We start from the raw sequence: 55510 nt of genomic DNA, 5'->3' as shown, positions 1-55510 counted from the left end.
GCAGGTCCTGGCAGGTCTCGATCACGATGGCGTCGGAACCGCCGGTGAGCAGGCCGCGGCCGCACTCGGCGTAGGCATCGCGCAGGCTGGCGAACGAGGCGTGGCCGAGTGTCGGCAGCTTGGTGCCCGGGCCGACGGACCCGAGGACGTACCGCGGGCGGTCGACCGTCGACATCTCGTCGGCGACCTCGCGGGCCAGCCGCGCGCCCTTCTCCGCGAGTTCGCGGATCCGGTGGGGGATGTCGTAGTCGGCGAGGTTGGGGAGGTTGGCCCCGAACGTGTTGGTCTCGACGGCATCGGCGCCCGCTTCGAAGTACGCGCGGTGGATGTTGCGGACGACGTCGGGCCGGGTGTCGTTGAGTACCTCGTTGCAGCCCTCGAGGCCGTCGAAGTCGTCGAGCGTGAGGTCGGCGGCCTGCAGCATGGTGCCCATCGCACCGTCGGCGATCACCACCCGCTCCGACAGCGTGTCCATCAATGTGGTGTCGAAGGCAGGTGGTGGCTGGGTGCGGGTGTCGGGCTGCACACTGACACGTTAGCCGCCCGGGGGAGGCGGCCATCGCGCTGCGGCCTGCCGCCGTAGGCTGGGCGGATGACCGATCGCGAGCCGGAAACCGGAGCGGAGAACGAACTGCCCCGCCTCGTCGACCCGGTGATGATCGCCGCGTTCGAGGGTTGGAACGACGCCGGGGAGGCTGCCAGCACCGCACTGGAGCACCTGGAACTGAGCTGGGACGCCGAGCCTCTGCTCTCGATCGATCCAGAGGAGTACTACGACTTCCAGGTCACGAGGCCGCACGTGCGGCACTCCGGGGGGGTCACCCGCAAGATCGAGTGGCAGACCACCCGGCTCTCCGTGGCCACCCTCCCGGGCACCGAGCGGCACGTCGTCCTCGTCAACGGGATCGAGCCCAACCTGCGCTGGCGGGCCTTCTGCGCCGAGCTCCTCGGCTACGTGGAGAAGCTCGGTGTGACGAAGGTCATCACTCTCGGCGCTCTGCTCACCGACACGCCGCACACCCGGCCCACCCCCGTCAGCGGGATCTCCTACGACGTGTCCTCCGCCGGTGAGCTCCAGGTGGAGCCGTCGAGCTACCAGGGACCCACCGGGATCGTGGGCGTGTTCCAGAACGCGTGCGTCGAGGCGGGCATCCCCGCGGTCTCGTTCTGGGCCGCTGTCCCGCACTACGTGTCGCAGGCTCGCGTGCCCAAGGCCGCCGTCGCGCTGCTGCACCGGGTCGAGGAGCTGCTCGACGTCGAGGTGCCCCTCGGCGGCCTCCCGGAGCAGGCCGAGGAGTGGGAGCGCACGGTGTCGGAGATGGCCGAGGCCGACGACGAGGTGCGCGAGTACGTCCGCCAGCTCGAGGAGCAGGCCGAGGCGGACGCCGACGTGCTTCCCGAGGCCGACGGTGACGCCATTGCCGCCGACTTCGAGCGCTACCTGCGCCGTCGCGGCACCGGGGGCTCGGGCAACTGACGAAGGCGCGCTCCCCCGGAGCGCCCACCCGCGAGGCCCTGGCCAGGGCCGGCCTCTACGCGGGAGCGCTCCTGGGCCCGTTCGGTGGCGGTATCACCGTCGCGATGTTGCCCGAGCTCGGCGCGTCGTTCGGCGTCTCGCCGGCCACCGCGTCGTTGTCGATCACCGCCTACACGGCGCCCTTCGCGGCCGTGATGCTCGTGTCGGGCACGTTCGGTGAGCGCTGGGGCCGGCGCCGCACCGTCATCGTCGCCTACGTGGCGTACCTGCTCGCCTCCGTGGCCTGCCTGCTCGCCACGACGCTGCCGCTGTTCCTCGCCGCCCGCGCGCTGCAAGGAGCCGCCAACGCGTTCACCACCCCCCTGCTGCTGGCCGCGCTCGCCGCCGCGGCGCCTCCGCAACGGCTCGGCCGGGTGCTCGGCTGGTTCGGCTCCATGCAGGCGGCGGGCCAGACCACGGCGCCCCTGGTCGGCGGGCTCGCGGCCGAGGTGGACTGGCGGTTCGCGTTCGCGGGTGTCGCGGCGGTGGCCGCGGTGCTGGCCGCCACCGGCATCCCCGCCGAGGGGGCCGCCGCGCCGGCGCGCGAGCGCCCCTCCCTGCGCACCGCCTGGCAGCCCGTGGTCCTGCGCGCCGGGCTGGTGGCGGCGGTCGGGTGGGGATGCCTCGCCGGGTTGAACTTCCTCGTCGCACTGCGGCTCGAGGAGGAGTTCGGCGTCAGCGCGGGGGCGCGGGGCCTGCTGCTCACCGGGCTCGGGGTGGCCGGGCTGCTCACCGCTCGGCTCGTCGGTGGCGGGGTCGACCGGATCGGCGCCCGGCGCAGCGTCCTGCTCGGAGCCGCCATCGGCGTGCTCGTCGTCCTCGGGGTCGGTCTGGTGCCGGTGCTGTGGCTGGTCGGTGCCATCTGGGCGCTCGGAGGCGTGGCCACCCAGCTCGTGCTCGTCGGCGTCAACGCGATGGTGCTCGGGTCGGTCGACCAGAACCCGGGAGGCGCCATGTCCGTGGTGCAGGCGGTGCGGTTCAGCGGCGCCGCACTGACCCCGGTGGCGATCACGCCCATCTACCACGCCGAGCCGGTGGCAGGGTTCATCCTGCCGGCCGTCCTGCTCGCGGTGGCGGTGCCGGCGATGCTCCCGCGCCCGCCACGCCCCTCCCCCTGACCACACCCGCCCGCGCCCGTGGGTGGGTGGGTGGGTGGGTGGGTGGGTCAGGTGCTCAGTGTCGCGAGGAGGGCCCGGGCGTAGGCGCGTTCGGCGTCCACGTCGAGGTGGCGCTCCTCGCCGCCGGCCCCCGTGATCACTACGGCGAACCCGTCGCCGATCGGTTCAAGACGACGGAAGCGGGGGCCGAGGGCGGCGCGCAGCTGGCCTTCCGACGGCAGCCACACCACGGCGTCCTGCTCGACGCTGTCCAGCGCCCATTCGGTGGTGCCGTTGAAGCGCAGCAGGCGTCCGGTGGGGGCGTCGTGCACGTCGATCGTGAGCTCGCTGACGACGAAGACGTCCGCATCCATGTCGCGGCCGGGGATCACGAACCGGTCGCGCGATGCCGGGGTCCATTCGAGTCCTGCGGCGCGCAGCCGCAGCGCCAGGTCGATCGTGATCATCTCAGCCGGCGGTGGCGGCGTGCCGGCGTAGGTCGGCGAGGTCGACCCAGTCGAGGGTGCGGACGTGGGTGGCCTCCAGCACCACCGGGGGTGCGACGCCCGCGGCGAGCGCCTCGGCCCAGCGGTCGGCGCAGAGACACCAGCGGTCGCCGGGCCGCAGCCCGGCGAAGCCGTACTCGGGGCGCGGTGTGGACAGGTCGTTGCCCTGCTCGGCGCTGAACCGGAGGAACTCCTCGGTGACCATGGCACAGACCGTGTGCACGCCCGCGTCGTCGGACGCGGCCTCGCAGCAGCCGGTGCGGGTGAAACCGGTCATCGGGTCGGTTCCGCACGTCTGCAGCTCGCCGCCCAGCACGTTGCCCGCCATGTGCCCCACTCAACCAGAACGGGTAGCCCGATGGCATGACGCAATCGCCCCAACCTGACCCGGAGCCTCCTCGTCCGCCGGGGGTGCCGGAGCGCGACCTCGACGTCCCGATCGACGCCGAGGACGCGCAGGTGCCGGACGACGATGACGTCCAGCCCGACGCGGGCGCCGTCGAGCCGCCGGACTGACCCGTGGCCCCCGCCGGTCCGGAGTGCCTACAGCGCGATTCCGAGCAGCGCGTCGAGCGCGGTGCGGACGAGAGCCGGGGCGTCCGGGTCGGTGCCCCGGCGTTCCAGCGCCTCCGCGGCCCACCCGTCGACGGCGGCGAGCGCCGCGGGGGTGTCCAGGTCGTCGGCGAGGTGGGTGCGCAGCCGCTGTACCAGGTCGTCCGCGGAGGGACCGGCGTCGAGCGCGACCGCCTCCCGCCAGCGCGCGAGCCGCTGCTGCGCCTGCGTGAGCAGCTCGTCGGTCCACGGCCGGTCCTCGCGGTAGTGGCCGGCGAGCAGCCCCAGCCGGATGGCGTTGGGGTCGACGCCCTGGGAGCGCAGCTTGGAGACGAACACCAGGTTGCCGCGCGACTTGGACATCTTCTCGCCGTCGAGCCCGATCATCCCGGTGTGCGTGTAGTGCCGGGCGAAGGGATGCTCGCCGGTGAACGCCTCGGCGTGGGCGGCCCCGAACTCGTGGTGGGGGAAGATCAGGTCGGAGCCGCCACCGTTGAGGTCGATCTGCGTGCCGAGCCGGTTGAGCGCGATCGCGGCGCACTCGACGTGCCAGCCGGGGCGCCCGGCGCCGAGGTCGGACGGCCAGGACGGCTCGTCAGGACGGGCCATCCGCCACAGGAGGGCGTCGGTGGGGTGGCGCTTGCCGGGCCGGTCGGGGTCGCCGCCACGCTCGCGGGACAGCTCGATCATCTTCTGCTCGTCGTAGTGGGACTCGTAGCCGAAGTGGCCGGTGACGGAGCTGTCGAAGTAGACGTCGGGGTACTCGGGGTCGTCGATGCGGTAGGCCGCCCCGGAGGCGAGCAGCTTGCCGACGAGCTCGGCGATCTCCCCCATCGCCTCGACCGCGCCGATGTAGTGCTGCGGCGCCAGCACCCGCAGCGCCTCCATGTCCTCACGGAACAGCGCCGTCTCGCGCATTCCCAGCACGACCCAGTCGTCGTGGTCGCGGGCGGCCCGCTCCAGCAGCGGGTCGTCGATGTCGGTGACGTTCTGGACGTAGTTGACGTCGTGCCCGAGATCGCGCCAGAGGCGGTTGACCAGGTCGAACGCCAGGTAGGTCGCGGCGTGGCCGAGGTGGGTGGCGTCGTAAGGCGTGATCCCGCAGACGTACATCGTGGCCGTGGGTCCGGGCGCGGTCGGCCGTACGCGACCGGTGGCGGTGTCGTACAGGCGAAGCGGCGGACCACCGCCGGGGAGCTGCGGGACATCGACGGTCGCCCAGGTTTGCATGCCGAACAACTTACGCGTTCAAGACGGGCAGATCGCCAGATTCGTCGTGGGCCTCACTGCCACGGGTCCCGCAGCCTGGCCTCGATGTCGCGCAGGTGGCGCCGGGCGCAGCCCGGGCAGAGCCAGCGCACCCGCCCGTCCAGGTCGCGCTCGTGGACCCACGTCAGTGCGGAGGCGTCGGCGCCGTCACGGACGGCGCCGCAGTGGCGGCAGGTGGGCACGTGCACAGCATGCCCGCTTGCTCCTGACGACGTCCTCTGTCAACCTGAGCCAAGTTGTCTAGACCAAACATCTAGTCGGGTAGGGATGCAGTTGCGGACCGTCATCGGTATCGACATCGGTGGCTCCAAGACCCACGGCCTCCGGTCGGTGGACGGGGTTCCGGACGCCGAGGCCGTCGCCGGGAGCGCCAACATCGCCGCGGTCGGCGTCGCCGAGGCGGGCCGCCAGCTCGAGGCGCTGCTCACCCGGCTCGGCGCCACCGGCGTGGACGCCGTCTGCGTGGGTGCGGCCGGGGCCGACGGGCCGGCGTCGGTGGGCACTCTGGAACGGCTGCTCGCCCAGCACGCGCCCGGGGCCAGGGTGTTCGTCGTGCACGACGCGCGGCTCCTCCTGGCCGCCGCCGGTCTCGACACCGGGGTCGCCCTGATCTCCGGGACCGGCTCGGTGGCGTGGGGCACGCGTGCCGACGGCACCGAGGCGCGCGCCGGCGGGTGGGGCCACCTCCTCGGTGACGAGGGCAGCGGCTACCGCATCGCCCTCGACGCGGTGCGCCACACGCTGGACCGGATGGACGCCGGCGAACCGCCCGACCCGCTCAGCCGGGCGTTGCTCGCCGGTTGCGGCCTCGCCGACCGCGAGCAGCTGATCGACCACGTCTACACCACGCAGGACCGCCGGTACTGGGCCGAGCGCGCCGGCGTCGTCGTCGAGCTGGCCGGAGACGGTGACGTCGCGGCCACCGCCGTCCTCGACGCGGCCGCCGACGCGCTGGCCGCACTGGCCACGCGGGTGCTCGGTCGCCTCGGCGGCCACGAGCCGGTGGTGCTCGGGGGCGGTCTCGCGGTGCACCAGCCGCTACTGCAGCAGGCGGTGCGCCACCGGCTGCCAGGGGTCGAGGTCCACGTGCTCACCGAGGCACCTGTCGCCGGTGCCGTCCGGCTGGCCGAGGCGTTCCTCGACCAGCCCGTCGCAACGAGTGTCTCCGAGCAGCAGGCGTGACCGCCGTGGCGTCACACCAGCCCGGCCGCCTGATGGCGGCGGAGATCGCCGAGCAGCCCGCGGTCTGGCGGCGGTTGCTCGCCGACGGGCCCGCCGCCGGTCTGGACGCCGCGGCCGCCCAGATCCGCCGGCGGGCGCCGCGCACCGTCCTCTTCGTGGCCCGCGGCACCAGCGACCACGCCGCGCTGTACGCGAAGTACCTGGCGGAGATCCGGCTGGGCCTGCCCGCCGGCCTGGTCTCCCCCTCCACGATGACGGCCTACGGGGCCCGGCCCGATCTGCGCGACGTGCTGATGATCGGCATCAGCCAGTCGGGCGGCTCGCCCGACCTCGTCCGGTCGCTGGAGGTGGCGCGAGCCCAGGGCGCGCTGACGGTGGCGGTCACCAACAACGCCGACTCCGTGCTCGCCCGCGCCGCCCACGCCCACGTCGACGTACTCGCAGGCGCGGAACGCTCCGTGGCCGCCACCAAGTCCTACACCGCCCAGCTGCTCGCGCTGTACCTGCTGCTCGACCGCGTGCTCGACGGCAACGGCGCGGGCACCGCCGCCGCCGAGGCCCTGCCCGACCTCGGCGACGCCCTGCTGGCCCGCGACGCGGAGATCGCCGCGATCGCGCAGCGCTACCGGTTCGCCCAGCGGATGATCACCACCGGCCGCGGCTACTCCTACCCCACCGCGCGGGAGGCCGCGCTGAAGCTGATGGAGACCGCCTACGTCTCGGCCCAGGCGTTCTCCGGTGCCGACCTGCTGCACGGCCCGCTCGCCCTCGTCGACCCGCAGGTGCCGGTGCTCGCCGTGGTGAACGACGGCGTCGGCGGCACGGCGATGGAGGACGTGCTGCCCCGGCTGGCCGAGCGCAGGGCCGATGTGTGCTGCGTGGGACACCCGGCCGCCGTGGCGCGGGCGGCAGTCGGGTTCTCGCTCCCGACCGGCGTGCCCGAGGCGCTCTCCCCGCTGCTGGAGATCATCCCGTTCCAGCTGCTCGCCCGCCACGTGGCCGTCGACCGCGGCGAGGACCCGGACGCTCCCCGCGGCCTCAGCAAGATCACGGAGACGTTGTGACCCCAGGTACCGCGACGACGGGTACCGCCACCCTGCTCCTGACGGCCGACACGGTGGTCACCCCCGCCGCGGTCGGACCGGGATGGGTCGAGGTGGCAGGCGACCGCATCGCCGGCGCCGGCGCCGGCGCACCACCGCGTCCGGCCGACGTCGATCTCGGCGACTCCGTGCTCGTGCCCGGGTTCGTCGACATGCACGTCCACGGCGGAGCGGGAGCGGCGTTCCCCGACGGGGACCCCGACCAGGCGGTGCACGCGGTGCGCTTCCACCGGGCACACGGGACCACGACGATGATGGCGAGCCTGGTCGCGGCCGCACCCGCCGACCTGCTCCGGGCCGTCGACGCCCTCTCCGGCCTCGTCGCCGACGGCGAGCTCGCCGGGGTGCACCTGGAGGGCCCGTGGCTGGCCGGGGCCCGGTGCGGTGCCCACGACCCGCTGCAGCTGCGTGACCCCGACCCGGCCGAGCTGGAGCGGCTGCTGCGGGCCGGTCACGGGGCCGTGCGCATGGTGACGCTGGCCCCGGAGCGGGCAGGCGGCCTGGACGCCGTCCGCCGGATCGTCGACGCCGGGGCGATCGCCGCACTCGGCCACACCGACGCGACCTACGCCCTCACACGCTCGGCGGTGGCCGCGGGCGCGCGCGTCGGAACGCACCTGTTCAACGCGATGGCGCCGGTGCACCACCGCGAGCCGGGACCGGCGGTGGCCCTGCTGGAGGACTCCCGGGTGACCGTCGAGCTGGTGACCGACGGGCTGCACGTCCACCCGGCCCTCTGGGAGCACGTGCTGCGCAGCACCGGTGGCGGGCGCGTGGCGGCCGTGACGGACGCGATGGCGGCCGCCGGGATGCCGGACGGCCAGTACCACCTCGGCGCGTTGCGGGTGACCGTGACCGACCGGGTGGCGCGGGTGGCCGACACCGGCACGATCGCCGGCAGTACCGCCACCACCGACGCGCTGTTCGCCAACGTCGTGCGGCACGCGGCGCTGCCGCGCGAGGAGGCGCTGGCGCGGGCGGTGGCGATGACGGCGGGCACACCGGCGCAGGCGCTGGGGCTGGCCGACGTCGGGGCGATCGAGGCCGGGCGCCGGGCCGACCTCGTGGTGCTCGACCCGGACCTGCGCGTGCGCGAGGTCTACCGGGCCGGGGTGCGCCTCACACCCGTCCCGCTCGCGGGCTGACCGGGGGCAGGACGCCACCCCCTCCCCGTTGCAGCAAAGCCACGTTGCTGCAACGAGGTGGCGGCAACGTGGCTTTGCTGCAATCCGGGGGACGGGTCAGCGGCGGGTGCGCAGGTAGTCCGCCACCACCTCGGCGCCGAGGCCGTCCAGCGTGGGGGCCACGACGCGGCCTCCGCACCGGCGGGCCACGTCGTCGATGAACGCGGCGAGCCGCGGGTCGTCGCCGAGCATGAAGAACGTGAACGACGCCCGCAGGCCGGTGATCCGGTCGAGCTCGGCCACCGTGGCCCGCAGCGTCTCCCGGCTGGGTGGGTAGTCGAAGACGGCGTTGCCGTCCGGTTCGAGGTGGGCGGTGGGCTCGCCGTCGGTGACGACGAGGACCACGGGCTGCGCGTCCGGATTGCGGCGCAGGTGCTGCCCGGCCAGCAGCAGCGCGTGATGCAGGTTGGTGCCCTGCTCCCACGCCCCCTCCAGCCCGACGAGCTCCCCCAGCTCCACCGACCGCGCATGCCGGCCGAAGGTGATCAGCTTCAGGTCGTCGCCGCGGAACCGCGTGGAGATCAGCTGGTGCAGCGCCAGCGCCGTGCGCTTCATCGGCACCCAGCGCCCGTCCTGCACCATCGACCACGATGTGTCGACGCACAGCGCCACCGCGGCGCGGGAGCGCTGCTCGGTCTCGACGATCTCCACGTCGGTGACGTCGAGCTTCCTCGTGTCCCCGGCCGCCTGCCGCAGCTGCGCGTTGAGCAGGGTCTTCGGCACGTTCCACGCCTCGGTGTCGCCGAACGCCCACGGCCGGGTGGCGCCGGTGGCCTCGGCCGACGCGCCGGACCGGTGCGTCTCCCGCTCTCCGCGCCGGGCGCCGATCTTGTCGACGACGTCGCGCAGGGCCGACTCCCCCAGCCGCCGCAGCGCCTTGGGAGACAGCTGGAGCGACCCGTCGGGCGCCCGCTCGAACAGTCCCTGGCGCTGCAGCTCACGCTCCAGCTCGGCCAGGGCGCGGGCGTCGACCCGCGCCTCGTCGCCCAGGTGCTGGCCGAGTGCGTCGAGGTCGATGTCCTCCATCCGCGCGCCCGGGTAGCTCTGCGACAGCTGCTCGGCGAGCGCGTCGAGCTGGCCGAGCTGCTCCATCGCGCGCGTGGCCTCGCCCATGCCCATCGGGTTGTCCCCGCGGAACCGGCCCTGCCCGTCCCAGTCCTCACCCGGCCGCAGACCCTGCAGCTGAGCGTCGAGCTGGGCCAGCGACTGCGCCAGCCGGGGGTCACCGAAGGCCTGCTGGGACAGCTCCATCAGCTCGGCCCGCTGCTCGGGCGTCATCGAGTTGAGCATCCGCTGGGCAGCCGCCGCCCGCTGGGCCAGCAGGTCGACGAGCTCCTCGGTGCTCGTGGGGTTCTCCGGGAAGAACTCGCCGTGCTGCTGCATGAACTGCTGGAACTGCTCGGTGGTGTCCTGCCCGGCGGCGTGGTTCGCGAGCAGGTTGTTGAGGTCGTCGAGCATCTCCCGGATGCGCTCGACGTCCTCGGGCGTGGCGTTCTCCATCGCCTGCTTCATGCCCTCGAAGCGCTGGTCGAGCATCTCCCGGCCGAGCAGGTCGCGGATCTGTTCGTAGGCCTCCCGCGCGTCGGGGGACTGCCAGTCGTAGGAGTTCAGCTCGCGGACCGCCCCGCCCGTGTCCGACGGGAGCGCATCGAGCTGCATCTCCCGGAACCGGGCGTCGTCGGTGTCCTGGCGGCCCAGCGAGTCGCGCTCGGCATCGAGGGCACGCGCCAGGAGCTCGCGGACCTCCTGCAGCGTGCCGTCGAGCCGGTTCTCCCGCTGCAGCCTGCTGCGGCGCTGCCAGACCTCACGGGTGAGCTCGTCGAGCCCGCGCCGGTTCTGCATGCCCCGGCGCAGCAGCTCCTGCAGCGCCGAACGCGGCGAGGAGCCCTCCATGACGTCGCGACCGATCTCGTCCATCGCGGCCCGGAGGTCGACCGGCGGGGCGAGCGGATCGGGCCCGTCCGTGTAGGGCCCGTAGGCGTACCTGCGGTCGCGTCTAGCCATAGCTCACCGTGTCGCCGTCGTCGGACTCGTCCTTCGCGAGGCGCCGGGTGAGGAACAGCAGTTCCAGGGCCAGCTCCGCCGCACTCGCCATGGGGCCCGGGTCCTCGGTGCCGCCCGCGTCGAGCCGCTTGGCGATCTCGGTGAGGGCGTCCACCGCGGGGAGTGCGGCCACGACCTCGACGGCCGCGACCCGCTCCCCCGTGCGCACCGGGTTGCCCGCGACGGCCTCGGCGAGCGGGTTGAGGTCGATGCCGCGCAACCGGGCCCGTGCCGTGTCGGCGGTGGCCCGGCGGAGCAGGTGCTCCAGGTGCTCGGACTCGCGGCCCTCCTCGCCGGAGGCGAACTCCAGCTTGCCGCGCAGCACGGCGGGCACCGACTCGAGGTCGACGGGACGGGCGACGGCCCGGTCCTCGCCGGTGATCGCGGCGCGGCGCAGCGCGGCGGCGGCCACGGTCTCGGCGGCGGCCACGGCGAACCGTGCCGACACCCCCGAGCCCTGGTCGACGGCACTGGACTCCCGCAGCGACCGGGTGAACCGGGCGACGACCTCGATCAGGTGCCTCGGCACCTCGGCCGCGAGATCGGCCTCCTGCTGGACCAGCGCGATCTCGTCGGCCAGCTCCAGCGGGTAGTGGGTGCGGACCTCGGCCCCGAAGCGGTCCTTGAGCGGGGTGATGATCCGCCCGCGGTTGGTGTAGTCCTCGGGGTTGGCCGACGCGACCAGCAGCACGTCCAGCGGCAGGCGCAGCGTGTAGCCGCGCACCTGGATGTCGCGCTCCTCCATCACGTTGAGCAGCGACACCTGGATGCGCTCGGCGAGGTCGGGCAGCTCGTTGATGGCGACGATCCCGCGGTGGGCGCGGGGCACGAGGCCGTAGTGGATGGTCTCGGGGTCGCCCAGCGAGCGGCCCTCGGCGACCTTGACGGGGTCGACGTCGCCGATGAGGTCGGCGACGGCGGTGTCGGGGGTGGCGAGCTTCTCGGTGTAGCGCTCGTCGCGGTGGCGCCATGCGACGGGCAGGTCGTCACCCAGCTCGGCGGCGCGCCTGCGGGATGCGGGGGTGATGGGGTCGTAGGGGTGCTCGCCGAGCTCGGAGCCCTCGATGACGGGGGTCCACTCGTCGAGCAGGTTGACGATCGAGCGCAGGAGCCGGGTCTTGCCCTGGCCGCGCTCGCCCAGCAGCACGACGTCGTGACCTGCGATGAGGGCGCGTTCCAGCTGCGGGAGCACGGTGGACTCGAACCCGACGATCCCGGGCCATGCGTCGCGCCCCTCGCGGAGCGCGGAGAGGAGGTTCTGGCGGATCTCGTCCTTGACACCACGGATCTCGTGGCCGGACGCCCGGAGGGCACCGAGGGTGCGGGGAAGATCATGGGGCACGTAATCAACGTTACGCCGCGGGCCCGCCCTCGCGCGGCGTCCGCACCCGGATGCGGCTGTTGACCTCTACCCGGCTTGAGCTCCTAGCGTCATCGCCGCAGGTCGGACACAGGACGCAGAGGGGACACCGGTGAAGGCGATTCGGCAGTACGAGTTCGGGGCGGCGGACACTCTGCGGTTCGAGGACGTGCCCGACCCCACGCCGGGCGAGGGGCAGGTGCTCATCGAGGTGTCCGCCGCGGGCGTGCACCTGCTGGACACGAGCATCAGGGCCGGTGTGACGGGCGGCCCGTTCCCCCGCCCGGAGCTACCCATGACGCCAGGTCGCGAGGTGGCGGGCGACGTCAGCGAGGTCGGGCCCGGCGTGGACCGCACCTGGGTGGGTCGCTCGGTGGTCGCGCATCTCGGGATGACCAGCGGCGGCTACGCGGCACGGGCGGTGGCACCGCTCACGGCCCTGCACGCCGTGCCCGACGGGCTCGCGCCGGAGGCGGCCGTGGCCATGATCGGCACCGGACGTACGGCATTGGGCATCCTCGACGTCGCCGACCTCGCCGCCGGTGACGTGGTGCTCGTACCCGCGGCGGCGGGCGGGCTCGGGACGCTGTTCGTCCAGGCGGTCCGCTCTGCCGGTGCGACCGCCGTAGGACTGGCGGGGGGACCGGAGAAGGTCGAGAAGGTACGGACGCTGGGCGCCGACGTCGCGGTGGACTACCGCGATCCGGACTGGCGCGACCAGGTGCTCGAGGCACTCGCCGGTCGCAAGCCGACGCTGCTGCTCGACGGCGTCGGGGGTGCGGTGGGACGTACCGCGCTGGAGATGCTCGACGTGGGCGGGCGGGTGGTGATGTTCGGCTGGTCGTCCGGCGCGATCACGGAGTTCACCAGCGCCGACGTCGCGGCGGGCAGCCTCGCGGTCGTCTGGGTGACGGGGCCGCGCATGCTGCGCCGCCACGGCGGGCTGCGCCCGCTGGAGACACGTGCGCTGGCCGCGGCCGGGGCGGGCCGGCTGGTGCCGGTCGTGCAGCCGTTCCCCCTGGCCGACGCCGCTCGGGCACACATCGCGCTGGAGGAGCGTGCGACGACCGGCAAGGTGGTGCTCGTTCCCTGATCCCCGCGGCGCTCAGTCCAGGTGGCGCCGCCACGCCGCCAACCACTGCACCAGGTGCCGGTCGGCACAGTTCCGCCCGTCGAACCCCTGGTGCGCCGCCACGGCCACGATCAGGTCGATGAGGGCGTCGTCGTCGATGAGCGCCGCGAGAGAGACGACGGTGTCGTCCGCGGCGTCGCCGTCATCGGTGCTCTCGGACGCGTGGCGGACGGCATCGTTCCTGGTCGGCATTCGAGAATCCCATCGGTATCCGAGAGGTGCACGCCGCAACGAAGGTCCGAGGCGAAAGCCGAGCCTCCGCGAGAAGACCAAGGCGTACCTTACCCGCCCCGGCACAGACCGTCATTGGTCGGTGCGCCGAACCCTCATCTGTCGGGTGAACTCGGGCGGGTCCATCACGTCTGGTCACCGCCCCGCGAATACGACTGCGCCGACCGGGGGACGACTGCCACAACCCCCGGCCGGGGGTCATCAGAACGTGAGCACGATCAGGGTTCGTCCGGAGTGAACTGCAGGCGCCGGGTGACGATGTCGTGGGCGACGTCGAGCAGGAGGCGTTTCTCGCTGAACGCGTAGGCGCGCATTCGCGCGAGCGCGTCGGTGGCGCCGATACCCAACTGCGCCAGGACCATACCGGTGGCCTGATGGACCTCCGCACGATTGCTGACCGTGGGGTCGAGCCACGGCCCGTCGCCGGGATCGGTACGCGCCCCGAGCATCATCAAGGCGGCGGTGTTGACGGCCGCCACCACGTCCCGGCGCTGCTCTGCGGGCAGGTGCCCGGGCGTGCGGCGGTAGAGGTGGAGTACGCCGAGGTTCACCGCACCCCACCGCAGGGGCAGCGCGAAGAGCGCCCGGGCCGGGGTGCGTTCCACGACCGCGTCGGCGAAGACCGGCCATCGCCTCAAGTCCGCGGCGGCGCACACGTCCGCGACGAACACCGGGCGGCCGGTGGTGGCCGCCTCCATGCAGACGCCTTCACCGAGGCTGAACTCGAGGTCGTCGAGGAGACCGGCGACGGAGTCACTGACCCACAGGGTCTCGCGGGCGGCGCTCACGGCGTGCAGCGCGAGGGATGCGCCGTCGACGTCGAGCCCGCTCAGGCACGTCCGGCACACCTGCTCGGCGAGGCCACGGTCGTCGTGCGCGGCCTCGAAGGCCGCCAGCAACGCCCGGGTGACGGGGCCGTCCTGTTCGTCCACCGCGCCACTCATCCCCCGGGGAGCCCATGCCGGCGGCCGCTCGTGGTGCGCGCCGGTTGCGGTTGCCCCACGGCGCCGTCGTGGCCACTCGATCGGCGTTGCACCGGATTCCCTTCCGAGGCCGTCCGCCGCTCGTTGTGGGCACTTTACGTGACACTGCTCACGGGCGGGTGGGCCGGTCGGCTTAAGGCTGCCCCGAACCGTGGGCGACGCTTAGCGCTGCGCAATTTTCAGCTTCCCAGATCTGGATCTCGAGAACTGATTTACCCCTTCAAAGAATCATCAAACTGCTGATCTTCCAGCCGATCTTCCGACCGTTCAGTGCGGCCCGAACGGGCGACTCATGTAATGATTTGCAAAGACCCGGCGAGGAAGCAGTGTCGGTCGCTCCATTCGAGCGAGCGATTTGTCGGGTTGGGACAGCGGGGGTTCGGTCGGACCGACGCGCCACCGAGATCGACCTCGGCAGCGAACCGGCCGGGTGCCTCCGGGCTCCGGGCCGATTCGTCTGCTCGACGGACGGCAGCAGTAATCGGACAGACCGCCCGGGGGTTGGTTCGAGACAGTTCTTCGGCAGGGGAGAAACGGGCGATGAGTGAAACGGTGCAGGGACGCGAGGGGCTGCTGAGCACGGCGTTCGTCGGGCTCGCCGACACCCTGATCGACGACTTCGACATCATCGATCTCCTGGATCAGCTCGTCGGGCACGGCGTCACGTTGTGCGGAGCGGACGCGGTGGGGATCCTGTTGGTCGACTCCCGCGGGTACCTGCAGGTCGTGGCCTCCTCGGACGAGGACGTGAGCCTGATGGAGCTGTTGCAGCTCCAGGCCGACGACGGTCCGTGCGTGGAGTGCGTGCGCACCGCGGCCCCGGTGGTGGCTCCGGATCTGGCCGACGTGGGAGACCGCTGGCCCGTACTCACCGACGCGATGAGGACGCACCAGCTGTACCGGTCGGTGCACGCGATGCCGCTGCGGCTGCGCGGCAAGGCCATCGGCGCCATGAACCTGTTCCGCCGCCTGCCCGGCGCCCTGCCGGAAGCCGATCTCGCGCTGGCCCAGGCGCTGGCCGACGTGGCCACCGTGGGGATCCTTCAGGAGCGGGCCGTCCGCCGGGGAGAGGTGCTCGTCGAACAGCTGCAGACGGCGCTGAACAGCCGGGTCATCATCGAGCAGGCCAAGGGTGTGCTGGCCCAGCGAGCCGGGCTGAGCATGAACGCGGCGTTCGAACGGCTCCGCAGCCACTCCCGCAACCGCAACCAGCGCCTGAGCGAGGTTGCCCGCCGGGTCGTGGAGGGCGAGCTCGAGCTCGGCACGCTCGACCCGCCAGGACGGGCGGGATAGCCGCACCGAACATCCTCGGGAAGGAATGCCGACCTCCGGCGTGGGCGTTCTGTCCCGTTGTGCACTCCCCCAGTCGCTTTGCCGCGCTGCTCGGGCTCCTGTTCGGCCTCGCCGGCACGTCCACGTCCGCGGTCACCGTTGCTCTCCCCGAACTGGCAGGCGACCTGGAGGTCAGCGCGGCGACGGCCGCGTGGATGGTGAGCGGCTACACCGTGACGCTCGCCGTCGCGACCCCGATCCACGGGCGCCTGGCCGACGTCGTGGGCATCCGGCTCCCGCTCTGTCTCGGCATCGCCGCGATGGCGCTCGGCGCGCTCGCCGCCGCACTCGCCCCGTCCTTCCCGATGCTGCTCGTCGCGCGCGTCCTGCAGGGCGCCGGAGCGGCCGCGATCCCCGTGCTCGCAACGGCGCTGATCAGCGCCCGCTGGAGCGGGTCCGAGCAGGGAGCGGCGCTCGGCCGCGTGGCCGGGGTGGCCGCCACGATCGGCGCGCTCGGGCCGTTGCTCGGCGGCGGACTCGACACGCTGGGCGGCTGGCGCTGGGCCGTCGCGATCCCCGTGCTCGGCCTGCTCGCGATCCCGCCCCTGTGGCGCGTCGCCCCCGCGGGTGGCAGCGGCGACGCCATCGACCGGACGGGCGCGCTGCTCGTGGCCGTCGCCGCGGCGGGGTTGGTGCTGCTCATCCAGTCGCCGTCGTCCGGCACCGGCACAACGGTCCTCGGCGCGGCACTCCTGGTCGTCGGCGCCCCGCTGGTGACCCTGTGGGTCCGGGCCCGCCCGCACGGCTTCCTGCCGCGCGAGATCATCACCAATCCCACCGTGCTGCGCAGCGCGTTCGCGGCGGCAGCGGTCCCGGCGAGCTGGTTCGCCCTGCTCCTGGGGGTGCCGCTCGCCGCCGCCTCGTGGGGATGGACGCCGCTGGCCACCGGGGCGCTACTGGTGCCCGCCGCCGTCGTCGGGTTCGCCTCACCGGCGCTCGCCCGCGTCCTGCTCGCCCGCATCGGGTCCCGCGGCTCCATCGCGCTCGCGTGCCCGACGGCGATCGTCGCGCTGCTCATCGCCGCAGCAGGGGGCGCCACGGAGTCCCCTGTCCTGCTGGCCGCGGCGGTCGTGCTCGTCTCCGCCGCGTTCGGGGTCGGCCAGCCCGCGATGATCGCCTCGGTGGGAGCGGCCGTCCCCGGAACGCAGCGTGGTGTGGCGCTCGGTATCGCCACGCTGGTGTTCCTCACCGGAGCGAGCGTCGGCGCGGCACTCGTCGGCGGGTTGGCGAACGTGATCGGCATCCCGGGAGCGTTCTGCCTGCTCATCGGCCTTCCGGTGGCCGGGTTGGCGGCTCTTCTGGTCGGCGGACCCGACCGCGTGGCTGCCGACGCTGCCTGAGCGGGGCGCGCTCCGGGATGGGGATTGCCCCCGTGTCGTCCGGGGGCTCACCGGCTCAACCCGGCGGCCGCTTCCGCGCAGGCTCGCCGCATGACCACTTTCACCGGTATGCCCGACGCACCGCCGCGCGGGAGCGACTACGCACGCCTGTCCCGGCGCATCGCCGCGGCCGGGCTGCTGGACCGCAGGCCCGGCTACTACGTCGTCCGGTTCCTCCTCGTCGGTGCGGCGGTCGCGGTGACGGCCACCGCGTTCGTGCTGCTCGGGAACTCGCCGTGGCAGCTGCTGGTGGCCGCGGCCGCCGCCGTCGGCTACGGGCAGGTGGCACTGCTCGCACACGACGTCGCGCATCGGCAGGTCTTCCGGACCCGGGGCGCGGCCACGGTCACCGGCAGGCTGCTCGGCAACCTCGGCATCGGGATGTCCTACGGCTGGTGGATGGACAAGCACACGCGCCACCACGCGAACCCCAACCACGAAGGACTCGACCCCGACGTGGCTGCCGGGGCGTTGGTCTGGACCGGGGAGCAGGCGGTGGCCGCGCGCGGCCTCACCCGGTTCGTGAACCGCCACCAGGCGCTGCTGTTCTTCCCGCTCCTCACGCTGGCCGGGATCGACCTGCGCCGCAGCAGCGTGCGGGGGCTGCTCGGCGAGCGCGGCGCCACCGTGCGCGGCCGCGGCCTGGAGCTCGGCCTGCTCGCCGCGCACGCCGCCGGGTACCTGACCGCGCTGTTCCTGGTGCTGCCGCCGGGGCTCGCGATCGCCTTCTTCGTGGTGCACCAGGGACTGTTCGGGGTGTACCTGGGCTCGATCTTCGCGCCCAACCACAAGGGGATGGCGATGCCGCAGGGTCGCCTGGACTTCCTGCGCAAGCAGGTGATCACCGCGCGGAACGTGCGGGGCGGTCGGCTCACCGACGGTCTGCTGCACGTGGCGATGGGCGGGCTCAACCACCAGATCGAGCACCACCTCTTCCCGAGCATGCCGACAGCGAACCTGCGCCGGGCCCGCCCGGTCGTGCGGGAGTTCTGCGCCGAGATCGGCGTGCCCTACCACGAGACCGGGCTGGTGCGGTCCTGGGCGGAGGCGCTGGGACAGCTGCGCCGCGCCAGCGCGCCGTTGCGCGGAGAGGCGGGTTGACCGAATCGTTCACGACAGCCGCGCGGCAGCGACGAGAGGCTCACCCCATGACGGCCCCCAGGACGGCACTGACGACCATCGATCTCACCGCGGCCGCCGGCTTCATGGCGACGCACGGGCGGCTGCTCGACCGCCACCGGTTCCGGCTGCTGCTCGCCGCGGGAGACCCGGACCCGGTGCTCGCCGCCCTCGCCGCGTACCGCAACGCGGACGGCGGGTACGGCTGGGGGCTGGAGCCGGACCTGCGCTCCGGCACGAGCCAGCCCGGAGGGGCGCTGCACGCGTTCGAGGTGTTCGACCAGGTCGCCCCCACGACGACCCCGCACGCCGCCGCACTGTGCGACTGGTTGGAGTCGATCTCCCTCCCCGACGGCGGGCTGCCGTTCGCGCTGCCGGTGCCCGACCCGGCCGGCACCGCTCCGTGGTGGGCGCAGGTGGACCCGCGGACGTCCTCGTTGCAGATCACCGCGGCCGTCGCGGCCGCGGCCCAGCGCGCGGCCCGCCACGACCCCGCCGTGGCCGCGCACCCGTGGCTCGCCCGGGCGACGCGGTACTGCCTCGACGCCGTACGCGCGGTCGAGGAGCGCCCTCCAGCACTCGTACTGGCCTTCGCGCTGCACTTCCTCGACGCGGTGTACGACAGCGAGCCGGCCGCTGCCGCTCTGGTCGGGCGGCTCGCTGCTCATCTGCCGGAGAACGGCGTCCTTCCGGTCGAGGGGGGCACCGCCGACGAGGCGATCCGCGCACTCGACATCGCGCCGGCGCCCGATCGCCCGGTGCGGGCGCTGTTCGCGCCCGAGGTCGTCACCGCCGAGCTGCGGCGGCTCGCCGGAACGCAGCAGGCCGACGGTGGCTGGCGGGTGGAGTTCGCGGAGTTCTCCCCCGCCGGTGCCCTGGACTGGCGGGGATACGCCACGGTCAGGGCGGTGACGATCCTGCGGCGCGACGGAGCGATCTGACCCGTCGGGGTCAGGGCATGAGCAGCAGAGCGGTCGGCACCGCCACCAGCCCGGCGGCGGCCACCCGCACGAGCAGCCGGACCGCAGCAGGGAGCGGCGCCGGCGGGGAGACGATCCGGCACAGCCGGCGGTCCAGCTTGTCGGTGAACGAGCTCAGTGCGGCCGCCGGTGCCGCGCCGCCCATCGTCCGCAGTGCCCCCGTCAGCTGTTTGGCCGTGACCTCGCTCGCCGCCACGTCGTCGGCGCGCATCTCGATCAGCGCGGCTACGGCGAGCTGGGCGCAGACCATCCCCCGCACGAACGGCGCCGTGGCACCCCAGGCCACGAACGGCAGCACCACCAGGTCGTGGCGTTCCCGCAGGTGGGCCCGTTCATGGGCCAGCACGGCCCGGACCGCAGGCGGGTCGAGAGCATCGAGAACCCCGGCGGAGAGCACGAGCCGCGACCGCAGCCCGGGGAGGCAGTACGCCACGGGGACGGGATGGTCGAGCACCCGCGCGCCGGGTACGGCGGGCCACGGCGTGCCGAGCAGGTCGATCAGGTCACGATGGCGGCGCCGCGCCTTGAGCGTGCGCACCGTGACCGCGAGCAGCACCCCGACCAGCCGGAGCGCCAGTGCGAGCGCCGCCAGCAACGCCGCGACGTGGATGAGGGAGAGTCCCCGGGGCACCTCGCCCACGGCCATCGCGTCGACCGCGGCAGGGACGGCCACCGACAGCGAGGGCCCCAATGGGGACAGGCCGTACACGAACCCGGAGCCGAGGAGTGCCAGGCCGCCGGCGAGCCCGATCGCCTGCCACACGAGCAGAGCGCCGACGGGGTCGCGGGCCGGCCACTGCGCTGTGGCCAGCGCTCGGCTCAGCGGCTCGGCGAGCACCAAGCCGAGCACGAAGAGGCCGAACGCAGTGAGCGTCATCGGAGCAGACTGGTTCAGTCGAGCAGGTCACGCAAAGCGGCGCGCTCGTCCTCCGGCATCGAACCGAGGAACCGGGCCAGAGCCGCGCCCCGGTCCGGCGCCGCATCCAGGGCGTCGAGCATGAGCTCGGCGACGTGGTCCTCGCGGCTGGCGACGGAGCGGTAGCGGTGAGCCCGGCCCTCGCGCTCGCGCGTGACGAGGCCCTTGCGCTCCAGCCTGCCGAGCACCGTGAGCACGGTGGTGGTGGCCAGATCGCGACTCGCCAGCGCATCCTGCACGTCACGGGCCGTGACGGGGCCCGTGGCCGACCAGAGGGTCTCCATCACGGCACGTTCCAGTTCACCCAGCGTCGGCACCCAGCCATTCTACTTCAGGTAGAAGGCTTCTGGGGAGCCTCCATTCGATCTGTTCGTCACTCTCACCTGCGGGAAGTCGGACCGTTCGGCGACGACCCCGGTCAGCTCGGCGATCAGTGCGGACGCCGTCGCGAAAGGCCATCGGCTACATGGCACGTGGCCAGGCACTTCTCGTGGTGGGCGCGGCATAGTGAGGTGCGTGGCGGAACCAGGCGCAATCCGGATGGGCACGGCACGCGGTCGATGGGTGCTCCTCACCACCGTGCTCGGATCCGGCCTCGTACTGATCGACGGCACTGTGGTGAACGTCGCACTGGCACGAATCGGCGCCGACTTCGACGCCGGGTTCACCGCGCTGCAGTGGACGGTCAACGCCTACACGCTCACGCTCGCCGCCCTGATCCTGCTGGGCGGGTCGCTCGGCGACCACTTCGGCCGCCGCCGGGTGTTCCTGATCGGCGTCGTGTGGTTCGCGCTGGCGTCGCTGGCGTGCGGGCTCGCCCCGGACATCAACACGCTCATCGTGGCCAGGGCACTCCAGGGCGTCGGCGGGGCGTTGCTCACCCCGGGCAGCCTCGCGCTGATCTCGGCGTCCTTCCACGGCCCGGACCGGGCGGCAGCCGTCGGGGCCTGGTCGGGCCTCGGCGGGATCGCCGGCGCCATCGGGCCCTTCCTCGGCGGCTGGCTGGTGGACTGGAACTGGCGCGCGGTGTTCCTCATCAACCTCCCGCTGGCCGTGCTGGTGGTCGTGGTCGCGCTGCGACACGTGCCCGAGAGCCGGGACCCCGAGGCGGCGCCGGGGCTCGATATCTCCGGCACCGCGCTCGCCGCGCTCGGTCTGGCCGGCCTCACGTACTCGCTCACGGGGCTGAGCGAGCGAGGGGTGACGACGGACCTGGTGGTCGCGCTGGTGATCGGGCTGCTGGCGTTGGTCGCGTTCGTGCTGCAGGAGCGGCGCTCGCAGCATCCGCTGGTACCGACCGAGCTGTTCCGGAACGCCACGTTCAGCGCAGCCAACGCGGTGACGCTGCTGGTCTACGCCGCCCTCGGCGTGGTGTTCCTGCTGCTGGTGCTGCAACTGCAGACCGTCGCGGGGTTCACCGCGTTCGCCGCGGGCACGTCGCTGCTGCCCGTCACGCTGATCATGCTGGCGTTCTCCGCGCGTTCGGGGGCGCTCGCCGGACGGATCGGGCCCCGGCTGCCGTTGACGCTCGGCCCACTGGTGAGCGCGGCCGGGCTGATGCTCATGCTCCGGGTCGGCCCCGGAGCGTCGTGGGTCGCCGACGTGCTGCCCGCCGTGATCCTCTTCGGCGCGGGCCTGACGCTCACCGTCGCCCCGCTCACCGCCACCGCGCTCGACAGCGCCCCCGACCGGTACGCCGGCTCCGCGTCCGGGGTGAACAACGCGGTCGCCCGGGCGGCCGGGCTGCTCTCGGTGGCCGTGATCCCCGGCGTCGCGGGCATCCGCGGCAGCGACTACACCGAGGCCGCCGCCTTCAACTCCGGGTTCCGGATGGCGATGCTGATCGGCTCCGGACTCCTGGTGGTGGCGTCAGTGCTGGCGTTCACGTTGGTCCGGCGCCCGCTACGGGCCGCCGAGGCCGGTGTGCCCGACGCCACCACCCCGCATCGCGTGCTCGTCGAGGAGTTCGCCCACTGCGACATCACGGGGCCGCAGGCCTGCCCCCGGGCCGAGCGGCCGCGCGACTGAGCCCGCGGCGGGTCGGGCCTCACAGGGGGTCGAGCGCAGTATGACTGCGCTACCCTTTCAGTATGACCGCGCAGCGTGTGACGGTGAGCCTGCCGCCCGAGATCCTCGAGGAGGCTCAGGCCGCCGTCGCAGGGGGCGCCGCCAAGAGCCTGTCCGCGTTCGTCGCCGACGCGTTGGAGTCCAAGCTGTCGCGAGCCCGCGCGCTCGCCATACTGGAACGGGCGCTCGGCGGCCGGCCTCCGCAGGAGGTCATCGACGCCGTGCGTCGTGATCTGGGCCTGCCCTCAGTTCCCGCCGCGTGATCGGCGGCCGCGTCCTCGACGCCTCCGCCATCATCGCCTTCTCGACCGGCCGCTCGATCTACGCCGCCGCGCTGGTGTGGACCGCAGTCGAGGAGGGCATCGTGCTGGTGCTCCCGTCCACGGCGGTCGCCACCGCGTGGGCGCAGCTGCCCGAGAAGGCCCACCCCGTGCTCGAGGTCCTGCTGCAGCTCCCGGTGACCCTCGTCGACGACCTCACGGCCAGCCGCGCCCGGACGGTCGGGGTGAGGGGCGGCGACCAACAGCACGCACACGCCCTGCTCTGCGCCCACGAGCGCGGGTGGGCGCTGGTCACCGAGAGCTTCGGGCAGTACACCGGCGTCGACCGGGCCGGCGTCGAGGTCGAGCAGCTGCCCTAGCTCGCGTAGCCGCGACGAGGCCCCCGCACCGAGCTGGTGCGGGGGCCTCCGTGACGCAGAACGGGGTGGATCAGCGCAGGTCGAGCGCCTCCGCCAGCTGACGCAGGGCAGGCAGCGGGTCCGCATCGTTGGGCAGCACCTGCGCGCAGACGTGGTCGGCGCCCGCGTCGAGGTGTTCGGTGAGGCGTGCGGCCACGGCGCCGGCGTCGCCGTGGGCGACGAGCGCGTCGATCAGCCGGTCGCTGCCGCCGTCGGCCAGGTCCTCGTCGCTCCACCCGAGGCGCTTCAGGTTGGAGGTGTAGTTGCGCAGGCCGAGGTAGGGCTTCGCGACGACGGGGCGGCCGATCGCCCTGGCGCGTTCCGGGTCGGTGTCGAGCACCACCTTGTGCTCGGGCGCGAGCAGCACACCCTCGCCCAGGATCTTCCGGGCCTCGCGAGTGTGCTCGGGAGTGGTCAGGTAGGGGTGCGCGCCCGCCGTGCGCTCCGCGGCCAGCGTGAGCACCTTCGGGCCCAGCGCCGCGAGCGCCCGCCCCTCCAGCGGCACCTTGGCGGCATCGAGCGCGTCCAGGTAGTCGACGATCGTGTCGTAGGGCTTGCGGTACTCGCTCGTGGCCTCGGGGTGGCCGATGCCGACCCCGAGCAGGAAGCGTCCGGGGTACGCCGCCTCGATCCGGTGGTAGGACGCGGCCGCCTCCTCGGCGGGCGTGGTCCACATGTTCACGATGCCCGTGGCGACCGCGATCCGCTGCGTGGCGGCGAGCAGCGACTCGGCGAGCGCGAGGTCCCCGGAGGGCGAGCCGCCGATCCAGATGGCGCCGTAGCCCAGCGCCTCCACCTCTGTCGCGAGTTCCGGGGTGAGCCCGGCCGCTCCCCGCCAGATGCCGTATTGACCCAGTTCTACCGTCATGTTCGCGGCAACCCCGGCGCGCGCCGTCACATTCCGGCGACTGTCGGTGGATACACATAAGGTCGTTTTCGTGAGCCGAGAGTCGACCAGCCGGGCCGCGCCGCTGCGGATGCGCCCGCGGGTGGTGGTGCCCGCCGATCCGCGCAGGCCCCGCGATGCACCCGCCGGCACGGAGGCCGTGGTCGTGGGGGGCGGGGTGGCCGGCATCAGCGCGGCGGTCGTGCTGGCCGAGCGCGGCGTGGCCGTCACACTCCTGGAGGCCGCGCCCACGCTCGGCGGCCGGCTCGGCGCATGGCCCCACACGCTGCCCGACGGCACCGAGCAGGTGGTCGAGCACGGCTTCCACGCCTTCTTCCGCCACTACTACACGTGGCGGGCGGTGCTGCGGCGGATCGACCCGGAGCTGGGCTTCCTGCGCCCGGTCGGCGGCTATCCGGTGATCTCCAGGGAGTGGCCGCCCGAGGACCTCACCGGCCTGCCCGCGGCACCGCCGCTCAACCTGCTGGCGTTGTTCGCCCGGTCCCCGAGCCTGGGCCTGCACGATCTCCTCGGCTCCCGGCAGTCGCTGGCCGCCGAGCTGCTGGCCTACGACCGCGAGCGCACCACCGCCGTGTTCGACGCCGTACCGGCGGCGGAGTTCCTGGCCGGGCTGGGCATGTCCGACCGCGCGCTCGCCATGCTGTTCGAGGCGTTCGCGCGGTCGTTCTTCGCCGAGCCCGCCGCGCTGTCCGCCGCGGAGCTGATCGCGATGTTCCACTACTACTTCCTCGGCAATCCCGAGGGCATCGGCTTCGACGCGCCCACCACCGACTACCTCACCTGCATCTGGGAGCCGTTCCGGGCCGTGCTCGAGAAGCACGGCGCGCAGGTCCGCACGGCCACCGGGGCGAGCGCGATCGTTCCGGCCGACGGGCACCGCTGGCGGGTCGAGCTCACCGACGGCGCCCCGCTCGACACCCGCCACCTGATACTGGCCACCGACCCGGGTGCCCTGCGCCATCTGGTGGCAGCCTCCCCGGCCGCGGCCGCCGTGGCTCCCCGGCTCGCGGACAAGGCGGCAGCACTGGCGCTGGCCCCGCCGTTCGCGGTCACCCGGCTCTGGCTCGGCACCGACGTCGCGCCGGAGCGTCCGGTGTTCAGCGCCGTCAGCCGGGAGGCCACGCTCGACTCCATCACCGTCTACTCCCGCCTCGAGCGGCCGTCCGCCGAGTGGGCGGCGCGCACCGGCGGGTCGGTGGTGGAGCTGCACTCCTACGGGTGCACGGCCCCCGACGTCACCTCGGCCACGGAGCGGATGCGCGCCGAGCTCGCCGAGCTGTGGCCGGAGACGCGCGACGCCCCTGTCGTGCACCTGCAGGAGCGGCTGGAGGCCACCGCCCCCACCTTTCCGCCGGGCGGAGCCGGCACCCGGCCCACGGTCACCGGCGACGCCCGGGGCATCCGGGTGGCAGGCGACTTCGTCGACACCCCCATGCTCACCGGCCTGATGGAACGCGCCGCCGCGTCCGGGGTGCTCGCGGCCAACGACGTGCTCGCCGAGGTGGGCGCCGGTCCGGAGGAGATCCTGGGCGTCCCCCAGCGCGGGTTGCTCGCCGGGCTGCTCCCCTCGCGCGCGCAACCCCGGCTCACCCCGCGACGCGGGTGAGGATCGCGTTCGATCCCGGGCCACGCGACGGACCGGCCCGGATCCAACGGCTCGCCGACGACGGCACCGCCCTCGGCGCCCCGGAACCTCTCACCGCGCTCGCGGGCGTCGCGGATCTCGAGCGCAAACACGAGCCTCGGTGGGTGGTCGCCCGGGCCCGCAGCTACCGACGGCTGCTCGCCGCCGGGGTGGCGGTGACACGCGCCCACGACGTCGACCTGGTGGAGGGCCTGCTCGTCGGTGCGGCGGGCCAGTACGGCCAGCCGCACGGTCTCGCCGCGGCCACCGCCCGGCTGCAGGGCCGCGCCCCCGCACCCGATCCGCCCGACGACGGCGACGGTCCCCCGGCCCTGTTCGAGACCGGCGACGCCACCGACGAACTGGCCGACGTCGTGGCCGTGCACGCCGCCCAGCAGCGGGCGCTCGCCGCCGCCGGGCCGGGGATGCGGCTCCTGGCCGCCGCCGAGTCCGCCGGGATGCTCGTGGCGGAGGAGATGACGTGTCACGGGCTGCCGTGGCGGCCCGACGTCCACGACCGGCTGCTCACGGAGTTGCTGGGGCCGCGTCCCGTGCTCGGCGGCAGGCCGCCGAAGCTGGCCGCGCTGGCCGACGAGGTCACCGCCGCGTTCGGGGGCCGTCCGCTCAACCCCGACTCCCCCGCCGAGGTACTGCGCGCGTTCGCCCGGGCGGGCCACGAGCTGGAGACCACGCGGTCGTGGGAGCTGCGCCGCATCGACCACCCGGCCGTGGAGCCGCTGCTCGCGTACAAGGAGCTTGCCCGGCTGCACTCCGCCCACGGCTGGTCCTGGCTGCGCAGCTGGGTCCGCGACGGCCGGTTCCGCCCCGAGTACGTGGTCGGCGGGGTCGTGTCGGGCCGGTGGGCCTCCCGCGGCGGCGGGGCCCTGCAGATCCCCCGCGCCGTGCGCTCCGCCGTCCGTGCCGACCCGGGGTGGCGCCTGGTGGTGGCCGACGCCGCCCAGCTGGAGCCCCGCGTACTGGCCGCCCTGTCCGGCGACCATGCGCTCGCCCCCGGCGAGGACGACCTGTACTCCGCGCTCGCCGCCCGCGAGTTCGGCGGCGACCGGCCGAAGGCCAAGCTGGCGTTGCTCTCGGCGATGTACGGCCAGACCTCGGGCGGGGCCGGGGCGCTGATGGCCACGCTGCGCAGGCGGTTCCCGGCCGCGATCGCCTACGTGGAGGAGGCGGCGAGAGCGGGCGAGGAGGGCAAGCTCGTGCGTTCGCACCTGGGGCGCACCTGCCCACCGGCACGGCCGGGCCACGAGCAGCCGTCCGCGGCGCGGGCGCGAGGGCGGTTCACCCGCAACTTCGTGGTGCAGGCCACCGCCGCGGAGTGGGCGCTCGTGCTGCTGGCGGAGCTCCGACTGCTGCTCAGGACGGCGGGCAGCCCCGCTCACCTCGTGTTCTTCCAGCACGACGAGGTGCTGCTGCACGCCCCGGCGGACGCTGCGCAGCAGGCCGCGGCCGCCGTTCGTGAGGCCGCCGAGACCGCGGGGCGTCGCCTCTTCGGCGCGTCACCGGTGCGCTTCCCGATGCAGCCGCGGATCGTGGAGGGGTACGACCAGCGGTGATTGCCGCCCTGGCCGGCTCAGTACTCGTCGTGCAGCCGCCACCACTGGTACGGCGCGGTATGCGGGTACCCGGCGGGCGAGTCCTCCCACTCCTCCTGGCGGCCCAGCGGGGTCAGGTCGAGGAAGCTCCAGACGCTGCCGAGCTGTTCGACCCCGCGCCCGGCCGTGAAGTAGGAGCGGAAGACCCGGTCGCCGTCCCGCAGGAAGACGCTGAGCCCGAACCCCTCCGGGGTCCCGGTGGCGTCGGCGAAGTCGGGGCCGCAGGAGAAGAACGGGAGGGTCCAGCCCATGCGCCTGCGGAACGGCTCGAGGTCGTCCCACGGCGTCAAGGAGACGATCGCCAGCGACGTGTCGCGGGCATGCAGGTGTGCGGGGTGGCTGACCTGGTCGGTGAACAACGCGCAGCCCGAGCACCAGTCCGGGTCGTGCATGAAGTGGTAGACGATCAGCTGCCGGCGCCCCTCGAAGAGGTCGAGCAGCGTCTGCTCGCCCGCCTCGCCGGTGAACGTGAAGGACCCGAACTCGACCATCGGCAGGCGCCTGCGCCGCGCCGCCAGCGCGTCATGGGCGCGCGTCATGTCCTTCTCCGCGGCGAGCAGGTCGGCGCGGGCGGCTGCCCATTCCGCCGCGGACACGATGTCGGGCAGGGTGCTGGTGGAGGTGGTGCCAGGCGTACTCATGCGGTTGCCTCCCGGAACCGTTCGGTGAGCCGGTCGAGGGCGCTCGACCAGCCGTCGTCATGGCTGTCGCGGCTTTCGTCGGAGGTGAAGCCGGCCTGGTGCAGGGTCATCTCGGTGCGTCCGTCGAGGTCGGCGAGCTCGACGGTGACCACCGACTCCTGCCGGGTGTCGCCGGGAGCGCCCCACGTGAAGACGAGGCGCTCGGGCTCCGTCACCTCGATGTAGAAACCGCCGGTCGGGTACTCGGCGCCGTCGTCGTCGCGGATCATGGTCGCCCGCCACGTGCCACCCGGGCGGACGTCCATGGCGATCGTCGACTCCGGGGTCGTGAAGCCCCGCGGTCCGAACCACGCGGTGAGGTGAGCAGGGTCGGTCCACGCCCGGAAGACCAGCCGGCGGGGCGCGTCGAGGATGCGGGTGATGGTGAGCTCGCGCTCGGCGGGCCCGGTCTCGCGTCGGTCAGCCATCAGGGCGCCCCTCCTGGATCTGCCGCAGGTGGTCGTCGAGGCGGTCGAAGCTGCCGTCCCAGAACTGCTGGTAGCGCCGCACCCAGTCGGCCACGTCGGCCAGTGGGCCGGCGTCGAGGCGGCACGGCCGCCACTGGGCGGACCGGCCACGGCTGATCAGGCCGGCACGTTCGAGCACCTTCAGGTGCTTGGAGACGGCAGGCAGGCTCATCGTGAAGGGCGCGGCCAGCTCGGTGACCGACGCCTCGCCGTCGGCGAGACGCGCGAGGATCGCCCGCCGGGTGGGATCGGCCAGCGCCGCGAACGTGACGCTGAGAGAATCGTCGGTCATGATCTGCCAAACCAGTCGGTTAATTAACTACGCGGTTTACCATAGACCGGTTTCCGCTGCCGTCAAGCCGACCGCCTCGACGCCCTCGACGCGGTTCCCCACCACTCGCAGACGCCCGAGGACCGGATCAGCGGCGAGACCGTGACCGTCGTCCTCCGCGAGGTCGAACCCGGCCGCACCGAGGTGACGGTGACCGACAGCTGGACCGGCCCCGAGTTCGAGCCCTCCTACTACGACGAGCTGCGCAGCGGCTGGGAGGAGTGGGTCAACCGCCTGGAGAAGATGTTCTGACCGGCCCCATGGGGCCCTCAGGGGGCCAGCGCCGGGACGGACTCCTCGGAGACCGCCGCAACGACCGCCGCGGCCATGCCCGCCGTGCCCAGCGCGTTGGGGTGCACCGGGGCGGCAAGAGCCGTCGGGACCAGACCCTCGATCCACTTGACGCCGGGCAGCTGGCACATGTCGTGCCCGATGGAGGGGGTGTAGGTGTCGACGAAGTCGGCACCCGCGCCCTCGGCCTCGTCGGCGAGCATCGCGTTGAGCCGCTTCTCGGTCTCCCGGAAGTAGGCCACGTCGCCGGGGCTGAACGGGACCAGCGGGAAGCAGCCCGGCCCCTCGTCGGGCAGCAGCGCCGGGTACCCCACCACGAGAACCCTCGCGTCCGGTGCCCGCTCCTCGATCTGCTCCAGCGCCGCGGCGATCTTCGGCGCGGTGCCGTCGATCCGCTCGGCGAGCTGGTCGGTGCCGCCGGCCGTGAAGAAGTCCCGGCACGCCGCGCCGGTCGGCTGCTGCGGAGACCGGACGGCGCACTCGCTGATGATCGAGCTGAAGCCGATGTCGTTGCCGCCCATCGTCAGCGTGACCAGCTCGGTGTCCTCCGACAGGGCATCGAGCTGGGGAGGGTTCTCGCCACCCGTCACCGGCTGGGGCCCTGCGAGGTTCTCCGTGGTGGCGCCGCCGCAGCTCACGTCCTGGAAGCCGGGGACGCCGAGGGTGCGGCCCACGATGGCCGGATAGTTGTTCGTGGAGCGCAGGCAACCGGCCGGCTGGCCGGTCTGCACCGGGATCAACGGTCCGGACGCGTACGAGTCGCCCAGCGCCACATAGCTCTGCGACGGAACACCGTGCGCCGGGTCGGCCGCGGCAGCAGGAGCGGCCACCAGCCCCGTCGTGAGCGCAGCCAGAACGAGCGGGAAGGCCCACCGGGCGGTGTGATGACGCACGGTCGCCTAACGATCACCACAGTCCGGGCGTTACGCGCAGTTCGGCCCCATTGATCACCGGTGTCAGCCGAGCCGGTCGGCTCGGTCCTCCAGGTAGCGCCGCTCGGGCACACTCGTGCTCCGGCGGGCGGCCTCCCGGTAGGTGGCGCGGGCCGCGTCCACGTCCCCGGCCATGTCGAGCAGGTGGGCGCGCACGGCAGGCACCCGATGGTGCCCCGCGATGCGGTTGTCGGAGTCGAGCGTCGCCAGCAGGTCGAGGCCGGCGTGGGGGCCGTCCACCATCGCCACGGCGACAGCGCGGTTGAGCGTGACGACCGGGTTCGGGGCGAGCACGTCGAGCACCCGGTAGAGGGCGGCGACCTGCGGCCAGTCGGTGTCCTCCGCGGTCCTGGCCTCGCCGTGCACGGCCGCGATCGCCGCCTGGAGCTGGTAGGGCCCCACCGGCGCGCGGGCCAGGGTCGCGCTCACCAGCTCCACCCCTTCGGCGATCAGCCTCGCGTCCCAGCGGCTCCGGTCCTGTTCGGCGAGTGGTACGAGGGCGCCGTCCGGGCGGGTGCGGGCGGGACGCCGAGCCTCCGTGATGAGCATCAGGGCGAGCAGCCCGGCGACCTCGCCGTCCCCGGGCAGGAGCCGGTGCAGCCTGCGGGCCAGCCGGATCGCCTCGCGGGTGAGCTCGGGACGCTGCAGATCGGGCCCCGAGGTGGCGGTGTACCCCTCGTTGAACACGAGATACAGCACGTGCAGCACGGCGCCGAGCCGTTCGGGCCGCTCGGCCTCGGCCGGCGCACCGAACTCGACACCGGCCAGGGTGCGCTTCGCCCGGCTGATCCGCTGGGCCATCGTGGCCTCGGGCACCAGGAACGCGTGGGCGATCTGGGCGGTGGTCAACCCGCCGACGGCCCGGAGGGTGAGCGCCACCTGCGACGGCGGCGACAGCGCCGGGTGGCAGCACAGGAACAGCAGGGTGAGCGTGTCGTCCTGGGCCACGTGGTCGACGTCGGCGGCGGGCGCCGGCACGTCCGGCTCGGCGAGCGCCGCCGTGCTCTCGCGGCGCCTGCGGGCGCTCTCGCTGCGCCAGTGGTCGGCCAACCGCCTGCCGGCGACGGTGATCAGCCAGGCCCGGGGGTTGTCCGGCACACCCTCGCCGGGCCACTGCACGGCGGCGGCGAGCAGCGCGTCCTGCACGGCGTCCTCGCACGCGTCGAACTGTCCGTACCGGCGCACCAGCACCGTGAGGACCTGCGGCGCCAGCGGGCGCAGCAGCTCCCCCAAGTCCGTGGGCCGGTCGGTCACAATTCTCCATCCCGGAGGGGTCCATCAGCGGTCGGATCTCGACCGCGGTGACGCGGGCCCCGCGCAGCGGCTCGGCTTGCTCGACGGCCCGGTCCAGGTTCTCGCAGTCGAGCAGCCGGCAGCCCGTCGGCTGCTGTAGTGATTCGGCGAACGGTCCGTCCGTCCGGTCGGTCGACCCGTCGCTCACGAAGGACGTCGGAGCCGGGAAGCGCGCCTCGACATCCCCGATCGAGGAGGGCGCGCGGATGCAGCGGTCCCGCCGCGCTGGCAGGGTCGAGACGGAGGTGGGGGCGGTGGAGCGGGACCAGGCGCAGCGTGGCGGGCACGTGCTGATCGTCGGCGCCGGCCCCACCGGGCTGACCGCTGCCCTCCTGCTGGCCCGGCTCGGGGTGGCCTGCACGGTGGTGGAGCGGCACGCCGGGGTCCATCCACTGCCGCGTGGGGTGCACCTCGACGACGAGGGCGTGCGCATCCTGCAGCGAGCAGGCGTCGGCGACGCGTTCGCCGGCATCAGCAGGCCTGCGGCGGGCTTGCGGCTGCTCGACGCGCGGCTGCGGCCGTTCGCGGAGTTCCGCCGGGACCGGGCGGTCGGCGAGCACGGCCACCCCGAGTCCAACCTGTTCGACCAGCCCGACCTCGAACGGCTGCTGTGCACCGAGGTGGCCCGGCACCCGTCGGTGAAACTGCGTGCGGAGGTCGTGGTGACGGGCATCGGCGCGCCCGGCGGGAGGCCCGTCCTCGTGGCGGTGCACGACACCCGTACCGGCGAGCGGGAGCAGATCGCCGCGGACGCCGTGCTCGGCTGTGACGGCGCGGGCAGCACCGTCCGCGACGCCATCGGAGCCACACTGCGCGACCTGCGGTTCACCGAGCGGTGGTTCGTCCTCGACGTCCGCTGCGGCCGGCCGCCGTCCACCTGGGGCGGCGTCGACCAGGTGTGCGACCCCCGCCGCGCGGCGACGTTCCTGCCGCTGCCCGGCGACCGCTGCCGGTGGGAGTTCCTGATGCGTCCGGACGAGACGGCCACCGACCTGGCACGACCGGAGCGGCTCGCCGCGCTCACCGCACCCTGGGGCGTCCCCGCGGCCGGGCTGGAGGTGCTGCGCGCCGCCGAGTACACGTTCCGGGCACGGATCGCCGACCGGTGGCGCCGCGGGCGGGTCCTGCTGCTCGGCGACGCCGCCCACCTGACCCCGCCGTTCATCGGGCAGGGCCTCGGCGCCGGGCTGCGCGACGCCCACAACCTCGCCTGGAAGCTCGCCGCCGTCCTCCGGGGGGCCGACGAGGACACCCTGCTCGACAGCTACCAGGCCGAGCGCGCACCGCACGCCGAGGCCGTGATCCGCGGCGCCGTGCGGGTCGGGCGGGCCATGACCGGGGGCCAGGACATCGCCGCCGCGCTGCGCCGGCCCCTCACGGGCCTGCTCCTGCGGGTACCGGGCGTGCGGGCGGCGGCCCAACGCGGCATCGCCACCCGCTACGCCCCCGGGCCGCTGGTCGAGCGCCGCCGCCACCGCCGTGACCTCCCCGGCACCCCGTGCCCGCAGCCGACGGTGCGGGTCGGCGGACGACCGATGCGCCTCGACGAGGTGCTCGGCGACGGCTACGCGCTCCTCGCCACGGACCCCGTCCCCGTGGACCTGCAGGCCACGGCACAGCGGCTCGGCGCCCCGACCCTGCGGCTGGGCCCCGGCCCGGCCGACCTGGTCCTCGACGACGGCGGGGAGCTGCGCGCCTGGTTGGCGGGGGGCCGCGCGTCCGCCGCCCTCGTCCGCCCCGACCGGATCGTCCAGGCCACGGCCCCCGACTGACCCCACGCCCTCGGGAACGGGCGACTCGCGCACGCGAAAAGGGCGACTCGCGCACGGGGAACGGACCGCCGCGCCCGTTGCAGCAAAGCCACGTTCATGCAACCAGGTGGCGGCAACGTGGCTTTGCTGCAAGTCCGGGAGGGGCTCACGCCTCCCGGAGGAGGGCCACATACAGGGTCAGGCCGGGGCCGAAGGCCATCGCGACGGCCGCGCGTCCCGGCTGCGGACGGCCCGCGGCCCGCAGGGCGTCGAGCACGAGGAGCACGGTGGCCGACGAGCAGTTGCCGCGCTCCGCGAGCACCCCCAGCGAGGCGTCCAGTGCGTCGTCGGGCAGCGCGAGCCGCTCCGCGACGGTGCTGAGGATGCGGGGACCCCCGGGGTGCACGGCCCACGCGTCGACGTCGGCGGTGGTCATCCCGTGGCGGGCGAGCAGTTCGGTGATCATGGGGTGGACGTGGCGGGCCAGCACCCGCGGCACCTCGGGCGAGAGGCCCATGCGGAAGCCGAGGTCGGTGACGTCCCAGGTCATGTGGTCGGCGGTGGCCGCGTCGGTCAGCGCCGCGATCTCCACGACCTCGAGCCCCCTGTGCCGCTGCGGGCCGGTCGGCAGCACGACGACGGCCACGGCGGCGTCACCGAACAGGGCGTGGGAGACGACCTGTCCACGGTCGACGTGACCGTCGTCGTCGGCGGCGGGCTGCACGTGCAGGGAGGTCAGTTCGAGGCACAGCACGACGGCGGGCCTGCCGCGGGCCACGACGTAGTCGGCGGCGGCGCCGAGCCCGGGGATGGCCGCGTAGCAGCCCATGTGCCCGACGAACAGCCGCTGCACGTCAGGTGCCATCCCGAGGTCGGCAGCCACCCGGATGTCGAGACCGGGCGTGACGTACCCGGTGCACGAGACGACCGCGAGCAGGCCGACCTCGTCGGGTGCGAGTCCTGCGTCGGTGAGCGCTGAGGCCACCGCCTCCTTGCCCAGCGGGAGCGCCTCGGCGACATAGCGGCGCATCCGCTCGCCGGTGGACCAGCGGGAGACGTCCTCCTCCACCGGGTTCACCGCCGCGTGCCGGTGCACCACCCCGGCGCCGCGGAAGATCCGCTCGGCCATCCGGTCGCCCGCGAAGTGCTGCGAGAAGAACCCGTCCCACATGTCGGTCTGGCTCACCCGGCCACCGGGGAAGGCCATGCCGAAGCCGGCGACGTACGCCGTCATTCTCGCCTCCCGGTGGCCTGGAACAGGACCGCGGTGGTCGGTACCGGCACCATCGCCACCGTGTCGGCCCGGCCGGCGGCCCACCGGACGAGGCCCGGCAGCGACGGCCGGATGCCCCGCATCCGCAGTGTCACGCCGTGGCGGCCACACTCCCGCACGAGAGCGGCGCGGTCGACGAACAGTGCCGGATCGTGGATCCCGGGGGGCGCCGCGCCGGGTATGCGTTCGGCCACGGTGACGGCGATGAAGCGGCCGAGAGCGGTGGCGGCGAGCGTGTCGATCACGAGCAGGCCACCCGGCCGCAGCAGCCGGCAGGCCTCGCGGACCGTGGCCGCGAGGTCGGGCACGTGCTCGAGGATCTCGCCTGCCGCGACGACGTCGGCGCACCCGTCGGCCAGTGGCACGGCCATGACGTCCCCACGCACGACGGTGACGCCGTAGGACGCGGCCTGGGCCAGCGCGGACGCGACCATGTCCACGCCGATGTGGCGGTACCCGGCCCCGGCGACGTGCGGGGCGAGCAGGCCCGCACCGCACCCGAGGTCGACCAGCACGGCGCCCTCCCGGGTGGCGGGGGGAATGAGCGCGCCCCGTGCCGCCGCGAGCCAGTGGAGCATCGCGAACGGTCCGCGGGGACGCCACCAGTGCTGCGCGAGGTCGTCGTACTGGGCCGGATCGTTGCGCGCCAGCCCGCCGGCTCGATGGTTCCGGACGTCGGGCACGCGTTCCAGGCTGCCAGACTGGAGCGCATGCGGCCTGTCGCCGATCGAGCGGTCGCGTTGCTGCGGTCCTCCCATCCCGAGCCCACCGTCGCGGTCACCGTGATGGTCACGGCCCTGGCCGTGACCACGGGGCGCGACCTGCCCGGTGTGCTGCTCGTGGCCGCCGCGGTGCTCACCGGACAGCTGTCGATCGGGTGGCTCAACGACGTGCTCGACGCCGAGCGGGACGTGGCCGTCGCCCGCACGGACAAGCCCGTGGCCGCCGGAGCGATCTCGGCGCGCACCGTGGGGGTGGCGACGGTGCTGGCCGCGGTCGCCTGTGTGCCCCTGTCGCTCGCGTCGGGCCTCCTCGCGGGGCTGGTGCATCTCGTCGCCGTCGGCGCCGGGTGGGCCTATGACCTGGGCATGAAGTCGACGGCGCTGTCGGTGCTGCCCTACGTGGTGTGCTTCGGGCTGCTGCCGGTGTTCGTCGTGCTCGGGCTACCCGGCACGCCGGCGCCGCCCTGGTGGTTGCCGGTGGCGGGCGCCCTGCTGGGCGCCGGGGCGCACTTCGCCAACGTGCTGCCCGACCTCGACGACGACGCGGCCACCGGAGTGCGTGGGCTGCCCCACCGGCTCGGCGCGGCCGGCAGCCGGGCCGCGGCGGCGTTGCTGCTGCTCGCCGCCACCGTGGTGCTCGCGCTCAACGCCCCGCTGCCTGCCGTGGTCACCTGGGGCGTGCCCGTGCTCGCCGTGGTGATCCTCGCGGCCGGGTTCCGGGCCGGACGCACCCCCGGCTCGCGGGCACCCTTCCGCGCCGTGCTGGTGGTGGCCGCCGTGGCCGTGGTGCTCCTGGTGGCGTCGGGACCTGCCCTGCTCCGGTAGCCCGCGCGCGGGCCGTCAGACCGGCTGGGGGCGCCCTGCCCTCCCTGAGAGCCCGAGGGTCGCGTACGCGGCAGCCACCCGCGCCAAGGCGCCCACCGGCGCCGTGCCGCGGCCCAGGCCGAGGTCCACCGCCGCGTCGAAGACGGACTTGTGGCGGGCCGCCGCGGTGACCGCCGCATCGAGGAAACGCGGGTGGGCCACGAGACCGGACAGCAGGGCACCGTGGCGGTGGTGCAGGGAGAAGGAGCGCTCCATGGCCCGGCGGTGCGCCGCACCCGCGTCCGCCCCCAGAAGCGCGGCGCGGCCGGCGAGGATCCCGGAGGCCACGGCGTCGAAGATCCCCTCGCCGGTGAGCGGGTTGATCATCGCCGCGGCGTCGCCCGCCAGCAGGACCCGGCCGTCGGGATGGTGGCGCGGGCCCGTGGACAGCGGCAGGTGGTGGCCGCGCACCGTGTCCGGAGCGGGCTCGTGGCCGGGCAGCAGCCTGCGCAGCGCGTCGAGAAGCTCCTGCCGCGACCCGGCACCGCGCCGGTCGAACACGCCGTAGCCCACGTTGGAGCCGCCTCCGGGGAGGGGGAACGACCAGGCGTAGGCCGGGTAGCGGGTGCGGGCGAACTCGATCACCAGCGCGTCGGGCGCCACCGTGGTGGGTGCGTAGCCGCGGATCGCGACCGCCGTGTGCTTCGGCGCCGCGTCCGGCGCGCCCAGGAGGCGGCGGACCGTGGAGTTCGCGCCGTCGGCCCCGATCACGACCCCGGCCTCGATGCTCTCGTCGAGGACGACGCCGTCGGCGTGGACGTCGAAGCGGCGCACGCGGTGGCGGCGTAGCTCGGCACCGCGTGCGACGGCCGCCGAGACCAGTTGCGCGTCGAACACCGCCCGCGGAATCACCCGGTTGGGACGCGCGCACGGCCGCGAGACCACCCGGCCGCCGGGGCTGCGCAGCTGCAGGCGCGGCACCTCAGGGCCCAGACCCGTCAGATCGGGCACGCCCAGGGCCTGGAGCAGCTCGAGCACGTGCGCGGCGATGCCGTCCCCACAGGTCTTGTCGCGCGGGAACTCCGCCGCATCCAGCAGCAGGACGCGCGCATCCGGACGTAGCTGCAGCACCCGCAACGCGCTCGCCGACCCGGCGGGACCCGCACCGACGACGGCGACGTCGTACTTCTCATTCACTCTGCGGTTCTACCCGAGTTTGCCGGGGCCCACCGGGGGCACCTGCCGGGTGTGCGCATCGTCATCACCGGAGCAAGCGGGAACGTCGGGACCGCCCTGCTGCGCCGGCTCGCCCGCCACGGCAACGGCGACGGAACCTCCGGGCCGCACGAGATCGTGGGGATCTGCCGGCGTCCACCGTCCGGTGGCGCTCCGTACGCCGGCGCCCGCTGGGTGGCTCTCGACCTCGCCGGGCCTGCTGTCGAGGCGGCGTTGACGCCCGTGTTCGACGGCGCCGCCGCCGTGGTGCACCTGGCCTGGGGCTTCCAGCCTGCGCACGACATCGCGTACCTGACCCGGCTGGGCGTCGACGGCACGCGGGCGGTGGTGAACGCCGCGCAGGCGGCGGGGGTGCCGCACCTGGTGCACGTGTCCTCCGTGGGCGCCTACTCCCCCGCCCCGGACGACGGCAGCCGCGTGGACGAGTCGTGGCCGATCGAGGGCATCGACTCCCTGGCCTACAGCCGCCAGAAGGTGGCGGCCGAGCGGGTGCTCGACGAGCACGAGCGCGCACGTCCCGACGGCACCGCGGTCGCCCGGCTGCGGCCGGCACTGATCGTCCAGCGCGAGAGCGGGAGCGCCCTGCTCCGCTACGGCGTCCCGCCGTACGTCCCGGCGGCGCTGCTGCGGCACCTGCCGCTGCTGCCGGTCGACCGCGACCTAGTGGTGCCGCTCGTGCACACGTCCGACGTGGCCGACGCCATCGCCCGTGTCCTCGAGCAGCGGGCGACGGGCCCGTTCAACCTCGCCGCGGAGCCGCCGGTCACCCGGGACCTGATCGCCGCCGTCCTGCACGCCCGGCCCGTCCATCTGCCGCGCACCGTCCTGCGCACGGCGGCCGACGTGGCGTGGCGGTTGCGGCTGCAGCCGCTGGACCCGGGCTGGATCGACCTCGCGTTCGCCGTCCCCCTGCTCGACTGCGGCCGCGCCCGCCGGGAGCTCGGCTGGACGCCTGCGGTCACCGCCGACGCCGCGCTCGCCCAGGTGGTCGGCGGCATGGCCGACACGGCCGCCACCACGAGCCCGGCGCTGCGTCCGCGGTCGGTGCCGGCCGAGCTGGCCGCCATCGCCCGTGGCGAGCCGATCACCAGCCGCCGCCTCCCCTGACCCGCGAGTCGCCCGTTCCAGACCCGCGAGTCGCCCGTTCCCGCCTCGGCGGGGCGCTCCCAGCTCTGTCCGGCTCGCCACAGCGCTTGGACGAAGTATCCAGTCTGGACGTACAGTCCAGCCATGGAGACCGCGCAGGACGTCACCGACTCGCGGGTGGCCATGTGGTCCGCGGTGTGCCACGCCCTGAGCCTGCTGCTGGGCCCCTACGCCGAGGTGGTCCTGCACGACGCGGAGCAGGATCGCGTGCTGGCCACCTGGAACCCGATGACCACCCGCCGAGCGGGTGACCCCTCGCTGCTGGGTGAGCTGGACCAGCTCGACCCGTCGGCCGACGACGTCTACGGGCCCTACGAGAAGCTGCTGGCCGACGGGCGGCGCCTGTCGTCGGTCAGCGCAGTGCTGCGCGGCCCGGACGGACAGCCGTCCGCCGTGCTCTGCGTCAACCTCGACCGGACACCGCTGGAGCAGGCCGCCGCCCTGCTGGCCGGTTTCGCCGCCCCCACCGTCCCGCGGCCGCAGGCCCTGTTCGAGCAGGACTGGCCCGACCGCGTGCAGCTAATCATCGGATCGTTCGTCCGCAGCCGCGGCCGGCCCGTCGAACGCCTGGGGCGCGAGGACCGTCTCGCCGTACTCGCGGAGCTCGACCAGGCCGGCGTGTTCGCGGTCCGCCGGGCGGTCCCCGTCGTCGCGAGCGCGCTGCGGACCTCGCGCTCCACCGTCTACTCGCTGCTCGCCGAGCTCAGAGCACGAAGGACCCACCCGTGACCCCGCTGCCCGACTTCCGGCTGGAGACCTACTTCTCCCGCTGGGAGTTCACCGCCCGCCACCACCTGACGGCCTCCGACGCCCAGACCATGCCGATGGCCGAACTGCTCGCCATGGCCGACGACGCCGACCGCGCCGCGTGGGACACGCTGTCCCTCGGCTACACCGAGACGTTCGGCGACCCGGCCCTGCGGCAGGCGATCGCCGAGACGTACACCCACGCCGAGGCCGACGACGTGATCTGCTTCGCGGGCGCGGAGGAAGGCCTCTACCTGGCCATGCAGGTTCTCCTGGGCCCCGACGACCACGCGGTGGTGATCACCCCGAACTACCAGGCCGCCGAGACCGTCCCGCTGGCGCTGTGCCCGGTCACCGGGGTCGCGCTGGACCCGGAGCGGGGCTGGGCGCTGGACCTGGACGCGGTGGCCGCGGCGATCCGGCCCACCACCCGGGTGGTCTCTGTCAACTTCCCCAACAACCCCACGGGCAAGGTCATCGCCGCCGCCGACTTCGCCCGCCTGGCCCAGATGTGCGACGAACGCGGGATCCACCTGTTCAGCGACGAGGTCTACCGCGGCCTGGAGCTCAAGCCGTCCCGTCGCCTCCCGCAGGCCGCCGACCTGTCGGAGCGTGCCCTGTCGCTGAACGTCACGTCGAAGGCACTCGGGCTGCCTGGGCTGCGGATCGGCTGGATCACCTGCCGGGACCGGGAACTGCGCTCCCGGCTGGAACGGGCCAAGCACTACACCACCATCTGCAACTCGGCCCCGAGCGAGATCCTCGCCCGTATCGCCATCAAGGCGCGCGACCGGATCCTCGACCGCAACCGGGCGATCATCGCGGGGAACCTGCCGGCGTTCGAGACGTTCTTCGCCGAGTTCGACGACCTGTTCGCATGGCAGGCCCCTGACGGCGGGTGCGTGGCCTATCCCCGCTACCGGGGCCGTGACGGCGTGGAGCGGTTCTGCACCGAGCTCATCGAGGAGGCCGGGGTGCTCCTGCTGCCCGCCAGCGTCTACCGCTCACGGCTCACCGACTCCCCCACCGACCGCTTCCGGATCGGCATCGGGCGCCGGGATCCCGAACCGGCACTGGACGTCTTCGCCACCTGGTTGCGGGCGCGCCGGTGATCGGCCGAGGTCAGGACACCTGGCGCTGTGCGACCGCCGCCATCGCCTACCCGGGGCGGGTATGGACGCCGAGGCCACCGGAGACGATCAGATTGTCGCCCGTGACGTAGCCGGCGCTGTCGGAGGCGAGGAAGGCGACAGCTTCGGCGATGTCGGCGGGGACTCCGACGCGACCGAGGGGAACGCCGCCGCCCCAGGAAGCGATCGTGTCCGGGGAGAATCCCATCTTGCCGTACGCGGGGGTGTTGATCAGGCCGGGGGCACGAACAGAGCGCAAGCCCGCGCCATCGTTGCCACGGCGTTCGCGTGCTTCGACGCCGCCACCGTGACGTGGCTCGAAGCCGACGGGCAGGGCGACCTTCTCATTTATGACCAGGGCCTCGCTGCGGTACGCGGCTAGAGTTCGCCGGCCCCGTCCCGCTCGCCCTCGCGCCGGACACCCCGACCGCCGACATCCGCACCGGGTACGCGCGGTGCTCGACGCTCGCCGAGCACGGCCTCCCCGCCACGCGCCCGGGCCTCGCGCTAGCGTCCGCCCCATGAAGGAGCAACGTCGCGCCCGCGCGATAGCGATGACGCCTGCGGAGGTCGACGCCTTCCTCGCGGAGGAGCGCACCTGCCGCGTCGCCACCGTGGGCCGGGGCGGCCCGCACGCCACCCCGTTGTGGTTCGTCTGGCAGGACGGGGCGCTCTGGCTGACCTCGCTGTCGCGCAGCCAGCGCTTCACCGACCTGCAGAACGACCCGCGGATCGCGATCGTCGTCGACGCGGGTGAGGAGTACGACGAGCTGCGCGGGGTGGAGCTGCGCGGACGGGCCGAGGTGGTCGGGGAGGTGCCCCGAACCGGCGAGCCGGTGCCCGAACTGGACGGCCCGGAGCAGGCCTTCGCCGACCGGTACACCGGCGGCACCATTGCCCGCGACGGGCGCCACGCGTGGCTGCGCGTGGTACCCGAGAAGATCACCAGCTGGGACTTCCGCAAGATCGGCAGCTGACCGGGGCTACCGGCGGCGGCCGCGGATCCGGCGCAGTGCCACCACGAGCACGGCGGCGAACGCCAGCTGGCCACCGAGGACGATCCGGTTGACGTCGACCGCCGGGTGCCAGGCCACCTTCCCGTTCGGGCCGATGGAGAAGGCACCCAGCGGGCGGGCCACCGCACCTGCACCCGTGCTCGATGCCCCGGGCCGGGCGGCGCCCGCCCCGCCGCCGGCCCGCACCCGCGCGACCGGCAGGAGGGTGGTGTCCCCGTTCTGGACGGGCGGCCCGAACACCTGGTCGCGTCCGAGCCGGTCGGCGACCGCGGCCACCACGTCCGACGGCGCGGGCGGGACGGCAGGCGGGTGCGTGTTGGCACGCTGGGCGGGAGTCGAAGCGGTCATACCGCCCACAATGCCGTTCGATCACGCCTGCTGCCCAGTGGCCGGCCCGGCCCCGGCCGGCGCCCGACCCCTCGTGCGGGCGCCGACCGGGTCACGCCCGCTGCCACGGGTGCGGAAGATCCGTGACCAGCAAAGTCCTCGCCCTGCTCGAGGCGTTCTCGCCCAGCGGCGGCGAGCTGACGCTCAGCGACCTCGCCCGCCGCGCGGGCGTGTCGCTGTCCACCGCCCACCGCCGGGCGGCGGAGCTGGTGGCGTGGGGCGCACTGGAGCGCGGACCCGGCGGGGCGTACCGGATCGGGCTGCGGCTGTGGGAGATCGGCTCGCTCGCACCGCGCGGGTTCGGGCTGCGGGAGATCGCCATGCCGTTCCTCGAGGACCGCTACGAGGTCACGCACGAGCACGTCCACCTCGCCGTGCGCGACCACCTGGACGTCGTGTTCGTGGAGCGCATCAGCGGGCGGGAGGCGTCCATCCCGGTCCTGAGCAGAGCGGGCGGCAGAATCGGGCAGTTCGCCACCGGCGCCGGCCTGGTGCTGCTCGCCCACGCGCCGCCCGACGTCCAGGAGGAGGTCCTGAACTCCCCGATTCCCCGCTACACGAAGAACACGATCACCGATCCCCCAGGCTGCGGGCCACCCTGGCCGGCGTCCGCCGCAACGGCCACTCCACCAGCGACGGCATGATCGACCTGACCGTGCTCTCCGTCGGCGCCCCCGTCACCGGCAGCGACGGGTCGGTGGTGGCCGCGGTGTCCGTCGCCGTCGCCTCGGGCAGCAGGCACCCCACCGCGATCGCCCCTCTCGTCCGGGCCGCCGGCCTGGGGATATCGCGCGCCCTGCGCGCCCCCTCGCACCCGGGACCGGGACGCCCGCCGGGCCCCTACGGCAGGATCGAGTCGACGTAGCCGCCGTCCACCCGCAACGCGCCACCGGTGGTGGCCGAGGCGAGGTCGGAGCTCAGGTAGGTGACCATGTTGGCGATCTCGGCCGGCTCGATCAGCCGCTGCAGCAGCGACTGCGGGCGGTACTCGCGCATGAAGCGCGTCTGCGCCTCGTCCCAGGGCAGGTCGCTGCCGACCACGCTCGTCACGAGGTCCTCGACGCCGCCCGTGTGGGTGGGTCCGGCGATCACGGAGTTCACGGTGACCCCGGTGCCGGCGGCGGCCTTGGCGAAGCCGCGCGACACGGCGAGCTGCGCCGTCTTCGTCACGCCGTAGTGCACCATCTCCTCCGGGATCACCACGGAGGAGTCGCTGCTGAGGAACAGCACCCGGCCCCAGCCGCGATCGGTCATGCCGGGGAGATAGGTGCGGGTGAGGCGGACGCCGGACAGCACGTTCACCTCGAAGTAGCGCCGCCACTCCTCGTCGCCGATCTCCAGGACCGGCCGGGCCTCGAAGATGCCCAGGTTGTTCACCAGCACGTCGACCTGCGGCAGCTTCGCCACCAGCGCCGCGGTTCCCTCCTCGGACGTCACGTCCGCCGCGACGCCGAGCACGTCGGCGCCCGGCACCTCGGCCAGCAGGCGCTCCACCGCGTCCTTCACGCGCTCCTCGCCGCGCCCGTTGATCACCGCCCGGGCACCCGCCGCAGCGAGCTTGGTGGCGATGGCGTGGCCGATCCCCTGGGTCGAGCCGGTGACGAGCGCCGTGCGGCCCTTCAGATCAATGTCCATGCAGGGTGCAAGGCGCCCGGGCGCCCATCCCTTCCCTCCGGTAGCCGGTCAGAACAGGTTGTAGGACGCTCTCGCGACCGCGAAGCCGTGGCCGGTCTGCGGGTTCTCGCAGCGCATCCCGCTCTCCTTGCTCGCACAGACGACGTCGCCGAACCGGACGGACTCCCCGTAGGCGAGCTTCGCGAGGGAGGGGTCGGCCACCGTGTCCCCGACGCACGACAGCTGCCCCTGACCCGAGCCGGAGAGGATCGTGCCCGTACCGAAGGCCTGGGTGCAGGACGACGGGGTGGGCGGCAGCTGCCAGGTGCGCTGGACGACGTCGCACCGCACCTCGCCGGTGGACATGCGGCACGCGATGTTGCCGCTCGGCGTGGCGAACTGCGCGGAGCCGGTGCCGAACCGGTGGTCCGTCTCGGCGTCGATCACCGGGGCTTCCGCGCCGGGGGCCGTCGATGTGGGGGAACCGGCCGAGTCGGCCGGGGCGGGTGCGGTGGTGGCCGGACCCGCCGCGGCCGGGTCCGGCTCGGAGCCGGGCCCGGTGAGCAGCAGCACCGCCGTCAGAGCGATGCCTGCCCCCGCCACGGCCGCGACCACGATCGCCGCGATCACCTTCCAGTTGCGGCGGGGCGGCGCATCGGGAGCGCCGACCGGGGGCCGCGCCGGAGGCCTCGGGCCGGCGGCGGTGGGCGGCCCGGGCCGTCCGACGGGGACGACGGCGGGCAGACCGGGGACGGTGGACCCGATGCCCCTCCGACCGGCGCCGGTCGGGCCGCCGACCCGTGGGGAGGGCACGGTCGGGGAGGCGACGGACGGAGCGGCCGCCGGGCCGGTAACGCCCGGACCGGCGGCCCAGGCGGCGGCCGGGACCGGGGGGCCGGGGGGCGCCATGCCGGGGGCCGTCATGGCGGCGGCGGGAACGGCCGGGGCGGGCATCCCCTGGGCAGGCACGGGTTGCGGAGGCCCTGCCTGGGTTGGCCCCGTCTGGGTGGGTACCGACGGCACGGGGGAGGCGGGAGCAGGCGGGGAGGGCGTGGGCGCGGCTGGGGCCGGCGTGCCCGGGACGGGCATCGGGGTGGCCATCGGGACGGCCATCGTGGGGGCGGGCACTGCCGCCGCCGCGGGGTCGGGCTTCTCCAGTGGCCGCAGCAGGTCACGCAGGCGAGCGGCGGTCGGTCGCGCGGCCGGGTCCTTCACGAGGCACGCCATCACGGCGTCGCGCAGCGGCCCGTCGAGCGGACCGAGGTTCGGTTCGGCCTGGGCGACCCGGTGGAGCACGCCGGGCACGGAGTCGGCGGCGAACGGCGACCGGCCCGTGGCGGCGTAGCCGATCAGGGACCCGAGGCAGAACATGTCACCGGCCGGTCCGACGTCGAGCCCCGCGATCTCCTCCGGCGTCATGTACTCCGGCGTGGCGACCACGTGGCCGGCCTGCGCCGCCAGCATGGGGTCGACCGTCCGGGAGAACCCGCCGTCGATCAGGCACGGGCCGTCCTCGGCCAGCAGGACGTTCGACGGCTTGAGGTCGCGATGCACGATGCCCGCGCCGTGCAGGGCGACCAGACCGTCGGCCATCCGGACCGCCAGCGCCAGCGTGCCCGCCCGGCCCAGCGGGCCGTTCGCGCTGACGTAGGCGTGCAACGAGGGCGCCTCGACGTAGGCGGTGGCGACCCAGGGCGGGTCGCCGTCGGGGTCGGCGTCGAGCAGCGCCGCGGTGAACCACGGCGGCGCCGTGGCCGCCAACTGCACCTCCCGACGGAACCGCTCTCGGAACCCCGGCAGGGCCGCGAGCTGGGGATGCACCACTTTCAGAGCAACGCGCCTACCGGCATCGTCGACGCCGAGCAGGACACGTCCCAGCCCGCCGTTCCCGAGCCGGGACACCACTCGGTAGCGACCCAGGGTGCGGGGGTCGTCCGCTGCGATCTCCTCCATCGCGGGGGGACGCTACCGGGCGCTGTTGATCAAGGACTTCCGGTCACCATCGGCCACAGACCATCCGGTCCGGCGGCCAGTGCGGCGGCGCCGATCTCGGCGTTCCACTCGGCGTCCGAGCCGTCCTCGTCGCGCCACGCCCAGAGGCGGGTGGTGCTCAGCCGGAGGTCGTGCTCACGGGTGAAGCCGATGGCGCCGTGCACCTGATGGGCGATCCGGGCGACGGCACCGGCGGCCTCCCCGGTGCGTGCCTTGGCCGCGGCGACCGCGAACCGCGACGCCGGGGCCGTGAACCCGCCCGCGGTGACCACCGCGGCCGCTGACGACGCCGCCGCCGACGCCGCAGCCACCTCCGCGGCGGCCAGGGCCAGCTGCTGCTGCACCGCCTGGAACCGGCCGATCGGGCGGCCGAACTGCACCCGCTCCCCCGCGTAGCGCACGGATGCGGCCAGCGCACCGCGCGCCGCCCCGGCGAGCAGCTGGGCCCGGCCGAACGCGGCCCGCAACCGGAGCTCCTCGGCCGTCCCCTCGGGCCGGGCCGCGATGGCGGCGGGCGCCACCTCACCCTCGACGGCCGCGGTGTCCCGCGGCTCCTCCGCGAGGTTGGCGCCGTCGGAGACGGTGAGCCGCTCCGGCCCCAGCAGGACGACGTGTTCCGGGGTGAGCACGACGACCCCGGCCGCCGCGCGGGCCCACGGCACCCGCCGCAGCACGCCGCGGACGCCGGTGCCTGCGACCTCCAGCTCACCCGCCACGGCCGTCAGCGGCCCGGCAGGCACGGCGATGCCCGCGGAGTGCAGCAGCCAGCCCGCGAGCAGGTCGGTCTCCACCAGCGGCACCCGGGCCGCGTGCGCCCCCGCTGCCGCCAGGACGACGGCCGCGTCGGAGAACGTGCCCTCGCTGCCGCCCGCGTCGCCGGGCAGCGTCAGCCGGGCGAGCCCGGTGTCGTCCAGCGTCTTCCAGAGCTCGGCGTCGAATCCCGTGCCCGCGCCGCGTGCGTCGGCGAACACCGACTCCGCCAGCTCCTGCAGCTCTGCGTTCGACGACTCGTTCACCGCAGACTCGTTCACCGCAGCCCCAGCCCGCGCGCGACGATCCCGCGCAGCACCTCGTTGGTGCCACCGCGCAGCGTGAAGCCGGGGGCGTGCAGCACCGCGTCGGCCAGCAGCCGGGCGTAGCCGCCCTCGGCGCCGGGGTCCGGCGGGGTCGCGACGAGCAGCCGGGCCACCTCGATCACCTCGTTCTCGTAGCGCGTACCCAGGTCCTTCACCACGGCAGCGGCCAGCTCCGGTGCCTCGCCCGACTCCAGTGACCCCGCCACGGCGAGGGACATCCGGCGCAGCGTCCAGAGCCGGCTGACGAGGCCGCCGAGCTCCCTCGTGGCGGTGGACCCGCTGGCCTGCAGCTCCCCGACGAGCGCTGTGAGCAGCGGAAACGTCGAGAGGAACCGCTCGGGCCCGCTCCGCTCGAACGCCAGCTCGCTGGTGACCTGGCGCCAGCCCGCGCCGATCTCACCGAGCACCATGTCGTCGGGCACGAACACGCCGTCGAACACGACCTCGTTGAAGTGGTGCGCGCCGGTCAGGAGCGGGATCGGGCGGATCTGCACGCCCGGGGAGTCGAGCTGCACGATGAACTGGGACAGGCCCGCGTGCCGGTTCTGCTCGTCCCGGGGCGCCGAGCGGGCGAGCGCGAAGAAGGCGTGCGCGTGATGTGCTCCGGAGGTCCAGACCTTCGTGCCGGTGAGCTCCCAGCCGCCGCTGACCTGCACGGCCCTGGTCCGTACCGCCGCCAGGTCGGATCCCGCGTCCGGCTCGCTCATGCCGATGCCGAAGTACACCTCGCCTGCCGCGATCCCGGGCAGGAACCGCCGCCGCTGGGCGTCGGTGCCGAAGCGCATCAGGGTGGGTCCGATCTGGCGGTCCGCCACCCAGTGCGCGGCCACCGGAGCACCCGCGGCGAGCAGTTCCTCGGTGACGACGTACCGATCCAGCGGGGACGCTCCGTGGCCGCCGTACTCGACCGGGATCGTCATCCCCAGCCAGCCCCGCCTGCCCAGCTCCCTGGTGAAGCGCTCGTCCCAGCCCGACAGCCACACGTCGGCGCGAGGTGTCCAGGCTCCCGCCGCCCGCTCCTGCGCGAGGAACGCTCGCACCTCGCCGCGCAGCGCGGCGGCGCGCGGCGGGAGGTCGGTCGGGGGTGGCACCAACGCCGGTAGCCGCACCATCGTCTCCGTCACGGCCCCCATCCTGCGACATTCTCACCGCTGCGGCAGTAGTGATCGGGTCACAGCCCGCCGACGAGGCGGGCAGGGACACCCGTCACGTCGGGTGCGCCCTCCGGCCCGCGGTGGCAGCATCGGACCATGACGAACTCCGCGGTGACCAGCAACTCCACAGCCGACGAGTCGCGGGTCGTCGACGCGGTCCCCACCGGTCTGTTCATCGGCGGGACCTGGCGACCGGCCACATCCGGCGCCACCCTGACCGTCGACGACCCGGCCACCGGCAAGGCGCTGTGCGAGGTGGCCGACGCCGGTCCCGAGGACGGGCTGGACGCCCTCGCGGCCGCGGTGGCCGCCCAGCCGTCCTTCGCGACCACGGCGCCCCGGGAGCGCGGGGAGATCCTGCGTCGGGCCTACGAGCTGATGATGGAGCGCATCGACGACCTCGCGCTGCTCATGACCCTGGAGATGGGCAAGCCGCTCGCCGAGTCACGGGGCGAGATCTCCTACGCGGCGGAGTTCTTCCGCTGGTTCGCCGAGGAGGCCGTCCGGGTCGACGGCGGCTATGCCACCGCCCCGAACGGCGCGAGCCGGTTCCTCGTGCAGAAGCAGCCCGTGGGGGTCTGCCTGCTCATCACGCCGTGGAACTTCCCGATGGCGATGGGCACCCGCAAGATCGGCCCGGCGATCGCCGCCGGCTGCGCGATGGTGCTGAAGCCCGCGTCGCAGACCCCGTTGTCGATGCACGCGCTCGCCGCGATCCTCGCCGAGTCGGGGCTGCCCGGCGGCGTGCTGAACCTGGTCACCACCTCCGACGCAGGCGGCGTCATGGAGCCCCTCATCCGGGACGGCCGGGCTCGCAAGCTCTCCTTCACCGGCTCCACCCCGGTCGGCCGCAGACTGCTGGAGCAGGCGGCGGACAAGGTGCTCCGGACGTCGATGGAGCTCGGGGGCAACGCACCGTTCCTGGTGTTCGACGACGCCGACCTCGACAAGGCCGTGGACGGCGCGATGCTCGCCAAGATGCGCAACATGGGCGAGGCCTGCACGGCCGCCAACCGCTTCCTCGTGCACCGCTCGGTGGCGGACGCGTTCGCCGACAAGCTCACCGAGCGGATGAGCGCCCTAAGCGTCGGTCGCGGCACCGAGGACGGCGTGGACGTGGGGCCCCTCGTCGACGCGAAGGGCCGCGACAAGGTCGCCGAACTCGTGAAGGACGCGGTGGACCGCGGCGCCGCCGTGCGCGTCGGCGGCGAGGCGGTGGACGGTCCCGGCTACTTCTACCGCCCGACCGTGCTCACCGGCGTTCCGCTGGAGGCGCGGCTCACCGCGGAGGAGATCTTCGGGCCGGTGGCCGCGATCAGCGTGTTCGACACCGAGGACGAGGCCGTCGCCGCGGCCAACGACACCGAGTTCGGCCTCGTGAGCTACCTGTACACGGAGAACGTGACGCGGGCGCTGCGGGTGTCGGAGCGTCTCGAGTCCGGCATGGTCGGCCTCAACACCGGCCTCGTGTCCAACCCCGCGGCCCCGTTCGGCGGCATCAAGCAGTCCGGACTGGGCCGCGAGGGCGGCAGCGTGGGGATCGAGGAGTACCTCGAGACCAAGTACGTGGCGATCGGCTTCGGCGGCTAGTCCCGCGTCCGCCGCGGGGGGCTGCGGAGCTCAGCCGCCCGGCGGCGGCGCCGGCGCACCGGCCGGTGCGTTCGGGTCAGCCGGTGCGTTCGGGTCGGCCGGCGCATCGGGGTCGGCCGGTGCGTCGGGGTCGGGTCCGTAGACGGTGGTCGACGGGTCGGTTCCGGTGATGATCGACTCGATCAACAGGTAACCGCCCTGCATCACGACCAGTCCGGTCAACCCCAGCAGCACGACCACCGTGGTGGCGGTGAGCACCTTCACCTTGACCGGCGTGCGCCCGAGCCGTTCCCGGCCGGTCTCCACCACCCAGGCGCGCGCCGCGATGACGATGAGGAACAGCAGTAACGCCAGCCAGACCCAGATGTCCAGAGACTGATCGATGACGAGGTCCTGAGCCAGGATCATGCTCAGCCTCCCGTGCCCGGTGCCAGAGGTACGGTCGGCACGGTCTTCTTCAACACCGCATCGAAGCCGTCCTGGTAGGTCAAGACGTACTGCCCGGACGCCACCAGCTGCTGGATGATCTCGAGGCTCCAGCCGGGCTTCTTGCCGTTGAGCACGACGCCCTGTTTCTCCACCGAGGTGAAGCTGATCAGCACGTCGGGGGCCTCGGCCTCGATACACCGGACCGGGTCGTTGGCCAGCTCGGCGCAGCCGTCGACCACCGAGCCCATGCTGTGGGTGTCGATGCCCTCGACACCGTAGGGCCCGACGTTGGACAGCGGCACGATCTCCTGGCCGGGTGGGGTCTCGTGGATGACCTGCCGGGCGAGCGCCACCTCCTGCGGGTAGACCACCTGGTAGGCGTCGTTCCCCCCGCGGATCAGCACCAGCAGGGGGAACAGGAGGACCATCCCCACCGCGAGCACCACCTCCATGGAGCGCCTGCGCCGCACGAGTGCGCGCAGCCCGTCGGCCCCGAGGATCGTGAGCACCGGCAGGCCGTACAGCACGATCCGCAGGAACACCTCACCGCCGTAGCCCTGCAGCGCGAACGCCATCGGCACCACCGCCAGCGCGATCGGCACCAGGTCGCGCTTGCGGCGCCAGTAGACCCAGGCCCCGCCGATCGCCAGCGCCCAGGTCAGACCGGGCACGATGATCCGCAGGTACTTCACCGCGACCTGCCCGGTGTCACCGAGCAAGCGGTCCGCGACCCCGGTCTCCAGTGCATCACCGCCACCGGAGCCCAGCAGCAGGCCGAGCTGGGTGATCCAGAACAGCCGCGCGGAGATCACGAAGAACACCGCCAGGCCGACGATGGCCACGAGTACCAGGCCACGGCCCCGGATCCGGCCGACGATCGCCAGCACCACGAGCTGGCCGATGATCGCGAACGGGGTGAGCTGATGCTCCGGGATCACCGCCAGGATGCACAGCGCCGCGCAGAAGTAGATCAGCAGCAGCTGTCGGGGTGGCAGGCTCGGTCTGTTGGGTGGGGTCATCGCCGACACCAGCCAGCGGCGCAGCAGCGGTAGCCGTCGGGCTTCGGGGTGCGCGACCGGCCAGCCCGGCACCCCTGCCGCGTCGGTGCGCCGCGTGGCCAACGGGCCGAGCGCGAACGTCAGCACGGTCAGCATCAGCACGATGCCGGTGGCCTGGGGCGAGAAGTAGTCCTGCTCCACCCAGTTGAGCCCGACGAACAGCCACGCAGCCGCCCACGGTGCGCGGCTGCCCCCGAGCATCGAACGGGCCAGCGCGTAGATGCCGATCGTCCACACCCCGACGACCACCGGTGGGAACCAGCGCAGCACGGAGTCGAGCTGGGTGGCGCCGCCCGCGTCGCGGAAGAAGGCCCACTGCGCGAAGAAGGCGGGCCACCAGAACCGGGCGTCGATGCCCTCGGGTGGGATCCCGTCGTGGGCGATCGCGTCGGTGAACCCCGCGAGCAGCCACGCCGTGCTGAACCGCGCCACCGGCTCCACCACGGACGGCATCCCGACCGAGCAGAGGATCAGCACCGCGGTGGCGGTGCCCAGCATCGGGATCCGGGGACGCGGCGAGCGCAGCTCCGCGACGCAGGCGCCGACCGCGCACAGCAGGGCGGCCCATCCGGCCGGGCTCAGCACCTTGGCCAGGCCCCAGCCGTCCAGTGCCGACAGGTCGGTGGTGGCGGCCGCCACCGGCAGCAGGGCCACGGCGGCCAGTGCGAGCACCGGGGAGAGCCAGCGGAAGATGCCGGTGGCCGGCGGCGCAGGCGGGGGTGGCGGCGGGACGTTCCGCGCCCGGGGACGCTGGACGGGCAGGGCGGTGGTCGGGGCGTCGAGGTCTGCGGCACGCATCGCCGTGGTGGCCTGGTCGACGTTGCTCCCCGGCCGCCTCTCGTCACCCGGGTAGCGGGTGTCCGTCGAAGTCACGGCGAAGGAACCTCCACATCGGCCCGGCGACGCGCCGGGGAGAACAGCACAGCCGCCGCACAGACGACCTGGACGGCGATGTAGCCGATCGCCACGGGAATGAGCGCGGACACCCCGGCGCCGGTGACGGGTGTGACGAGCGCTGCGACCACCACGAGTATCGAGCTGCTGAGCTGCAGCCTGGCGTAGCTCATGGCCGAGCCGGTGGCCTGGCGCACGCCCAGCTCATGGGCGACGACCAGCCGGAACGCCAACCCCAACAGGAGCAGGCGCAGCACGTCGGCTCCCTCGGCGTACGCCTCACCGAAGATCAGCAGCAGGGGGTAGGCCAGCGCCGCGCCCAGCGCCAGCATCGGCAGGAAGATGACGAGCAGCCTGCGGCGCGCCGCCGCGGCCAGCTCGCGGGTGCGGTGCGGCTCGCGCGCCACGGTGACCGCCAGGGAGTTCATGAAGAACATCCCGGCGAGGTCGATCACGGCCACGGCCTGCCACGCGATGAAGAAGACGGCGCCGGTCTCGGGGCCGAACCGCAGGTTGACCAGGACCGGAACCTGGTTGTAGAGCAGGGCGGCGCCGATCTGCCCCACCGCCGTGGGGCCGAGGAAAGCGATCACGACGCTGCGGGTCGGCAGGACGCCGTCCTTCGCCCGTGCGCTGGCCCGCCGTGTCATGACGGCGATCACGACCGAGCCGACCGCGATCCAGACGACGATCGAGCCGACCCACGGCAGCACCGCGCCGTAGGAGCCGAGCGCGGCCAGCCCGCCGAGGAGAACCAGCAGGCCGAGGCGGGCGACGGTGAAGATCCCGTTGCGCCAGACGACCCACCACGGCTTGCCGAGCGCCACGAGGATGAAGTCGTGCACGACGAACACGCCCCAGCCGGCTGAGGCGACCACGAAGAGCAGGAGACCGAACGCGAAGGGTCCGTCGGGGCCTGCCGAGATCGTGGCCAGCCGCGGCGCGAACAGCGCGTAGACGAGCCCGACCAGCCCGGACAGCGGCATGATCAGGAGCAGGCTGCTCCAGACGAGCCTGCCCGTGCTGCGTCCGGCTCGCGGCATCCACCGCATCAGGCCGACGCCGAGGTTGAGCTGGGCGGCCCCGCCCACGAGGATGAACGCGGAGACCACCAGCTGGGCGTCGCCCACCTCGGCGGTGGACATGATCCGGGCCGCGATCAGCCAGAAGATCAGGCCGCCCACCGAGCCCACAACCGAGCTCAGCGAGAGGGCGAGCCCGTCGCTCAGCCCCTCGTCGCCACTGTCCTGCTCGGGCGGGACCCCGCGGGTGATGCTCGCGATCCGCACGGTGTCGGCCACCACGGCCGGGAGCCGGACCGTCGGGGCGGCGGAGGGGTCGAAAGCATGCGTCGGCGGGTCGGCACGGGGATCGGGATGCGGCCGGCCGTCGTGGTCGGGCCGCACGGTCGCGGAGTGCGGACCTGAAGGCGGCTGCCGGCGCGTCACGGGGAGGGGACCAGCGGAACGCGGGCAGTCACGACATGCAGAACAGGGGAACGGCGGAGCACCGGGTGGACGATAACGGGGTCAGCTGTGACGGTTTCACTCACTGGGCGACCACCGCGTGCCGCAGCAACAACGGGACGCTCAGCACCGTCATCACGTACAGCGCGATGGCCGGACGCCACTCCCCCGTGCTCACCATGATCTGGCCGACGAGCAGCGTGACGGCCACGCCGACCCCGACGGTCAGCATCCAGACGTGCGCAGCGGGGGCCCGCCGCAGGAAGCCTGCGGCGGACCACCCGGGCCCGAGGATGAGGAAGAACGTGGTGACGAGGAACCGGAAGTCACCGACGAAGCCGCCGGTGACGTTCAGGACACTCAGTACACACGCGGTGATCCCCGCAACGACCAGGAGAAGCGCCACGAAACGGCGTGCGAGGCGCGCCCGCGTGAGCTCGGCGCTAGAGGGCACGCTCACCGTGGTACTCCGTTCGTCACCGACCCGCGATCACACCGCGGGCATCTGGCAGAAGGTCACCGGACACCCCGGGTATCCGGTTGGCGTCGAAGTGTAAGGGGGCGCCCAGATCAGGACGCCTCCTCCTCCAGCGCGAATCGCACGGCCACTCCGTCGCGGCCCTCACGGTCGACAGGGGCCGGCCGCGGGGGCGGCAGCGGACGGCGGCCGTTGACGGGATCGGCGGCCGGAGCAGACGCGCCGAGCGGTCCCCCGTTGAGCGACGACGCGCCCATCGACGCGCCGTTGGGGGCGCCGGGCTCGCCAACGGGCGGCACCACCGGGATGCCCCCCGCCGGGGTGAGAGCCCTGGCCTGCTCCTCGACCTGCACGCGCTCGGCCCGGCCGCGCTGCGCCCGGCGACGCTCGGCGGCGAGCGTGCGGAGCACGCGGGTGCCGTCGGCGAAGGTGCGCAGGTTGGACTGGCCGAAGATGCGCTCGCGCTCCATCGAGGGCACTTCGGTGATCTTCAGACCGGCAGCGGCGACACGGCAGTTGAGCACGGTCTCGATCTCGAACCCGTCGCCCCACAACATGCCCTCGGCCGGGGCCGGGGCGTCGATGGGCGGAAGGTCGAGGACCGGGAGGATGTCGGCCCAGAAGGCGTTGTAGCCGTAGCAGAGGTCGGTGTAAGACGTGCCGAACAGCGCGTTGGCCACGCCGTTGAGGCCGGCGTTGCCGCTCTTGCGCAGGAGCGTGATGTCGTCGCTGCCGCCGCCGCGGACGAAGCGGCTCCCCTTGGCGAAGTCGGCACCATCGATCAGCGCGCGGACGAACGAGGGGATCTCGGCCGGGTCGGCCGACCCGTCGGCGTCGAACATCACGATGACGTCGCCCGTCGACGCGGCGAAGCCGCACGCCATCGCGTTACCCTTGCCCTTGCGGGTCTGCGTGATGACCTTGACCCAGGGCAGGACCCGTTGTGCGGTCTCGATCGTGCCGTCGACGGAGTTGCCGTCGACGACGATGATCTCGTGAACCGCCGGACGCACCGCGGCGATCGCAGGGAGCACGACCTCCAGGTTCCGCGCCTCGTTCCGGGTCGGCACCACCACGGACACCCGCGGGTTGCCGTTCCGCTGCATCGCCGTTCTCCCCCCCACCGCCTCCGCGGTGATTTCGCGCCCTCGGCCCCGTCGCTGCCTGTAGCCTTCTCCCAGGACGATCTCCATCGCTGGGTTTATCTCTGAAGCACCCAATCGCGTTACGTAACAATCTCGCGAAGCCGTACCCCAATCGGGGCATCTTCGGTAGCGCAACTGCCGGTGTGCACTGCGCCTGCCGATCGGCACTCTACGGATCGTTCACATCGACCCTCATCGCGGTACCCGATCGTGCCGCGACGGGGGCGGAGGGGTTCCGAGACGCGCCGGGCGGTACCGTCTCTCGGTCCCGAAACCGGCAGGAGAGAAGGCTTTGTGTTGCTGCCGCTGGCGAGTGTGTCCGTCTGCATCCCGGTCTACAACGGGGAGCGTTTCCTCGCCGAAACGATCCGGAGCGTACTCGACCAGACCTACCGTGACTTCGAGCTCGTCATCCTCGACAACGCGAGCACGGACGAGAGCGGGGCGATAGCCCGCTCCTTCGCCGAGCGCGACTCGCGGGTCCGGGTCGAGCGCAACCCCACCACCGTGTCGCAGCCGGACAACTGGAACCGCGTGGTCCAGCTCTCCCGGTCGCCGCTGGTGAAGGTGGTGTGCGCCGACGACCTCCTCCACCCGCGGTGCCTCGAGTTCCAGGTCGCGCCCATGGAGGCCGACCCGGGGCTCGCGCTGGTGGCGGCCCGGCGTCACATGATCGACGAGCAGAGCCGGGTGATCGTCCCGCGGCGGGGCCTCGGCGGGCTCACCGGCGTGCGCACCGGCGTCGAGGTGGCCCGGCGGGTCGTCCGCAACGGGTCGAACCCGATCGGCGAGTCCAACAACGTGCTGTTCCGGCGTGACGACTTCTTCGCCGTGGGCGGGTGGCGCGCCGACCGCACCTACATCATGGATCTCGACCTGTGGCTGCGCCTGCTGCAGTACGGGGAGTTCCTCGGGCTGCCCGAGACGCTCGCGGCGTTCCGGATCGGGCGCGGCACCGTGTCCTCGGAGAACGCCGAGGCGATCTACGAGCAGCAGCGGATGCTGCTGGAGGAGATCGGCGAGTCGCCCTTCTTCCAGGTCCGGGGCGTGGACCTCGCCGTCGGACGCCTGCTGGCTCCGGCCGGCCGGTCCCGCAGGCGGGCCCTGTACGCGATCTCGAAGCTCGCCGCGCGCCGCAACGAAGGAGACGACGCGGCCTGAGTCGCGATCCGGCGGCCATCCCACCTCCGCCCTAATCGCAAGTTCTTTGCGACAGCCGCTCGTCCGCGACTAGCCTGTGTCGGCCACCCGATCGGGTGTCCGCGCGGGCGATCGAGGAGGCCGGGATGGTCGGCGACACGGTACTGGCCATGCACATGAGCGACGGGCTGGTGAACGCGCCGACCGCAGGGGCATTCGGCCTGGTCGCCGTCCTCGGGCTGGTACTGGCCGGCGTCCGGGCCCGCTCCGACCTCGACGACCGGACGGCCCCGATGGCCGGACTGGTCACCGCGTTCGTCTTCGCGGTCCAGATGATCAACTTTCCGATCCTGCCCGGCGCGAGCGGCCACCTGCTCGGCGGCGCGCTCGTCGCGATCCTCGTCGGGCCCTGGGTCGGCTCGCTCTGCATCGCCATCGTGCTCTGCGTCCAGGCGCTGCTCTTCGCCGACGGCGGCATCACCGCGCTGGGCACCAAC

Annotated in this window: 57 protein-coding genes and 1 pseudogene (2 of these 58 running past the window's edge); 27 read left to right on the top strand and 31 right to left on the bottom strand. The window is 73.6% G+C overall.

The annotated features are described in order from the left end of the window. Positions 1-475, bottom strand: partial view of a methionine synthase gene (gene metH, locus AC5L35_RS12655; RefSeq protein ID WP_495059854.1) — the 5' portion only. The gene continues 3062 nt to the left of window position 1, outside the view; the window shows 475 of its 3537 coding nt (coding positions 1-475); the start codon lies at positions 473-475; its stop codon lies beyond the left edge, outside the window. Positions 476-592: 117 nt separating this feature from the next. Here metH and AC5L35_RS12650 point away from each other — a divergent pair, with 117 nt between their 5' ends. Both AC5L35_RS12650 and AC5L35_RS12645 read left to right on the top strand, forming a co-directional pair. Then, positions 593-1477 (top strand): PAC2 family protein, encoded by an 885-nt coding sequence (locus tag AC5L35_RS12650; protein ID WP_495059764.1) that lies wholly within the window; start codon positions 593-595, stop codon positions 1475-1477. Further along, a complete protein-coding gene (locus AC5L35_RS12645) occupies positions 1474-2634 on the top strand; it encodes an MFS transporter (RefSeq protein ID WP_495059853.1) in 1161 nt (386 codons plus the stop codon). Before AC5L35_RS12650 ends, AC5L35_RS12645 begins: the two co-directional genes overlap by 4 nt. Positions 2635-2681: 47 nt before the next feature. Here AC5L35_RS12645 and AC5L35_RS12640 read toward each other — a convergent pair whose 3' ends face one another. Together AC5L35_RS12640 and AC5L35_RS12635 are read right to left on the bottom strand one after the other, a co-directional pair. After that, positions 2682-3080, bottom strand: a complete 399-nt coding sequence (locus AC5L35_RS12640; RefSeq protein WP_495059763.1) for a hypothetical protein — start codon at positions 3078-3080, stop codon at positions 2682-2684. A gap of 1 nt (position 3081) precedes the next feature. Continuing rightward, entirely contained in the window at positions 3082-3447 is a 366-nt protein-coding gene (locus AC5L35_RS12635; RefSeq protein WP_495059762.1) for a DUF2237 family protein, read from the bottom strand. 35 nt (positions 3448-3482) lie between these two features. Here AC5L35_RS12635 and AC5L35_RS12630 point away from each other — a divergent pair, with 35 nt between their 5' ends. Further along, complete coding sequence (locus AC5L35_RS12630; protein ID WP_495059761.1) at positions 3483-3635, top strand: hypothetical protein; 153 nt, start codon at positions 3483-3485, stop codon at positions 3633-3635. A gap of 27 nt (positions 3636-3662) precedes the next feature. Here the strand turns inward: AC5L35_RS12630 and mshC are convergent, their stop codons facing one another. Both mshC and AC5L35_RS12620 read right to left on the bottom strand, forming a co-directional pair. Further along, on the bottom strand, positions 3663-4901 hold the full coding sequence (gene mshC, locus AC5L35_RS12625) for a cysteine--1-D-myo-inosityl 2-amino-2-deoxy-alpha-D-glucopyranoside ligase (protein WP_495059760.1): 1239 nt from the start codon (positions 4899-4901) through the stop codon (positions 3663-3665). A 53-nt stretch (positions 4902-4954) separates the two neighbouring features. Continuing rightward, a complete protein-coding gene (locus AC5L35_RS12620; protein WP_495059759.1) occupies positions 4955-5122 on the bottom strand; it encodes a hypothetical protein in 168 nt (55 codons plus the stop codon). Between the two features lie 85 nt (positions 5123-5207). Here AC5L35_RS12620 and AC5L35_RS12615 point away from each other — a divergent pair, with 85 nt between their 5' ends. From AC5L35_RS12615 to AC5L35_RS12605, 3 genes are read left to right on the top strand one after another with little or no spacing between them, the layout of a single operon-like run. After that, complete coding sequence (locus AC5L35_RS12615; RefSeq protein ID WP_495059758.1) at positions 5208-6122, top strand: N-acetylglucosamine kinase; 915 nt, start codon at positions 5208-5210, stop codon at positions 6120-6122. Positions 6123-6127: 5 nt separating this feature from the next. Then, positions 6128-7186, top strand: coding sequence for an SIS domain-containing protein (locus AC5L35_RS12610; RefSeq protein WP_495059852.1), 1059 nt, complete (start codon positions 6128-6130; stop codon positions 7184-7186). Continuing rightward, complete coding sequence (locus AC5L35_RS12605; RefSeq protein WP_495059757.1) at positions 7183-8370, top strand: N-acetylglucosamine-6-phosphate deacetylase; 1188 nt, start codon at positions 7183-7185, stop codon at positions 8368-8370. Before AC5L35_RS12610 ends, AC5L35_RS12605 begins: the two co-directional genes overlap by 4 nt. Positions 8371-8466: 96 nt before the next feature. Here AC5L35_RS12605 and AC5L35_RS12600 read toward each other — a convergent pair whose 3' ends face one another. Together AC5L35_RS12600 and AC5L35_RS12595 are read right to left on the bottom strand one after the other, a co-directional pair. Beyond that, positions 8467-10413, bottom strand: coding sequence for a vWA domain-containing protein (locus AC5L35_RS12600; RefSeq protein WP_495059756.1), 1947 nt, complete (start codon positions 10411-10413; stop codon positions 8467-8469). Next, entirely contained in the window at positions 10406-11794 is a 1389-nt protein-coding gene (locus tag AC5L35_RS12595; protein ID WP_495059755.1) for an ATP-binding protein, read from the bottom strand. The genes AC5L35_RS12600 and AC5L35_RS12595 overlap by 8 nt, the downstream gene beginning before the upstream one ends. Before the next feature lie 130 nt (positions 11795-11924). On the opposite strand from AC5L35_RS12595, the gene AC5L35_RS12590 reads away from it, so the two are divergent. Next, complete coding sequence (locus AC5L35_RS12590; protein WP_495059754.1) at positions 11925-12905, top strand: zinc-binding dehydrogenase; 981 nt, start codon at positions 11925-11927, stop codon at positions 12903-12905. A 12-nt stretch (positions 12906-12917) separates the two neighbouring features. On the opposite strand, the gene AC5L35_RS12585 is transcribed toward AC5L35_RS12590, so the two are convergent. Continuing rightward, on the bottom strand, positions 12918-13136 hold the full coding sequence (locus AC5L35_RS12585; RefSeq protein WP_495059753.1) for a hypothetical protein: 219 nt from the start codon (positions 13134-13136) through the stop codon (positions 12918-12920). 257 nt (positions 13137-13393) lie between these two features. Beyond that, a complete protein-coding gene (locus AC5L35_RS12580) occupies positions 13394-14107 on the bottom strand; it encodes a GAF and ANTAR domain-containing protein (RefSeq protein WP_495059752.1) in 714 nt (237 codons plus the stop codon). Between the two features lie 591 nt (positions 14108-14698). On the opposite strand from AC5L35_RS12580, the gene AC5L35_RS12575 reads away from it, so the two are divergent. The 4 genes from AC5L35_RS12575 to AC5L35_RS12560 all read left to right on the top strand — a co-directional run bounded on the left by AC5L35_RS12575 (position 14699) and on the right by AC5L35_RS12560 (position 18929). Then, positions 14699-15451, top strand: coding sequence for a GAF and ANTAR domain-containing protein (locus AC5L35_RS12575; protein ID WP_495059751.1), 753 nt, complete (start codon positions 14699-14701; stop codon positions 15449-15451). A 59-nt stretch (positions 15452-15510) separates the two neighbouring features. Next, complete coding sequence (locus AC5L35_RS12570) at positions 15511-16830, top strand: MFS transporter (protein WP_495059750.1); 1320 nt, start codon at positions 15511-15513, stop codon at positions 16828-16830. A gap of 90 nt (positions 16831-16920) precedes the next feature. Next, positions 16921-17970, top strand: a complete 1050-nt coding sequence (locus AC5L35_RS12565) for a fatty acid desaturase family protein (protein ID WP_495059749.1) — start codon at positions 16921-16923, stop codon at positions 17968-17970. A 47-nt stretch (positions 17971-18017) separates the two neighbouring features. Further along, positions 18018-18929: a hypothetical protein gene (locus tag AC5L35_RS12560; protein ID WP_495059748.1), complete on the top strand. Its 912-nt coding sequence runs from the start codon at positions 18018-18020 to the stop codon at positions 18927-18929. A gap of 10 nt (positions 18930-18939) precedes the next feature. Here AC5L35_RS12560 and AC5L35_RS12555 read toward each other — a convergent pair whose 3' ends face one another. Continuing rightward, positions 18940-19845 (bottom strand): M56 family metallopeptidase, encoded by a 906-nt coding sequence (locus tag AC5L35_RS12555; RefSeq protein ID WP_495059747.1) that lies wholly within the window; start codon positions 19843-19845, stop codon positions 18940-18942. A gap of 14 nt (positions 19846-19859) precedes the next feature. Beyond that, positions 19860-20201 (bottom strand): BlaI/MecI/CopY family transcriptional regulator, encoded by a 342-nt coding sequence (locus AC5L35_RS12550; RefSeq protein WP_169396878.1) that lies wholly within the window; start codon positions 20199-20201, stop codon positions 19860-19862. A gap of 199 nt (positions 20202-20400) precedes the next feature. Between AC5L35_RS12550 and AC5L35_RS12545 the strand changes: the two genes are divergently transcribed. From AC5L35_RS12545 to AC5L35_RS12535, 3 genes are all read left to right on the top strand, one after another. Further along, positions 20401-21912 (top strand): MFS transporter, encoded by a 1512-nt coding sequence (locus AC5L35_RS12545; protein ID WP_495059746.1) that lies wholly within the window; start codon positions 20401-20403, stop codon positions 21910-21912. Between the two features lie 62 nt (positions 21913-21974). Then, positions 21975-22214, top strand: a complete 240-nt coding sequence (locus tag AC5L35_RS12540) for a YlcI/YnfO family protein (protein WP_169396876.1) — start codon at positions 21975-21977, stop codon at positions 22212-22214. Next, positions 22211-22591: a hypothetical protein gene (locus tag AC5L35_RS12535; RefSeq protein WP_495059745.1), complete on the top strand. Its 381-nt coding sequence runs from the start codon at positions 22211-22213 to the stop codon at positions 22589-22591. Before AC5L35_RS12540 ends, AC5L35_RS12535 begins: the two co-directional genes overlap by 4 nt. A 70-nt stretch (positions 22592-22661) precedes the next feature. On the opposite strand, the gene AC5L35_RS12530 is transcribed toward AC5L35_RS12535, so the two are convergent. Then, complete coding sequence (locus tag AC5L35_RS12530; RefSeq protein ID WP_495059744.1) at positions 22662-23498, bottom strand: LLM class F420-dependent oxidoreductase; 837 nt, start codon at positions 23496-23498, stop codon at positions 22662-22664. Positions 23499-23568: 70 nt separating this feature from the next. Here AC5L35_RS12530 and AC5L35_RS12525 point away from each other — a divergent pair, with 70 nt between their 5' ends. Together AC5L35_RS12525 and AC5L35_RS12520 are read left to right on the top strand one after the other, a co-directional pair. Further along, positions 23569-25143 carry an FAD-dependent oxidoreductase gene (locus AC5L35_RS12525; RefSeq protein WP_495059743.1) on the top strand — a complete coding sequence of 525 codons (1575 nt, stop codon included), beginning with the start codon at positions 23569-23571 and terminating at the stop codon, positions 25141-25143. Continuing rightward, entirely contained in the window at positions 25140-26732 is a 1593-nt protein-coding gene (locus AC5L35_RS12520; RefSeq protein WP_495059742.1) for a bifunctional 3'-5' exonuclease/DNA polymerase, read from the top strand. The genes AC5L35_RS12525 and AC5L35_RS12520 overlap by 4 nt, the downstream gene beginning before the upstream one ends. 17 nt (positions 26733-26749) lie before the next feature. Here AC5L35_RS12520 and AC5L35_RS12515 read toward each other — a convergent pair whose 3' ends face one another. The 3 genes from AC5L35_RS12515 to AC5L35_RS12505 are packed head-to-tail and all read right to left on the bottom strand — an operon-like array spanning position 26750 to position 28210. Then, positions 26750-27412, bottom strand: coding sequence for a DUF899 family protein (locus AC5L35_RS12515; protein ID WP_495059741.1), 663 nt, complete (start codon positions 27410-27412; stop codon positions 26750-26752). Further along, positions 27409-27879 carry an SRPBCC family protein gene (locus AC5L35_RS12510; protein ID WP_495059740.1) on the bottom strand — a complete coding sequence of 157 codons (471 nt, stop codon included), beginning with the start codon at positions 27877-27879 and terminating at the stop codon, positions 27409-27411. Before AC5L35_RS12510 ends, AC5L35_RS12515 begins: the two co-directional genes overlap by 4 nt. Further along, entirely contained in the window at positions 27872-28210 is a 339-nt protein-coding gene (locus AC5L35_RS12505) for an ArsR/SmtB family transcription factor (protein WP_495059739.1), read from the bottom strand. Before AC5L35_RS12505 ends, AC5L35_RS12510 begins: the two co-directional genes overlap by 8 nt. A 141-nt stretch (positions 28211-28351) precedes the next feature. Here AC5L35_RS12505 and AC5L35_RS12500 point away from each other — a divergent pair, with 141 nt between their 5' ends. Next, positions 28352-28501, top strand: coding sequence for a hypothetical protein (locus AC5L35_RS12500; RefSeq protein ID WP_495059738.1), 150 nt, complete (start codon positions 28352-28354; stop codon positions 28499-28501). 17 nt (positions 28502-28518) lie between these two features. Here AC5L35_RS12500 and AC5L35_RS12495 read toward each other — a convergent pair whose 3' ends face one another. Both AC5L35_RS12495 and AC5L35_RS12490 read right to left on the bottom strand, forming a co-directional pair. Next, on the bottom strand, positions 28519-29433 hold the full coding sequence (locus tag AC5L35_RS12495; RefSeq protein WP_495059737.1) for an SGNH/GDSL hydrolase family protein: 915 nt from the start codon (positions 29431-29433) through the stop codon (positions 28519-28521). Positions 29434-29496: 63 nt separating this feature from the next. Then, entirely contained in the window at positions 29497-30729 is a 1233-nt protein-coding gene (locus AC5L35_RS12490) for an RNA polymerase sigma factor (protein ID WP_495059851.1), read from the bottom strand. Between the two features lie 290 nt (positions 30730-31019). Here AC5L35_RS12490 and AC5L35_RS12485 point away from each other — a divergent pair, with 290 nt between their 5' ends. Beyond that, entirely contained in the window at positions 31020-32537 is a 1518-nt protein-coding gene (locus tag AC5L35_RS12485; protein WP_495059736.1) for a bifunctional 3-(3-hydroxy-phenyl)propionate/3-hydroxycinnamic acid hydroxylase, read from the top strand. 145 nt (positions 32538-32682) lie between these two features. Here AC5L35_RS12485 and AC5L35_RS12480 read toward each other — a convergent pair whose 3' ends face one another. Further along, positions 32683-33750, bottom strand: a complete 1068-nt coding sequence (locus AC5L35_RS12480; RefSeq protein WP_495059735.1) for a type III polyketide synthase — start codon at positions 33748-33750, stop codon at positions 32683-32685. Next, positions 33747-34472 (bottom strand): methyltransferase domain-containing protein, encoded by a 726-nt coding sequence (locus tag AC5L35_RS12475; protein WP_495059734.1) that lies wholly within the window; start codon positions 34470-34472, stop codon positions 33747-33749. The genes AC5L35_RS12480 and AC5L35_RS12475 overlap by 4 nt, the downstream gene beginning before the upstream one ends. Before the next feature lie 27 nt (positions 34473-34499). Between AC5L35_RS12475 and AC5L35_RS12470 the strand changes: the two genes are divergently transcribed. Next, positions 34500-35336, top strand: coding sequence for a UbiA family prenyltransferase (locus AC5L35_RS12470; RefSeq protein WP_495059733.1), 837 nt, complete (start codon positions 34500-34502; stop codon positions 35334-35336). A 15-nt stretch (positions 35337-35351) separates the two neighbouring features. Here AC5L35_RS12470 and AC5L35_RS12465 read toward each other — a convergent pair whose 3' ends face one another. Next, positions 35352-36512, bottom strand: coding sequence for a geranylgeranyl reductase family protein (locus tag AC5L35_RS12465; RefSeq protein WP_495059732.1), 1161 nt, complete (start codon positions 36510-36512; stop codon positions 35352-35354). Between the two features lie 51 nt (positions 36513-36563). Between AC5L35_RS12465 and AC5L35_RS12460 the strand changes: the two genes are divergently transcribed. From AC5L35_RS12460 to AC5L35_RS12450, 3 genes are all read left to right on the top strand, one after another. Then, a complete protein-coding gene (locus tag AC5L35_RS12460) occupies positions 36564-37658 on the top strand; it encodes an NAD-dependent epimerase/dehydratase family protein (protein ID WP_495059731.1) in 1095 nt (364 codons plus the stop codon). Between the two features lie 123 nt (positions 37659-37781). After that, positions 37782-38426, top strand: a complete 645-nt coding sequence (locus AC5L35_RS12455; protein WP_495059730.1) for a helix-turn-helix transcriptional regulator — start codon at positions 37782-37784, stop codon at positions 38424-38426. Then, a complete protein-coding gene (locus tag AC5L35_RS12450; RefSeq protein ID WP_495059729.1) occupies positions 38423-39556 on the top strand; it encodes a pyridoxal phosphate-dependent aminotransferase in 1134 nt (377 codons plus the stop codon). Before AC5L35_RS12455 ends, AC5L35_RS12450 begins: the two co-directional genes overlap by 4 nt. 46 nt (positions 39557-39602) lie before the next feature. On the opposite strand, the gene AC5L35_RS12445 is transcribed toward AC5L35_RS12450, so the two are convergent. Further along, positions 39603-39833: an SDR family oxidoreductase gene (locus AC5L35_RS12445; protein WP_495059728.1), complete on the bottom strand. Its 231-nt coding sequence runs from the start codon at positions 39831-39833 to the stop codon at positions 39603-39605. Between the two features lie 262 nt (positions 39834-40095). Here AC5L35_RS12445 and AC5L35_RS12440 point away from each other — a divergent pair, with 262 nt between their 5' ends. Then, positions 40096-40551, top strand: coding sequence for a pyridoxamine 5'-phosphate oxidase family protein (locus AC5L35_RS12440; protein ID WP_495059727.1), 456 nt, complete (start codon positions 40096-40098; stop codon positions 40549-40551). 6 nt (positions 40552-40557) lie between these two features. Here AC5L35_RS12440 and AC5L35_RS12435 read toward each other — a convergent pair whose 3' ends face one another. Continuing rightward, entirely contained in the window at positions 40558-40938 is a 381-nt protein-coding gene (locus AC5L35_RS12435) for a hypothetical protein (RefSeq protein ID WP_495059726.1), read from the bottom strand. 143 nt (positions 40939-41081) lie between these two features. Between AC5L35_RS12435 and AC5L35_RS12430 the strand changes: the two are divergent. Beyond that, positions 41082-41842, top strand: a pseudogene (locus tag AC5L35_RS12430) (IclR family transcriptional regulator). Here AC5L35_RS12430 and AC5L35_RS12425 read toward each other — a convergent pair. The 4 genes from AC5L35_RS12425 to AC5L35_RS12410 are packed head-to-tail and all read right to left on the bottom strand — an operon-like array spanning position 41818 to position 46792. Beyond that, the gene (locus AC5L35_RS12425; protein ID WP_495059725.1) at positions 41818-42612 is read right to left on the bottom strand and encodes an SDR family NAD(P)-dependent oxidoreductase; all 795 of its coding nucleotides are present in this window, start codon (positions 42610-42612) and stop codon (positions 41818-41820) included. The pseudogene AC5L35_RS12430 and the gene AC5L35_RS12425 overlap by 25 nt on opposite strands. Positions 42613-42660: 48 nt before the next feature. Next, on the bottom strand, positions 42661-44544 hold the full coding sequence (locus AC5L35_RS12420; protein ID WP_495059724.1) for a protein kinase domain-containing protein: 1884 nt from the start codon (positions 44542-44544) through the stop codon (positions 42661-42663). A gap of 29 nt (positions 44545-44573) precedes the next feature. After that, the gene (locus AC5L35_RS12415) at positions 44574-45599 is read right to left on the bottom strand and encodes an acyl-CoA dehydrogenase family protein (RefSeq protein ID WP_495059723.1); all 1026 of its coding nucleotides are present in this window, start codon (positions 45597-45599) and stop codon (positions 44574-44576) included. Between the two features lie 11 nt (positions 45600-45610). Beyond that, complete coding sequence (locus AC5L35_RS12410; protein WP_495059722.1) at positions 45611-46792, bottom strand: acyl-CoA dehydrogenase family protein; 1182 nt, start codon at positions 46790-46792, stop codon at positions 45611-45613. Positions 46793-46909: 117 nt separating this feature from the next. Here AC5L35_RS12410 and AC5L35_RS12405 point away from each other — a divergent pair, with 117 nt between their 5' ends. After that, complete coding sequence (locus tag AC5L35_RS12405; protein WP_495059721.1) at positions 46910-48403, top strand: NAD-dependent succinate-semialdehyde dehydrogenase; 1494 nt, start codon at positions 46910-46912, stop codon at positions 48401-48403. A 30-nt stretch (positions 48404-48433) separates the two neighbouring features. Here AC5L35_RS12405 and AC5L35_RS12400 read toward each other — a convergent pair whose 3' ends face one another. From AC5L35_RS12400 to AC5L35_RS12380, 5 genes are all read right to left on the bottom strand, one after another. Then, the gene (locus tag AC5L35_RS12400; protein ID WP_495059720.1) at positions 48434-48811 is read right to left on the bottom strand and encodes a hypothetical protein; all 378 of its coding nucleotides are present in this window, start codon (positions 48809-48811) and stop codon (positions 48434-48436) included. 2 nt (positions 48812-48813) lie between these two features. Further along, positions 48814-50763: a hypothetical protein gene (locus AC5L35_RS12395; protein WP_495059719.1), complete on the bottom strand. Its 1950-nt coding sequence runs from the start codon at positions 50761-50763 to the stop codon at positions 48814-48816. Continuing rightward, a complete protein-coding gene (locus AC5L35_RS12390; RefSeq protein ID WP_495059718.1) occupies positions 50760-52190 on the bottom strand; it encodes a lipopolysaccharide biosynthesis protein in 1431 nt (476 codons plus the stop codon). Before AC5L35_RS12390 ends, AC5L35_RS12395 begins: the two co-directional genes overlap by 4 nt. A 142-nt stretch (positions 52191-52332) precedes the next feature. Beyond that, positions 52333-52710: a hypothetical protein gene (locus tag AC5L35_RS12385; protein ID WP_433272239.1), complete on the bottom strand. Its 378-nt coding sequence runs from the start codon at positions 52708-52710 to the stop codon at positions 52333-52335. Between the two features lie 110 nt (positions 52711-52820). Beyond that, positions 52821-53834 (bottom strand): glycosyltransferase family 2 protein, encoded by a 1014-nt coding sequence (locus AC5L35_RS12380; RefSeq protein WP_495059717.1) that lies wholly within the window; start codon positions 53832-53834, stop codon positions 52821-52823. A 333-nt stretch (positions 53835-54167) separates the two neighbouring features. On the opposite strand from AC5L35_RS12380, the gene AC5L35_RS12375 reads away from it, so the two are divergent. Both AC5L35_RS12375 and AC5L35_RS12370 read left to right on the top strand, forming a co-directional pair. After that, the gene (locus tag AC5L35_RS12375) at positions 54168-55034 is read left to right on the top strand and encodes a glycosyltransferase (protein ID WP_495059716.1); all 867 of its coding nucleotides are present in this window, start codon (positions 54168-54170) and stop codon (positions 55032-55034) included. A 125-nt stretch (positions 55035-55159) separates the two neighbouring features. Continuing rightward, on the top strand, positions 55160-55510 hold the 5' end (the start) of the coding sequence (locus AC5L35_RS12370; RefSeq protein WP_495059715.1) for an energy-coupling factor ABC transporter permease. It continues 381 nt past the right edge of the window; 351 of the gene's 732 nt are visible here — the first part of the coding sequence; its start codon is at positions 55160-55162; its stop codon lies beyond the right edge, outside the window.

It is taken from the genome of Pseudonocardia sp. OZ21 (assembly GCF_059359135.1).
Note: the sequence above shows the minus strand (reverse complement) of the source record. Positions and strands in the feature narration are given on the sequence as shown.

Excerpts from the sequence above, each read along its gene's own strand:
- AC5L35_RS12510 (WP_495059740.1), bottom strand. The coding sequence starts at position 27,879 with ATGGCTGACCGACGCGAGACCGGGCCCGCCGAGCGCGAGCTCACCATC.
- AC5L35_RS12575 (WP_495059751.1), top strand. The coding sequence starts at position 14,699 with ATGAGTGAAACGGTGCAGGGACGCGAGGGGCTGCTGAGCACGGCGTTC.
- AC5L35_RS12440 (WP_495059727.1), top strand. The coding sequence starts at position 40,096 with ATGAAGGAGCAACGTCGCGCCCGCGCGATAGCGATGACGCCTGCGGAG.
- AC5L35_RS12600 (WP_495059756.1), bottom strand. The coding sequence starts at position 10,413 with ATGGCTAGACGCGACCGCAGGTACGCCTACGGGCCCTACACGGACGGG.
- AC5L35_RS12630 (WP_495059761.1), top strand. The coding sequence starts at position 3,483 with ATGACGCAATCGCCCCAACCTGACCCGGAGCCTCCTCGTCCGCCGGGG.
- AC5L35_RS12400 (WP_495059720.1), bottom strand. The coding sequence starts at position 48,811 with ATGATCCTGGCTCAGGACCTCGTCATCGATCAGTCTCTGGACATCTGG.
- AC5L35_RS12540 (WP_169396876.1), top strand. The coding sequence starts at position 21,975 with ATGACCGCGCAGCGTGTGACGGTGAGCCTGCCGCCCGAGATCCTCGAG.
- AC5L35_RS12505 (WP_495059739.1), bottom strand. The coding sequence starts at position 28,210 with ATGACCGACGATTCTCTCAGCGTCACGTTCGCGGCGCTGGCCGATCCC.
- AC5L35_RS12635 (WP_495059762.1), bottom strand. The coding sequence starts at position 3,447 with ATGGCGGGCAACGTGCTGGGCGGCGAGCTGCAGACGTGCGGAACCGAC.
- AC5L35_RS12565 (WP_495059749.1), top strand. The coding sequence starts at position 16,921 with ATGACCACTTTCACCGGTATGCCCGACGCACCGCCGCGCGGGAGCGAC.
- AC5L35_RS12470 (WP_495059733.1), top strand. The coding sequence starts at position 34,500 with ATGCGGCCTGTCGCCGATCGAGCGGTCGCGTTGCTGCGGTCCTCCCAT.
- AC5L35_RS12420 (WP_495059724.1), bottom strand. The coding sequence starts at position 44,544 with ATGGAGGAGATCGCAGCGGACGACCCCCGCACCCTGGGTCGCTACCGA.
- AC5L35_RS12480 (WP_495059735.1), bottom strand. The coding sequence starts at position 33,750 with ATGACGGCGTACGTCGCCGGCTTCGGCATGGCCTTCCCCGGTGGCCGG.
- AC5L35_RS12455 (WP_495059730.1), top strand. The coding sequence starts at position 37,782 with ATGGAGACCGCGCAGGACGTCACCGACTCGCGGGTGGCCATGTGGTCC.
- AC5L35_RS12425 (WP_495059725.1), bottom strand. The coding sequence starts at position 42,612 with ATGGACATTGATCTGAAGGGCCGCACGGCGCTCGTCACCGGCTCGACC.
- AC5L35_RS12515 (WP_495059741.1), bottom strand. The coding sequence starts at position 27,412 with ATGAGTACGCCTGGCACCACCTCCACCAGCACCCTGCCCGACATCGTG.
- AC5L35_RS12410 (WP_495059722.1), bottom strand. The coding sequence starts at position 46,792 with ATGGGGGCCGTGACGGAGACGATGGTGCGGCTACCGGCGTTGGTGCCA.
- AC5L35_RS12615 (WP_495059758.1), top strand. The coding sequence starts at position 5,208 with ATGCAGTTGCGGACCGTCATCGGTATCGACATCGGTGGCTCCAAGACC.
- AC5L35_RS12640 (WP_495059763.1), bottom strand. The coding sequence starts at position 3,080 with ATGATCACGATCGACCTGGCGCTGCGGCTGCGCGCCGCAGGACTCGAA.
- AC5L35_RS12405 (WP_495059721.1), top strand. The coding sequence starts at position 46,910 with ATGACGAACTCCGCGGTGACCAGCAACTCCACAGCCGACGAGTCGCGG.
- AC5L35_RS12435 (WP_495059726.1), bottom strand. The coding sequence starts at position 40,938 with ATGACCGCTTCGACTCCCGCCCAGCGTGCCAACACGCACCCGCCTGCC.
- AC5L35_RS12560 (WP_495059748.1), top strand. The coding sequence starts at position 18,018 with ATGACGGCCCCCAGGACGGCACTGACGACCATCGATCTCACCGCGGCC.
- AC5L35_RS12380 (WP_495059717.1), bottom strand. The coding sequence starts at position 53,834 with ATGCAGCGGAACGGCAACCCGCGGGTGTCCGTGGTGGTGCCGACCCGG.
- mshC (WP_495059760.1), bottom strand. The coding sequence starts at position 4,901 with ATGCAAACCTGGGCGACCGTCGATGTCCCGCAGCTCCCCGGCGGTGGT.
- AC5L35_RS12650 (WP_495059764.1), top strand. The coding sequence starts at position 593 with ATGACCGATCGCGAGCCGGAAACCGGAGCGGAGAACGAACTGCCCCGC.
- AC5L35_RS12530 (WP_495059744.1), bottom strand. The coding sequence starts at position 23,498 with ATGACGGTAGAACTGGGTCAATACGGCATCTGGCGGGGAGCGGCCGGG.
- AC5L35_RS12585 (WP_495059753.1), bottom strand. The coding sequence starts at position 13,136 with ATGCCGACCAGGAACGATGCCGTCCGCCACGCGTCCGAGAGCACCGAT.
- AC5L35_RS12555 (WP_495059747.1), bottom strand. The coding sequence starts at position 19,845 with ATGACGCTCACTGCGTTCGGCCTCTTCGTGCTCGGCTTGGTGCTCGCC.